Annotated in this window: 35 protein-coding genes and 1 pseudogene; 35 read left to right on the forward strand and 1 reads right to left on the reverse strand. The window is 34.5% G+C overall.

The features are described 5' to 3' along the window. The 27 genes and pseudogenes from IR213_RS12180 to IR213_RS12310 form a co-directional block, all read left to right on the forward strand. Positions 1 to 95, forward strand: a pseudogene (locus IR213_RS12180) (IS982 family transposase); the annotation flags it as partial. Positions 96 to 303: 208 nt separating this feature from the next. Then, the gene (locus IR213_RS12185; RefSeq protein WP_194312583.1) at positions 304 to 1,653 is read left to right on the forward strand and encodes a cytochrome c3 family protein; all 1,350 of its coding nucleotides are present in this window, start codon (positions 304 to 306) and stop codon (positions 1,651 to 1,653) included. 36 nt (positions 1,654 to 1,689) lie between these two features. Then, a complete protein-coding gene (locus IR213_RS12190) occupies positions 1,690 to 4,758 on the forward strand; it encodes a TAT-variant-translocated molybdopterin oxidoreductase (RefSeq protein ID WP_194312584.1) in 3,069 nt (1,022 codons plus the stop codon). A 28-nt stretch (positions 4,759 to 4,786) separates the two neighbouring features. Beyond that, positions 4,787 to 6,190 (forward strand): NrfD/PsrC family molybdoenzyme membrane anchor subunit, encoded by a 1,404-nt coding sequence (gene nrfD / locus IR213_RS12195; protein WP_194312585.1) that lies wholly within the window; start codon positions 4,787 to 4,789, stop codon positions 6,188 to 6,190. Next, entirely contained in the window at positions 6,183 to 6,707 is a 525-nt protein-coding gene (locus IR213_RS12200; RefSeq protein WP_194312586.1) for a DUF3341 domain-containing protein, read from the forward strand. The genes nrfD and IR213_RS12200 overlap by 8 nt, the downstream gene beginning before the upstream one ends. An 8-nt stretch (positions 6,708 to 6,715) precedes the next feature. Next, positions 6,716 to 7,264 carry a c-type cytochrome gene (locus IR213_RS12205; protein ID WP_194312587.1) on the forward strand — a complete coding sequence of 183 codons (549 nt, stop codon included), beginning with the start codon at positions 6,716 to 6,718 and terminating at the stop codon, positions 7,262 to 7,264. 30 nt (positions 7,265 to 7,294) lie between these two features. Further along, positions 7,295 to 8,620 (forward strand): quinol:cytochrome C oxidoreductase, encoded by a 1,326-nt coding sequence (locus tag IR213_RS12210; RefSeq protein ID WP_194312588.1) that lies wholly within the window; start codon positions 7,295 to 7,297, stop codon positions 8,618 to 8,620. A gap of 18 nt (positions 8,621 to 8,638) precedes the next feature. Continuing rightward, positions 8,639 to 9,790, forward strand: a complete 1,152-nt coding sequence (locus IR213_RS12215; RefSeq protein WP_194312589.1) for a cytochrome c oxidase subunit II — start codon at positions 8,639 to 8,641, stop codon at positions 9,788 to 9,790. A gap of 30 nt (positions 9,791 to 9,820) precedes the next feature. Next, positions 9,821 to 11,617, forward strand: a complete 1,797-nt coding sequence (locus IR213_RS12220; protein WP_194312590.1) for a cytochrome c oxidase subunit I — start codon at positions 9,821 to 9,823, stop codon at positions 11,615 to 11,617. A gap of 79 nt (positions 11,618 to 11,696) precedes the next feature. Continuing rightward, positions 11,697 to 12,719 (forward strand): Holliday junction branch migration DNA helicase RuvB, encoded by a 1,023-nt coding sequence (ruvB, locus tag IR213_RS12225; RefSeq protein WP_194312591.1) that lies wholly within the window; start codon positions 11,697 to 11,699, stop codon positions 12,717 to 12,719. Positions 12,720 to 12,727: 8 nt separating this feature from the next. Next, positions 12,728 to 13,651 (forward strand): tRNA epoxyqueuosine(34) reductase QueG, encoded by a 924-nt coding sequence (gene queG, locus IR213_RS12230; protein WP_194312592.1) that lies wholly within the window; start codon positions 12,728 to 12,730, stop codon positions 13,649 to 13,651. A 114-nt stretch (positions 13,652 to 13,765) separates the two neighbouring features. After that, on the forward strand, positions 13,766 to 14,200 hold the full coding sequence (locus IR213_RS12235; RefSeq protein ID WP_194312593.1) for a CBS domain-containing protein: 435 nt from the start codon (positions 13,766 to 13,768) through the stop codon (positions 14,198 to 14,200). Positions 14,201 to 14,353: 153 nt separating this feature from the next. After that, on the forward strand, positions 14,354 to 16,645 hold the full coding sequence (locus IR213_RS12240) for an NADP-dependent malic enzyme (RefSeq protein WP_194312594.1): 2,292 nt from the start codon (positions 14,354 to 14,356) through the stop codon (positions 16,643 to 16,645). Positions 16,646 to 16,727: 82 nt separating this feature from the next. Then, on the forward strand, positions 16,728 to 17,309 hold the full coding sequence (gene ruvA / locus IR213_RS12245) for a Holliday junction branch migration protein RuvA (RefSeq protein ID WP_194312595.1): 582 nt from the start codon (positions 16,728 to 16,730) through the stop codon (positions 17,307 to 17,309). Between the two features lie 36 nt (positions 17,310 to 17,345). Further along, positions 17,346 to 24,488 carry a T9SS outer membrane translocon Sov/SprA gene (gene sov, locus IR213_RS12250; RefSeq protein ID WP_194312617.1) on the forward strand — a complete coding sequence of 2,381 codons (7,143 nt, stop codon included), beginning with the start codon at positions 17,346 to 17,348 and terminating at the stop codon, positions 24,486 to 24,488. 80 nt (positions 24,489 to 24,568) lie between these two features. Beyond that, positions 24,569 to 24,949, forward strand: a complete 381-nt coding sequence (gcvH, locus tag IR213_RS12255; RefSeq protein WP_194312596.1) for a glycine cleavage system protein GcvH — start codon at positions 24,569 to 24,571, stop codon at positions 24,947 to 24,949. Next, positions 24,942 to 25,328, forward strand: coding sequence for a VanZ family protein (locus IR213_RS16645; RefSeq protein WP_194312597.1), 387 nt, complete (start codon positions 24,942 to 24,944; stop codon positions 25,326 to 25,328). The genes gcvH and IR213_RS16645 overlap by 8 nt, the downstream gene beginning before the upstream one ends. A gap of 23 nt (positions 25,329 to 25,351) precedes the next feature. After that, positions 25,352 to 26,095 carry a deoxyribose-phosphate aldolase gene (gene deoC / locus IR213_RS12265; RefSeq protein ID WP_194312598.1) on the forward strand — a complete coding sequence of 248 codons (744 nt, stop codon included), beginning with the start codon at positions 25,352 to 25,354 and terminating at the stop codon, positions 26,093 to 26,095. Between the two features lie 15 nt (positions 26,096 to 26,110). Then, on the forward strand, positions 26,111 to 28,234 hold the full coding sequence (locus IR213_RS12270; RefSeq protein WP_194312599.1) for a gliding motility protein RemB: 2,124 nt from the start codon (positions 26,111 to 26,113) through the stop codon (positions 28,232 to 28,234). Positions 28,235 to 28,721: 487 nt separating this feature from the next. After that, positions 28,722 to 29,636, forward strand: coding sequence for a heme o synthase (gene cyoE, locus IR213_RS12275; protein ID WP_394354923.1), 915 nt, complete (start codon positions 28,722 to 28,724; stop codon positions 29,634 to 29,636). A gap of 2 nt (positions 29,637 to 29,638) precedes the next feature. Next, a complete protein-coding gene (locus tag IR213_RS12280; protein ID WP_194312601.1) occupies positions 29,639 to 30,226 on the forward strand; it encodes a cytochrome c oxidase subunit 3 in 588 nt (195 codons plus the stop codon). 43 nt (positions 30,227 to 30,269) lie between these two features. Next, the gene (locus IR213_RS12285) at positions 30,270 to 31,244 is read left to right on the forward strand and encodes a cytochrome c oxidase subunit 3 (RefSeq protein WP_194312602.1); all 975 of its coding nucleotides are present in this window, start codon (positions 30,270 to 30,272) and stop codon (positions 31,242 to 31,244) included. Between the two features lie 17 nt (positions 31,245 to 31,261). After that, on the forward strand, positions 31,262 to 31,612 hold the full coding sequence (locus tag IR213_RS12290; protein WP_194312603.1) for a cytochrome C oxidase subunit IV family protein: 351 nt from the start codon (positions 31,262 to 31,264) through the stop codon (positions 31,610 to 31,612). Between the two features lie 76 nt (positions 31,613 to 31,688). Further along, a complete protein-coding gene (locus IR213_RS12295) occupies positions 31,689 to 32,330 on the forward strand; it encodes a hypothetical protein (RefSeq protein ID WP_194312604.1) in 642 nt (213 codons plus the stop codon). Positions 32,331 to 32,341: 11 nt separating this feature from the next. Continuing rightward, positions 32,342 to 33,028: an SCO family protein gene (locus IR213_RS12300; protein WP_194312605.1), complete on the forward strand. Its 687-nt coding sequence runs from the start codon at positions 32,342 to 32,344 to the stop codon at positions 33,026 to 33,028. A gap of 2 nt (positions 33,029 to 33,030) precedes the next feature. Continuing rightward, positions 33,031 to 33,573: a DUF420 domain-containing protein gene (locus IR213_RS12305; protein WP_194312606.1), complete on the forward strand. Its 543-nt coding sequence runs from the start codon at positions 33,031 to 33,033 to the stop codon at positions 33,571 to 33,573. Then, entirely contained in the window at positions 33,563 to 33,835 is a 273-nt protein-coding gene (locus tag IR213_RS12310) for a hypothetical protein (protein ID WP_194312607.1), read from the forward strand. Before IR213_RS12305 ends, IR213_RS12310 begins: the two co-directional genes overlap by 11 nt. Before the next feature lie 52 nt (positions 33,836 to 33,887). Here the strand turns inward: IR213_RS12310 and IR213_RS12315 are convergent, their stop codons facing one another. Continuing rightward, positions 33,888 to 35,273, reverse strand: coding sequence for a DUF4403 family protein (locus tag IR213_RS12315; RefSeq protein ID WP_194312608.1), 1,386 nt, complete (start codon positions 35,271 to 35,273; stop codon positions 33,888 to 33,890). 171 nt (positions 35,274 to 35,444) lie between these two features. Between IR213_RS12315 and IR213_RS12320 the strand changes: the two genes are divergently transcribed. The 8 genes from IR213_RS12320 (at position 35,445) to IR213_RS12355 (ending at position 45,526) form a co-directional block, all read left to right on the forward strand. Next, positions 35,445 to 36,146: an ABC transporter ATP-binding protein gene (locus IR213_RS12320; protein WP_194312609.1), complete on the forward strand. Its 702-nt coding sequence runs from the start codon at positions 35,445 to 35,447 to the stop codon at positions 36,144 to 36,146. After that, on the forward strand, positions 36,139 to 37,386 hold the full coding sequence (locus IR213_RS12325; protein ID WP_194312610.1) for an ABC transporter permease: 1,248 nt from the start codon (positions 36,139 to 36,141) through the stop codon (positions 37,384 to 37,386). The genes IR213_RS12320 and IR213_RS12325 overlap by 8 nt, the downstream gene beginning before the upstream one ends. 2 nt (positions 37,387 to 37,388) lie before the next feature. Further along, complete coding sequence (locus tag IR213_RS12330; RefSeq protein WP_194312611.1) at positions 37,389 to 38,657, forward strand: ABC transporter permease; 1,269 nt, start codon at positions 37,389 to 37,391, stop codon at positions 38,655 to 38,657. Between the two features lie 42 nt (positions 38,658 to 38,699). Further along, on the forward strand, positions 38,700 to 39,815 hold the full coding sequence (locus IR213_RS12335; RefSeq protein WP_194312612.1) for an efflux RND transporter periplasmic adaptor subunit: 1,116 nt from the start codon (positions 38,700 to 38,702) through the stop codon (positions 39,813 to 39,815). Between the two features lie 82 nt (positions 39,816 to 39,897). Continuing rightward, on the forward strand, positions 39,898 to 41,262 hold the full coding sequence (locus IR213_RS12340) for a TolC family protein (protein WP_194312613.1): 1,365 nt from the start codon (positions 39,898 to 39,900) through the stop codon (positions 41,260 to 41,262). Between the two features lie 6 nt (positions 41,263 to 41,268). Further along, positions 41,269 to 42,555 (forward strand): efflux RND transporter periplasmic adaptor subunit, encoded by a 1,287-nt coding sequence (locus IR213_RS12345; RefSeq protein WP_194312614.1) that lies wholly within the window; start codon positions 41,269 to 41,271, stop codon positions 42,553 to 42,555. Between the two features lie 54 nt (positions 42,556 to 42,609). Continuing rightward, positions 42,610 to 43,278, forward strand: a complete 669-nt coding sequence (gene tsaB / locus IR213_RS12350) for a tRNA (adenosine(37)-N6)-threonylcarbamoyltransferase complex dimerization subunit type 1 TsaB (protein WP_194312615.1) — start codon at positions 42,610 to 42,612, stop codon at positions 43,276 to 43,278. A gap of 211 nt (positions 43,279 to 43,489) precedes the next feature. Continuing rightward, positions 43,490 to 45,526: a M13 family metallopeptidase gene (locus IR213_RS12355; protein ID WP_194312616.1), complete on the forward strand. Its 2,037-nt coding sequence runs from the start codon at positions 43,490 to 43,492 to the stop codon at positions 45,524 to 45,526. Positions 45,527 to 45,714: the final 188 nt, after the last annotated feature.

Raw genomic sequence — 45,714 nt, forward strand, 5'->3', positions numbered from 1 at the left:
TTTTAGCTAAAATAACAGCTTTAACTTTGGTTCAATTCATCAATAGATTTATTTTTGAAAGACCAATAAACAATATTAAAACACAAATAGTTTAATTACACCCAACGGGTTAATATTTAATATGTTAAACAAAGGCATTGATATTATTTAGAATCAATATAAATTATATTTAAGACTATTTTAAGGTTTTGAGAATAGTTCTTAAAGTGTATTTTTGTCGAATATTTTAAAGAAAGAGTGATTTTTATCATATTTTATATTTGAGAAAAGTCATATCAATATTGTAGATAATTACTATACTATATGAAAAAGATGGGTAACCATAGTTCGATTACAAAGAAATTATATTTAGGCTTAGCTTTGATGCTAACCTTATCTTTAACTTCTTATTCGCAAGGTGCAACACCAGCGGCTCCTGTAGCAGTAGCGGCTCCAGCAGCGACAACAGCTACTCCTGCAATTACGCAAGGTGGCGATCCGGTAAAAGGGAAAGAAATTTTTAATACAAATTGTGCAGCTTGTCACAAACTGGATGCAAAAGCAACCGGACCGGCTCTTAGAGGTGTTGGTTCTAAACACGAGAAAGCTTGGTTTTACAAATGGGTTCACAACAGTGGCGATTTAATTAAATCTGGTGATGCTGCGGCTGTAAAACTTTTTGCAGATAACAATCAAATTCCAATGACTCCTTTTCCAGCATTATCGGAAGCTGACATTGATAATGTTATTGCATATGCATCAGAACCAAAACCAGCAGCTGCAGCACCAGTTGTTGGAGCAAAAGTTCCTGGAACTGAAGCAGGCTCGGGAGGAATTTCAAATGATGTAATTCTGGGGGCATTGTCCTTAGTAATGGCAATACTTATTGTGATGTTGGTTTTAGTAAACAATGTACTTAGAAAAGTTGCTGCAGCAAATGGGATTAATGTTGCTCCTAAAGAACCAACAATACCAATATGGAAAGCTTTTGCTAAAAATCAATTTTTAGTATTAGTTTCTTCAATATTCTTATTATTGGCCAGTGCATTTTTTGTTTATGGATATTTAATGCAAATTGGTGTTGATCAAAATTATTCGCCAGTTCAACCAATTCATTATTCACATAGAATTCACGCCGGAAGTAATGGTATTAACTGTAATTATTGTCACTCTGCTGCTCGTGTAAGTAAAAATGCTGGAATTCCATCCTTGAATGTTTGTATGAACTGTCATAAAAACATTGCTGAAGTTTCTGATACAACTGCTACATCTGAATATTCTAAAGCTTTTTACGATAATGAAATAAACAAATTGTATAAAGCTGTTGGTTGGGATAAAGTCAATCAAAAATATACAGGAATTACACAGCCTGTGAAATGGGTTCGTATACATAACTTGCAAAGTTTTGTTTATTTTAATCACTCACAACACGTAAATGTTGCCGGAGTTGCTTGTCAGACTTGTCACGGTCCGGTTCAAACTTACGAAGTTCAAAAACAATTTGCTCCACTGACCATGAGTTGGTGTATTAATTGTCATAGAAAAACAGAAGTTAAAATGGAAGGAAATGATTATTACACCAAAATTCATGAACAACTTTCCAAAAAATATGGTGTAGACAAATTAACTGCAGCACAAATGGGCGGATTGGAATGTGGTAAATGCCACTATTAAAAAATAATAATTAAGAAGCTAATATTTATATAGAATATGTCATCAAACAAAAAATACTGGAAAAGTGTTGAAGAACTAGACGGAAATAGTTCTATTGTTGAGGCGCTTAAAAATAACGAATTTGTTGAAGAAATTCCTACCGATGAATTTTTAGCAAACGAAGGTGCTTTGTCATCATCATCAACAACACGTCGTGATTTTTTAAAGTACGTTGGATTTACTACAGCGGCAGCGACTCTTGCAGCTTGCGAAGGTCCCGTACATTTGTCGATACCTTACGTTGTACAGCCAGAACAAATTATTCCTGGAATTGCAGATTATTATGCAACTTCGGTTTTTGATGGTTTCGATTTTGCTAACCTTTTAGTAAAAACACGTGAAGGGCGTCCTATCAAAATAGACAATAATAAAATGGCAGGCGCAAAATTTGCAGCTAACGCCAGAATCCATGCATCCATATTATCATTATATGATAGTATGCGTTTGAAAGAACCAAAAATTGCCGGGAAACCTGCGACTTGGATTGATGTTGATTCAAAAATAAAAACAGGTTTGGCTGAAGCTAAAGCAAAAGGAGGACAAGTTGTTCTTTTGACGGGAACTTTGGCAAGTCCATCGACTGAAAAGTTGATTGCTGAATTCCTTGGAAAAAACCCTAACGCTTCCCATGTGGTTTACGATGCCGTTTCTGAATCAGAAACATTAGATGCATTCGAAACTGTTTACGGCGAAAGAGCTTTGGTTGATTACGACTTTTCAAAAGCTTCAATAATTGTTTCTGTTGGTGCAGATTTCCTTGGAGATTGGCAAGGTGGTAGCTATGACTCAGGTTATGCAAAAGGAAGAATTCCTCAAGGGCCAAAAGGAAGTCAAAAAATATCTCGTCATTTTCAATTAGAAGCGAATATGACTTTATCCGGTGCTGCAGCTGATAAGCGTATTGCAATGTCAACCGCAAATCAAAAGCAAGCATTAGTACTTATATATAATTCAGTTGTTGGAGCTTCTGTTCCGGTAACTTTAGATGCAAAATTCAAAGCTGAAGTTACTAAAGCTGCTCAACAGTTAAAAGCAGCTGGAAGCAAAGGGGTTTTAGTTTCTGGAATTCAGGATAAAAATGCTCAATTGTTGGTTTTAGCCATCAATCAAGCATTGGCAAGTGAATCTTTTTCAACTAATGGAACAAGACAAATAAGAAAAGGATCTAACGAAAAAGTAGCTCAATTAGTTGCAGCTATGAAAGCAGGAAGCGTTCATACTTTGATAATGAGTGGAGTTAATCCAGTTTATACTTTACCAAATTCAAAAGATTTTGTTGAAGGTTTGAAAAAAGTAAGTCTCTCGGCTTCATTCTCTTTGAGAGAAGACGAAACCGCTTCAATAACAACTATTGCAGCTGCAGTGCCTCATTATTTAGAATCTTGGGGAGATGTAAGCATTACAAAAGGAACCTATGGTTTGACTCAGCCAACTATTCGTCCTGTATTCAATACCAAACAATTTCAAGAAACTTTATTGTCTTTGAATGGAATTCCGGGTACTTATTACGATTATTTAAAAGCAAGTTCAGTATCAATTATTTCAGGTTCAACTTGGAGTCAAGTATTGCACGATGGAATTTTCGTTGGAACAGTACCTTCAGTTTCTGCAGGTTCAGCTGATTATGCTGCTGCGGCAAATGCATTGGCGAAGTCTAAAACGACTCCAGGTCTTGAATTAGTTTTATACACAAAAACTGGTTTAGGAGACGGGCAACAAGCAAACAATCCTTGGTTGCAAGAGTTTCCGGATCCAATTACAAGAGTTTCTTGGGATAATTATGTTACTGTTTCGAATGCTGATGCCAAACTTTTACTTTTGTCAAACGAAATCGTTGCTAACGGTGGTCTGAACGGAAGTTATGCTACAATCAAAACCGCAGATGGAGTTGTTTTAGAAAACGTTCCGGTAATTGTTCAGCCAGGACAAGCAGTTGGTACTGTTGGTTTAGCTTTAGGATATGGTAAAAAAGCAGCTTTAAAAGAAGAAATGCAAGTAGGTTTAAATGCTTACTCATTATATAAAGGTTTCAACAATGTACAATCAGTTACATTGACAAAAGTGGATGGAGATCATGAGTTTGCTTGTGTTCAAGGTCAAAAAACGTTGATGGGAAGAGGTGATATTATTAAAGAAACTACTTTAGAAATATTCAATACCAAAGATGCAGAATTTTGGAACGAACAACCAATGGTTTCATTGGATCACAAAGAAGTAAAAGCAACAACGGTAGATTTATGGGATTCATTTGATCGTTCAGTTGGACATCATTTTAATCTTTCAATCGATTTGAATGCTTGTACAGGTTGTGGTGCTTGTGTTATAGCATGTCATGCCGAAAACAACGTTCCTGTTGTAGGTAAAAATGAAATTAGAAGAAGTCGTGATATGCACTGGTTGCGTATTGACAGATATTATTCTTCTGAAGAAACTTTTGCAGGTGATAACGAAAGAAAAGAAAATATCGCAGGCTTGTCTAGTTCCCTTTCTACTTTTAATGAAATGGAACACGCATCAGATAATCCACAAGTTTCTTTTCAACCTGTAATGTGCCAACACTGTAATCACGCACCTTGTGAAACAGTTTGTCCTGTTGCAGCAACATCTCACAGCCGTCAAGGTCAAAACCATATGGCTTATAACAGATGTGTTGGTACTCGTTACTGTGCAAACAACTGCCCTTATAAAGTACGTCGTTTTAACTGGTTCTTATATAGTGAAAATAAAGAATTCGATTTCCATATGAATGATGATTTAGGTCGTATGGTATTGAATCCAGATGTTAATGTGCGTTCTCGTGGTGTTATGGAAAAATGTTCAATGTGTATTCAAAAAACGCAAGCAACAATTTTAGCAGCAAAAAATGAAGGAAGAGTAATTGTTGATGGAGAATTCCAAACGGCTTGTTCTAGCGCTTGTAATACAGGTGCAATGATTTTTGGAGATGTTAATGATAAAAAAAGTCAAGTTGCTAAGTTGGTAGAAGACGAAAGAATGTATCATTTATTAGAGCATGTTGGAACAAAACCAAACGTGTTTTACCACGTAAAAGTTAGAAATACTTAAGAAAAATTAAAAATCAATTTAAAGGATTATGTCTCATATATACGACGCACCCATTAGAAAACCTTTAATCATAGGTGATAAATCTTATCACGATGTAACAGTAGATGTTGCTGCACCTGTTGAAGGGAAAGCCAACAAGCAATGGTGGATTGTATTTTCAATCGCATTAACAGCTTTCCTTTGGGGATTAGGCTGTATAATTTACACCGTTTCTACTGGTATTGGAACTTGGGGATTAAACAAAACAGTAGGTTGGGCTTGGGATATTACTAACTTCGTTTGGTGGGTTGGTATTGGTCACGCAGGAACCTTAATTTCAGCGGTTCTTTTATTATTTCGTCAAAGATGGAGAATGGCTATTAACCGTTCTGCGGAAGCAATGACAATTTTCTCGGTAATTCAAGCGGGTTTATTTCCAATTATACACATGGGTCGTCCTTGGTTAGCCTATTGGGTTTTACCAATTCCGAATCAATTTGGTTCTCTTTGGGTAAACTTTAACTCACCTTTACTTTGGGACGTATTTGCAATCTCTACTTATCTTTCTGTATCATTGGTTTTCTGGTGGACAGGTTTGTTACCTGATTTTGCAATGCTTAGAGATAGAGCAGTTACACCTTTCAATAAAAGAGTTTATTCTATTTTGAGTTTTGGTTGGAGCGGAAGAGCAAAAGACTGGCAACGTTTTGAGGAAGTTTCCTTAGTTCTTGCTGGTTTAGCAACGCCACTTGTACTTTCTGTACACACTATTGTATCTATGGATTTTGCTACTTCGGTTATACCGGGATGGCATACCACTATTTTCCCTCCATACTTTGTTGCTGGAGCGGTTTTCTCAGGATTTGCAATGGTAAACACCTTGCTTATTATTATGAGAAAAGTATCACATCTTGAAGCTTACATCACTATTCAACATATCGAATTAATGAATATTGTAATCATGATTACAGGTTCTATCGTAGGTGTTGCTTATATAACGGAACTGTTTGTTGCTTGGTATTCAGGAGTAGAATATGAACAATATGCATTCTTGAATAGAGCTACCGGTCCTTACTGGTGGGCATATTGGTCAATGATGACTTGTAACGTATTTTCTCCACAATTTATGTGGTTCAAAAAATTAAGAACAAGTATTATGTTCTCTTTCATAATCTCAATTGTTGTAAACATTGGAATGTGGTTCGAAAGATTTGTAATTATCGTAACTTCGTTACACAGAGATTACCTACCTTCCTCTTGGACAATGTTCTCGCCAACATTTGTTGATATTGGAATTTTTATTGGAACAATAGGTTTCTTCTTTGTTTTATTTTTGTTGTATGCCAGAACATTCCCGGTGATAGCTCAGGCAGAGGTGAAAACAATATTGAAGGCAACAGGAGATAATTTTATAAAAGCAAGAGCAGCAAATAAAGATTCACACCATGAGTAATAAAGTAATACACGCTATTTATAATGACGATGATATATTAATGGATGCAGTTAAAAAAACACGTGCAGCTCATCATCATATCGAAGAAGTTTTTACTCCATTTCCGGTTCACGGATTGGATAAAGCAATGGGACTTGCACCTACTAGATTAGCAATTTGTTCATTTATCTATGGATTGTGTGGCTTGTCTTTTGGAACTTGGATGATGAATTATATAATGATTCAGGATTGGCCACAAGACATTGGTGGTAAACCAAGTTTTAGTTATATTGAGAATATGCCTTCTTTCGTGCCAATTATGTTTGAAGAAACCGTTTTTTTTGCAGCACACTTAATGGTTATTACTTTCTATATGAGAAGTAGATTATGGCCATTTAAAGAAGCCGAAAATCCAGATGTACGTACAACTGACGACCATTTCTTAATGGAAGTTTCAGTAAATAATAACGAAAAGGAATTAGTTTCTTTTTTCGAAAATACAGGAGCAGTAGAAGTTAAAGTAATAGAAAAGCATTAATAGTGGATATGAAAAGCATATATAAAATAACACTTTTGGTAGGTATTACTATTTTGGTTTCATCTTGTAAAGATGATTCGAAACCAAATTATCAATACATGCCTAATATGTATGAGCCAGTAAGTTATAATACTTATTCTCAAGCTGATGTTTTTAAGGGCGGTAAAGAAGGGCAACTTCCGGTTGAAGGTTCAATAAACCGTGGTTTTGAAGTTTATGATTATCCTAATACTCCTGAAGCTTTAAATGCTGTAAAAGCTGCAAATTTGAAGTCACCTCTTGGTGTGCTTTCTCAAAAGGACAAGGATAAAGGTAAAGAACTTTTTGAAATTTATTGTGCCATTTGTCACGGTGTCGCTGGTGATGGACAAGGAAAATTGGTCACTCAAGGGAAATTCCTTGGTGTTCCTAATTATAAAGACAGAGTAATAAACGAAGGAAGTATTTTCCATGTTGAAACGTATGGTCTTAACTTAATGGGCTCACACGCTAATCAGTTGAGTAAAAAAGAGCGTTGGTTAGTTGCTGCTCACGTGATGGAACTTAAAGGCAAATAATAATTGTAGAACAAACTCATCGTAATAGATATGTATACATTTTCAAGTAAATTAAAAACATTTTCTCTCATCTTAATGGCTGTTGGTCTTTTAGGAATTGGTTATGGTTTTATATCTGCACCCAAAAATATTCAAGAAGTTGAGACAATTCTTGCTTCAGATGCCCATGGAAGTCATGAGGTTTTTAATACTTCGTCTGATGCTCATGTAGTAAGCGGAGAAAATAAAGTCAGCGCCGATGCTGAACACAAGGAACATTTAGAACATGTTTTGAACCAATTGCAAAACAAACCGTGGTCAGCATTATATGTTGCCTGTATTTTCTTTATGTTGATTTCTCTTGGTGTGTTGGCTTTTTATGCTATTCAACAAGTGGCTCAGGCAGGTTGGTCTCCAGTTTTGTTTAGAGTGATGCAGGGTATTACTGCTTATTTACCTGTAGGGTCAGTGATTTTTTTTGTAATATTAATTTTTTGTGGTCTGCATTTCAACAATTTATTTATTTGGCTAGACCCTAATGTTGTTGCTGAGGATAAAATTATTGCCAATAAAACAAGTTTTTTAAACTTCCCTTTTTGGATTGTTAGAGCGGCAGTATTTTTGATTGGATGGAATCTTTACAGATATTTTTCAAGAAAAAATTGTTTGGCACAAGATGAAGCAAAAGACGACAGTTTTTATAAAAAGAACTTCAAAATGTCTGCAGGATTCTTAGTGTTTTTTATTGTTACTGAATCAATTATGTCTTGGGACTGGATTATGTCAATTGATCCACACTGGTTTAGTACTTTATTTGGATGGTATGTTTTTGCAAGTTTCTTTGTAAGTGCGATTACAACTATATGTTTAACCACATTATATTTGAAATCAAAAGGATATTTAGAACATGTAAACACAAGCCATATTCACGACTTAGCTAAATTTATGTTTGGTTTTAGTGTGTTCTGGACTTACTTATGGTTTTCTCAATTTATGTTGATTTGGTATGCAAATATTCCTGAGGAAGTAACTTATTTTGTTACAAGAATACAGGTTTACAATCTTCCATTTTTTGGTGCTGTGGTTATGAATTTTGTTTTTCCAATATTAATTTTAATTAATACAGATTTCAAAAGAATAACTTGGGTACTTGTAATGGCTGGGTCAGTAATATTATTTGGGCACTATATTGATTTCTTCAATATGATTATGCCTGGAACGGTAGGAGATCATTGGTTTATTGGCGTTTCAGAAATTGGATCCGTATTTTTCTTCCTTGGATTATTTATTTATGTTGTTTTTACAGCCTTGACGAAAGCGCCGTTATTACCAAAAAGAAATCCATTTATTGAAGAAAGTAAACATTTTCATTATTAATATTTAAAAAAAAAATAGATGACAAGTTTGTTCGTGATTATAGTTTTAGGTCTGTTGGCTATTGCAATATGGCAGTTGACTAAGATGTTCGATTTGACGCAAGTAGGGGATGTTGACAATTCACAAATTGCTAATGATGGTGATAATAATACCCAAGGTTATTTAATGTTTGGCTTTTTAGCATTCATTTATATTTTTTCAATTTTTGGTTTGTTTAAATGGGGGCCTCTTGTGTTACATACTCCAGCTTCAAAGCATGGAGCAGAAGTTGATAATTTAATGAATGTTACCTGGATTTTAATTTTTACAGTTCAGGCTATTACTCAAGTTTTGTTACATTTTTTTGCTTTTAAATATAGAGGCAAAAAAGATCAAAAGGCATTATTTTTTTCGGATAGTACAAAACTAGAAGTTATCTGGAGTGGAATTCCTGCTGTTGTTTTGGCAATTTTAATTCTTTTCGGTCTTTATGCTTGGACAAACATTATGTTTGTTGATAAAAATGAAGATACTATAGTAATCGAAGTATATGCTCAACAGTTCAAATGGACGGCTAGGTATTCTGGGGCTGACAATGTTCTTGGCAAAGCCAATGTAAGATTAATTGAAGGTGTAAATACACTTGGAGTAGATTTATCAGATCCGAATGCTCAAGATGATATTGTGGTTTCTGAGTTGCACATTCCTAAAGGCAAAAAAATACATTTCAAGTTTCGTTCACAAGATGTTTTGCACTCAGCTTATTTCCCTTATTTTCGCGCACAAATGAATTGTGTTCCTGGGATGGTTACTGAATTTGCATTTGAACCCGTTTATACATCGGCAGAATATAGAGCATTGCCTTATATGGTTGAAAAAGTTGCTAATATCAATTCGATAAGAGCGAAGAAAAGTATTGAACTCGTGGCAAATGGGGAAACAGCTCTTGATCCTTATACTTTTGACTTCCTTTTACTCTGTAATAAAATTTGTGGTGCTTCTCATTACAACATGCAAATGAAAGTAATAGTTGATACTCCAGAAGATTATAAAAAATGGTTAAATGATAAGCCAACATTGGTTCAGGAAGTGAAAACGGCTAATGCGCCTAAACCTTTAGAAGGCGGGACTGGCGTTGATTCAACTAAAGCTAAAGATTCATCAGCTATTGCTAAAATGGCAATGAAATAATTTATTTATAAAAATTTAAAGTACACATATATGTCAGCAGAAGGTCTAGATCACGCACAAGATCACGAACACGAACATCACCATAAAGACACTTTTATCACTAAATATATTTTTAGTATTGATCATAAAATGATTGCTAAGCAATATCTTTTAACAGGTATTTTTATGGGAATCATTGGCGTAGTAATTTCTTTACTTTTCAGGTTACAATTAGCTTGGCCAGAACAATCTTTTAAAATTTTTAGCATTATTCTTGGAGATAGTTATGCTCCGAATGGTGTCATGTTGAATGATAGGTATTTAGCATTGGTAACAATTCACGGAACTATAATGGTGTTCTTTGTTCTAACCGCCGCTTTGAGTGGTACGTTTAGTAATCTGTTAATACCTCTTCAACTTGGTGCAAGAGATATGGCATCTGGTTTCTTAAATATGATATCTTATTGGCTATTCTTCCTTTCTAGTGTGATTATGATTAGCTCTCTTTTCATAGAATCAGGGCCGGCATCTGCAGGTTGGACAATTTATCCTCCTTTGAGTGCTTTGCCTCAGGCAATACCAGGTTCTGGAGCAGGTATGACACTTTGGTTAGTTTCAATGGCTATATTTATTGCGGCTTCTTTGATGGGTTCGCTAAATTATATAGTAACAGTTATCAATCTAAGAACGAAAGGAATGTCACTTACTAGAATGCCGTTGACAATTTGGGCGTTCTTTGTTACAGCTATTATAGGTGTGATTTCGTTTCCTGTTTTATTGTCTGCAGCCTTACTGTTGATTTTTGACAGAAGTTTTGGTACTTCTTTCTTCTTGTCTGATATTTATATTGCAGGTGAGGTTTTACATTATCAAGGAGGTTCGCCAGTTTTGTTTGAACACTTGTTTTGGTTCTTAGGACATCCCGAAGTTTATATCATTTTGTTACCAGCTTTAGGTATTACATCCGAAGTTATAGCAACTAATTCCCGCAAACCTATTTTTGGATACAGAGCAATGATTATGTCTATATTGGCAATCGCATTTTTATCTACCATTGTTTGGGGTCACCATATGTTTATATCTGGGATGAATCCATTCCTTGGTTCTGTATTTACTTTTACGACTTTATTGATTGCGATTCCTTCGGCTGTAAAAGCGTTTAACTATATCACAACACTTTGGAAAGGAAATTTACAATTGAACCCTGCAATGTTGTTTTCTATTGGATTGGTATCAACATTTATCACAGGTGGTTTGACAGGAATTATTCTTGGTGACAGTACCTTGGATATAAATGTTCACGATACTTATTTTGTGGTTGCACACTTTCACTTGGTAATGGGTATTTCTGCCCTTTATGGTATGTTTGCAGGTATTTATCACTGGTTTCCAAAAATGTTTGGAAGAATGTTGAATAAAAACCTAGGATATGTTCACTTTTGGGTAACTGCAGTTTGTGCTTATGGAGTATTTTTCCCAATGCACTTTATTGGATTAGCCGGTTTACCTAGAAGATATTATACCAACACGAATTTCCCTTTATTTGATGATTTGCAAAATGTAAATGTTTTAATTACAGTTTTTGCTTTAATTGGTGGGGCTTTTCAATTGGTTTTCTTATATAATTTCTTTAGTAGTATTTTTTACGGAAAGCGTACGGTTCAAAATCCTTGGAGATCAAACACTTTAGAATGGACAACTCCTGTGGAACACATCCACGGAAACTGGCCAGGTGAAATTCCTGAAGTGCACCGTTGGCCTTATGATTACAGTAATCCTGCTCACGATGAGGATTTTGTACCGCAAAATGTTCCAATGAAAGAAGGTGAAGAAGTGCTTCACCACTAATGACTATTCAAAATTTTTTTAAATGCCTTTCCTTTCGAAAGGCATTTTTATTTGCTCATAACTTTGCTATATTTGTAAAATGAATGAAAATTTAGACCCAACAAATAACACATATAATCCAGAGGAACTCGATCTCGAAAAAAAATTGAGACCACTAAGTTTTGATGATTTTGCAGGGCAAGAACAAATATTGGAAAACTTGAAAGTTTTTGTTCAAGCTGCCAATCAACGAAACGAAGCACTCGATCATACGCTTTTTCATGGGCCACCGGGATTAGGAAAAACCACACTGGCAAACATTTTGGCCAATGAACTACAAGTGGGTATTAAAATAACTTCTGGGCCTGTTTTGGACAAGCCAGGAGATTTAGCCGGTTTATTGACTAATCTTGAAGAAAGGGACGTTTTGTTTATTGATGAAATTCATCGACTGAGTCCAATTGTCGAAGAATATCTATATTCCGCAATGGAAGATTTTAAGATTGATATAATGATAGAATCTGGGCCCAATGCCAGAACTGTTCAAATCAATTTAAATCCTTTTACATTAATTGGAGCCACCACGCGTTCCGGTTTATTGACTGCTCCGATGCGTGCCCGTTTCGGAATTTCATCTCGATTGCAATATTACACTACTGAACTTTTGACGACAATTGTCGAACGAAGTGCTACGATATTAAAAATGCCAATTTCTATGGAAGCTGCTATTGAAATTGCAGGCAGGAGCAGAGGAACACCTCGTATTGCAAATGCGTTATTACGTCGGGTGCGTGATTTTGCACAAATCAAAGGAAATGGAACTATTGACATTGAAATTGCTCGTTATGCACTAAAAGCACTGAATGTTGATGCCCATGGTTTGGACGAAATGGACAATAAAATTCTAAATACTATCATTGATAAATTTAAAGGAGGTCCTGTCGGTTTGTCAACTTTGGCGACAGCCGTATCCGAAAGTAGCGAAACCATTGAAGAAGTTTATGAGCCATTCTTAATACAAGAAGGCTTCATTATGCGAACACCACGTGGTAGAGAAGTTACCGAAAAAGCATACATACATCTTGGAAAAGTAAGAACGAATATTAAAGGAGGCCTTTTTTAATCTTTTAGTTGATAAATAATAAAGAAAAATATTCAAAATTCATAAAATCCGAAGCCAAACGCCTCGGGTTTTTGTCTTGTGGAATATCCAAAGCTGGATTTCTAGAAGAAGAAGCACCAAGATTGGAGCATTGGTTAAAAACCCTGATGAATGGCCAAATGTCTTATATGGAAAACAATTTTGACAAACGATTAAATCCTACTTTGCTAGTCGATGATGCTAAAAGTGTAGTTTCACTTTTATTGAATTATTATCCTTCTGAATTTCAAAATGAAGACTCTTATAAAATTTCGAAGTATGCTTATGGAGAAGATTACCATTCAGTCATTAAAGAAAAACTGAAAGAATTATTGTTTTCGATTCAATCGAATATTGGCGAAGTTTCGGGTCGTGCTTTTGTAGATTCTGCTCCAGTTTTGGATAAAGCCTGGGCAGCGAAAAGCGGTTTGGGTTGGATAGGTAAAAACAGTAATTTATTGACCCAAAAAGTTGGTTCTTTTTATTTTATTGCGGAATTGATTATCGACTTAGATTTAGAATACGACCAAGCCACAACTGATCATTGCGGTTCGTGTACCGCCTGTATTGATGCTTGTCCCACGCAAGCTATTGTTTCTCCATATGTTGTTGACGGTAGCAAATGTATTTCCTATTTTACCATAGAACTCAAAGAGAATATCCCACCAGAAATGAAAGGCAAATTCGATGATTGGGTTTTTGGTTGTGATGTTTGCCAAGACGTTTGCCCTTGGAATCGATTTTCGAAAGCACATAAAGAACCGCTTTTCAATCCCAACCCAGAAGTGTTATCAATGTCCAAAAAAGATTGGACAGAACTAACTGAGGAAACTTTTAAAGCTGTTTTTAAAAATTCTCCACTCAAACGGACGAAATTTGAGGGTTTGAAACGAAATATTAATTTTTTAAAATAATTTTTTTCCTGCTTTAGTATTTAGATAGATTTTAGATTAATTAATTTTTTAAAAAAAAGCTGCCTTTATTGAATATTTTTTCTAAATTTATAACCCACAAAAAATTATTCTATTATGACAGTAAATCAAATTTTGAGCAAGAAAGGAAAAGAAGTATATACAGTATTGCCAACAATTACTGTATACGAAGCTTTGGTATCAATGAGCGAGAAAAACATTGGAGCTATCTTGGTAGTAGAAGATGATATATTGAAAGGTATTTTATCAGAAAGAGATTATGCTCGAAAAGTTGTTTTGAAAGATAAATCATCCAAAGAAACATTAGTTCATGAAATTATGGCTGAAAATGTTATAACTGTAAAGCCAACAGATAATCTGGATTATTGTATGGAATTGATGTACACAAAAAAAATCAGGCATTTACCTGTTTTAGAAAATGAAACAATAATTGGAATTGTCTCTATCGGAGACGTCGTAAAATCGATAATAGATTTACAAAAAGACACAATTCAATATTTGGATTCTTATATAAGTGGAGGTAAATTATAGACTCAAATTTAAATTACATTATAAATAGCTGCAAATAGTGCAGCTATTTTTTTTATATAGCAAGAGTAATAATTTTTTAAAAAATGAATGGTGTAAAAGCTTCCTTTTTATGCCAAGTCTTATATCTTTGTGACTACGATAAAATTTTATATAATGGATAAGAATAGCAAAAGATTAGAAGCATTATTGTATCATGCAAAACCTACTCCAGGGAAAATTCAGGTAGTTCCCACTAAGAAATATGCCACCCAAAGAGATCTTTCATTAGCGTACTCTCCAGGAGTTGCAGAACCTTGTTTAGAAATCGCAAAAGATATTAACAATGTTTATAAATATACGGCCAAAGGAAATCTGGTTGCAGTAATATCAAATGGAACAGCAGTTTTAGGTCTTGGTGACATTGGGCCTGAAGCTTCAAAACCAGTAATGGAAGGAAAAGGATTATTGTTTAAAATCTTTGCAGGTATTGATGTATTCGATATTGAAGTTGGAACAAAAAACATTGAAGAGTTTATTCAAACGGTTAAAAATATCGCGCCAACTTTTGGAGGAATCAATCTCGAAGATATTAAAGCTCCAGAATCTTTTGAAATTGAACGAAGATTAGTCGAAGAATTAAATATTCCGGTGATGCATGATGATCAGCACGGAACTGCAATTATTTCATCGGCGGCATTATTAAACGCATTGGAATTAGCTGGAAAAAAACCTGAAGATTTAAAAATGGTAGTTTCAGGAGCAGGTTCAGCAGCATTAGCCTGTGCTAATATGTATATTTTGCTTGGACTAAAACAAGAAAACATTTTAATGTTTAATAGTAAAGGAGTTTTAACAAAAGACAATCTGTCACTTTCAGTTTTGCAACAAAAATACGCCACTGACAAGAAACCAATGAGTCTTGAAGAAGCTTTGGTTGATGCAGATATTTTCTTGGGATTATCCTCAGGAGATATTATGACTCCAAAAATGTTATTGGGAATGGCCAAAAATCCAATTGTTTTTGCAATGGCAAATCCAAATCCTGAAATTGATTATAATCTTGCAATTGCTACTCGAAAAGATGTTATTATGGCAACCGGACGATCAGACCATCCTAATCAAGTCAATAATGTTCTTGGATTTCCCTATATTTTTCGTGGAGCTTTAGATGTCAGGGCCACAAAAATTAATGAAGCTATGAAGATGGCAGCTGTTAGAGCACTTGCCGCTTTAGCTAAAGAACACGTTCCGGAGCAAGTAAATATTGCTTACGGCGCCACTAAATTAACTTTTGGTCGGGACTACATAATTCCGTCTCCTTTTGATCCAAGATTGATAACCGTTGTAGCACCAGCAGTGGCAAAAGCTGCAATGGACTCGGGTGTGGCTCTAAATCCAATTCTCGATTGGAATAAATACGAGGAAGAACTTTTGGATAGAATGGGCAATGATAATAAAATGGTTCGATTGATGATCAACAGAGCTAAAATGAATCCTAAAAGTATTGTTTTTGCCGAAGCAGACCATCTCGATGTGCTTAAAGCAGCTCAAGTTGTATATGAAGAAGGAATTGGTTTCCCTATTTTGTTAGGAAAGAAGGAAATTATTTTGGAATTAAAAAAAGAACTTGGTTTTGATTCTGATATTCCTATTATTGATCCAAAAACAAGTGAGGAGGAGGCAAGAAGGAATAAATTTGCAAAAGCATATTGGAGCACCAGACAAAGAAGAGGAATATCTTTATTTGACGCCCAGAATTTAATGCGCGAAAGAAATTATTTTGCAGCAATGCTTGTCAATGAAGGTGAAGCAGATGCATTATTGACAGGACATTCCAGAAGTTATCCATCTGTTGTGAAACCAATGTTGCAACTTATTGACAAAGCACCCGGGGTCTCTATTATAGCCACAACTAATATGATGATGACCAATCGGGGGCCAATGTTTTTATCAGATACAGCGATAAACACTAATCCATCAGCAGATGATTTGGCAAAAATTGCTATTATGACGGCAAATGCGGCTAAAATGTTTGGAATTGAACCTGTAATTGCAATGATTTCTTTTTCAAACTTTGGCTCTTCAACAAACGAAAGCGCATCAAAAGTAAGAGAAGCAGTTGCTTATTTGCACAAAAATCATCCAGAAATGATAATTGATGGTGAACTTCAGGCGGATTTTGCTTTGAATCCACAAATGTTGAAAGCGAAATTTCCTTTTTCTAAACTAGCAGGAAAAAAAGTAAATGTATTGATTTTTCCAAATCTTGAATCAGCAAATATTACCTATAAACTTTTAAAAGAACTGAATAAAGTCGATTCGATAGGTCCAATTATGTTAGGAATGGGAAAGCCAGTACATATATTTCAATTGGGAGCAAGTGTCGAAGAAATGGTAAATATGGCTGCTATTGCGGTGATTGATGCTCAGGAAAAAGAAAAGGAAAAATTAAAAGCAACAAAATAATTTTTAAACAATAACAGCAGTTATATAAATTTTATGAGAATTTATTTAAGTTTTGTTATATTTGGACATATAAAATTTATAAATGATAGCACATTTACAAGGAAAATTAGTAGAAAAGTCACCAACACAAGTTGTCATTGACTGTGGCGGCGTTGGATACCATGTGAATATTTCCTTACATACCTATTCATTGCTTCCTACTACAGATTTTATAAAATTGTTTACACATCTTCAAATTAAGGAAGATGCACATACTTTGTTTGGTTTTGTAGAAAAATCAGAAAGAGAAATTTTCAAATTATTATTATCAGTTTCGGGAATTGGCGCCAGCATTGCAAGGACTATGTTGTCTTCATTAGATCCAAAACAAATTACAAATGCAATCGCTTCGGGCGATGTCATTACAATACAATCCATAAAAGGAATTGGCAGCAAAACAGCTCAAAGAGTGATACTCGATTTGAAAGAAAAAGTGCTAAAACTTTATGATTTAGATGAAGTTTCAATGTCACAAAGCAATACAAATAGAGATGAAGCGTTATCTGCTTTGGAGGTTTTGGGTTTTGTTCGAAAAACTTCAGAAAAGATAGTGGAAAAAATCATAAAAGACGCCCCAGAGAGTTCAGTTGAATATATTATTAAGCAAGCTTTAAAAAACTTATAAAAGTTGAAAATACAGTATTTAATAAAGAACCAATCCGTGTATAAAATTTGTACATTTTTATTAGTTTTATTTTGTGGTTTTGTATCACAGGCTCAAGTAAATCAGGCAACTCAAGATACGACTAAAACTGGATTTTCCACAGGAAAAATTCAAATTAAAGACCCACAAAGCATCGTCAAGGCCTATTCCTACGACCCTGTTACGGGTATGTATATATTGTCAAAAACCATTGGTGATTTCCCAACAAACTATCCAACTATTTTAAGTCCTAAAGAATATGAAGATTTAGTAAGAAAGGAATCGATGCGCAATTATTTTAAACAAAAATTGGATGCCATTGATGGAAAAAAAGAGGGTAGTGAGGATGCTAAAAAAGATTTGTTGCCAAGGTATTATGTTAAATCAGGACTTTTTGAAACCATTTTTGGCAGTAATACAATTGATGTAAAACCTACAGGATCCATAGAAATGGATTTTGGTCTTCGCCATACAAAACAAGACAATCCAGCGTTTTCTCCTAGAAACAGATCCACAACTTCTTTCGATTTTAACCAAAGAATCAGTATGAGTTTAATTGGAAAAGTGGGAACCCGATTGAATGTCAATGTTAATTATGATACCCAATCTACTTTTGCATTTCAGAATTTAATTAAGTTAGAATACACTCCTACGGAAGATGATATCATTCAAAAAATCGAAGTAGGAAATGTTAGTTTGCCTTTGAACAGTACCTTAATTAAAGGAGCGCAAAATTTATTTGGGGTAAAAACTAAATTGCAATTTGGCAAAACATCTATTACAGGAGTTTTCTCAGAACAAAAATCACAGACTAAAACCGTAGTTGCCGAAGGTGGCGGAACAATTCAGGACTTTGATATGTATGCGCTTGATTATGATAGCGACAGACACTTTTTCCTTTCGCAATATTTTAGAAATAAATACGATGCAGCTTTAAAAAATTACCCCTTTATTGATAGTAGAGTTCAAATTTCAAGATTGGAGATTTGGGTAACCAACAAGCAAAATCGTGTAAATACAACTACTGGAAATAATTTAAGAAATATAATTGCGCTTCAGGATTTAGGGGAATCACAATTAACGGGTTTGCAAGATAGTGAAGTAGTAGTGTTAGATCCATCAACTGGGATGTTTAATAAACCTGCCGATTCTCCTTCTGATAACTCAAACAATGATTATGATCCGGGACAAATTGCTGCCGGAACTGGTTTGTTGAACAATAATATTCGGGAAATTGCCACTTCAAATTCTGGATTTAATACAACTGTCAATGAGGGAGCGGATTATTCTAAGTTAGAAAATGCCAGAAAATTAAACGCAAACGAATATACTTTTAATCCTCAATTGGGATATATTTCGTTGCAGCAACGACTCGCAAATGACGAAGTTCTTGCAGTTGCTTATCAATATACCATTGGAGAAAAAGTTTACCAAGTGGGTGAATTTGGTAATGATGGCGTAGATGCAACCGTTGTCTCAGGAACCACTCCGACTAATCAGGCTATTATAACTCAAAGTTTAGTTTTAAAAATGCTTAAAAGCAATTTGACTAATGTAAAAAATCCGGTTTGGAATTTGATGATGAAAAATATTTATCAAATTCCGGGAGCTTATCAGTTAAAACAAGAAAATTTTAGATTTAATATTCTTTATACAGATCCCTCACCATTAAATTATATTGCGCCTGTTACAGGAAGTTCATTTCCGGCAAATCCAACACCAGGGAATGAAGTTGCTGAAACGCCCTTATTAAAAGTATTCAATTTAGATAAGCTGAATTTTAATAATGATCCGCAAACCGGCGGTGATGGTTTCTTTGACTTTATGCAAGGATTGACGGTAGACACTCAAAATGGCCGAATAATATTTACAACCAAAGAGCCTTTTGGTGAGTTGTTGTTTTCTAAATTATCTACTGGTGCTGGAGAAAATTATAAGGATGTTAATACTTATAACGAAAATCAAAAGAAATATGTGTTCCGAAATATGTATGCCAATACTCAATCCGGAGCTTTGCAGGATAGTGACAAAAATAAATTCCTTTTAAGGGGGAAATACAAATCTTCAGGCGGCGAAGGAATTCCGATTGGTGCTTTCAACGTTCCAAGGGGTTCTGTTGTTGTAACAGCCGGTGGAAGAGTTTTGGTTGAAGGAATTGATTATAGTGTGAATTACCAACTGGGAAGAGTGCAAATTCTAGACCCTTCACTTCAGGCTTCAAATACGCCAATTAGTGTTTCATTGGAAAATAATTCTGTTTTTGGACAACAAACTAAACGTTTTTTTGGGGTTTATGTAGAGCATAATTTCACGGATAAATTTTTAGTAGGAGCCACTTTCTTAAAACTAAACGAAAAACCATTTACCCAGAAATCAGGCTTTGGGCAGGAATCTGTGAACAACAGTATGTTTGGTTTCAATGGTAATTATTCATCAGAAATTCCATTTTTTACCCGTTTAGTAAATAAATTACCTAATATTGATACAGATGTGCCTTCTAATCTTTCAGTGAGAGGAGAAATCGCATTTTTGAAACCTGACGACCCCAAAGGGAACAGTTTTCAGGGAGAATCAACCATATATGTAGATGATTTTGAAGGTTCTCAATCTACAATCGATATGCGATCTCCTTATGCCTGGAAATTATCGTCAACACCACTGAATGATGCCGAAAGTCTTTATAATTTTAATGCAAGTGCCAACGATTTGAGCTATGGTTTTAAAAGAGCAAAATTATCTTGGTATACGATTGATCCTGTATTTTATACTCAAAAACCGTCCGGAATTTCAAATGAGGATTTGTCTTTAAATACTACAAGAAGAATTTTTAGCGAAGAATTATACCCGCTTACCGATATTGCGCAAGGACAATCACAGGTCATAAACACTTTGGATTTAACGTATTATCCTACCGAAAGAGGTTCTTATAGTAATAGTTTAAATTTTGCTGCAAACCCAAAAGACAATTTCGGTGGAATTATGCGCTCATTAAATTCGACTAATTTCGAACAAGGAAATGTGGAATATATCCAGTTTTGGGTATTAGATCCTTATGTTGGAGCTGGACAAATTCCAAAGACAAATACAGGTAAAGTTTATTTCAACTTAGGAGAAATATCAGAAGATATTTTAAAAGACGGAAGAAAACAATATGAAAACGGACTTGGTCCAGATCAATTAAAAGTAAACCCACAACCCATTTGGGGTGATGTGCCTGCTTCGCAATCTTTGATTTATGCCTTTGATGCCAATACTGCTAATCGAACCAACCAAGATTTGGGTTTAGATGGTTTGGCTGATGCCAAAGAGGGAGCTATTTATAACAATTTTGCCTCACAACCCGATCCCGCTGCAGATGATTATTCGTATTATTTGAATGCTACAGGAGGAGTTAAGGATCGATATAGAAACTATAATGGTGTCGAGGGAAACTCAGCGGTTGATATTAATAATGCCAACAGAGCTTCTACTGCTGATCCTGATGTAGAAGATATCAACAAAGATAATACGATGAATACCATCAATGCATATTATGAGTACAGTGTTGATATGAAACCAAATATGAGTGTTGGCCAAAATTATGTTACTGATATTAGAAACACTCAGGTAACTATGGTCAACGGAACAGTTACTGATGCTAGATGGATTCAGTTTAAGATTCCTGTTTCGCAACCTGAAAACACCATTGGAAACATATCTGATTTTAGATCGATTCGTTTTATGAGAATGTTTATGACCGGTTTCAGCAATGAAGTAACGGTTCGTTTTGGGGCTTTAGATTTAGTAAGAGGAGATTGGAGACGATATGCAAGTACGCTTGATCCAACTGATGTTAATGTAGCTGATGATAATACAAATTTGGATGTTTTAGCAGTAAATATTCAGGAAAACAACGATAGATGTCCTGTAAATTATATTGTTCCTCCAGGAGTTGAAAGAGAACAATTGTATAACAACAATACCATTATCAATCAAAACGAACAATCCTTATCTTTAAGAGTTTCAGGTAATGGTTTAGAACCGGAAGATTCAAGGGCTGTTTTTAAAAATGTTAGTGTAGATATGCGACAGTTCAAAAAATTAAAAATGTTTTTGCATGCAGAATCTTTACCTGACGAAATCGCACTTCGAGATGGTCAGATGATAGGTTTCATTCGTTTTGGAAATGACTTTACACAGAATTTTTACCAAATCGAAATACCGTTAAAAGTTACTTTGCCTTCTTCAACAACAGGTTCTAATTGCGGTGCTTTGAGTGCAGAAACAGTTTGGCCAGCCGATAATGAAATTGATTTAAAAATGGCTTTATTAACTCAATTGAAAGTTCAGGCAATGAATATTGATCCAAATACGTTGCCAGCTGACGGAATTTATTATCAAAATGAAGACCAACTTGATCCATCTTTGGCAGGTAAACCTAACAAATTGAGATTAGGTATTAAAGGAAATCCTAATTTTGGACTGGTTCGAAATTTAATGTTAGGTATAAAAAGTAACGAAACGCATCAGGATATAAAAGGGGAAGTTTGGTTCGACGAACTTCGCGTTGCCGATATGGATAACAGTAGAGGTATGGCTGCGGTGTTAAATGTCGATACTAATTTTGCTGATTTCGCCACTGTTTCTGCAACAGGAAGAAAAAGCACCATTGGTTTTGGAGGTATTGAGCAAGGACCAAATGAAAGAAGTCGAGAAGATACACAGCAATATAACATTGTTACCAATTTTAGTTTAGGGAAGTTATTGCCTCCAAAATGGAAAATCAATTTACCGTTTAATTATGCCGTTGGAGAAGAAACTATAACTCCTGAATATGATCCGTTTAATGAAGATATCAAGTTAAAACAGCTATTAGATGGTACTATTGACCCTGCGGAAAGAGATAATATTAAAAGTAGAGCGATTGATTATACAAAAAGAAAAAGTATCAATTTTATAGGAGTAAGAAAAGAGAGAGGTCCTGAGCAAAAACAAAGGGTTTATGACGCAGAAAACTTTACTTTTTCTCAGTCCTATAACGAAGTGGAACACCATGATTTTGAAATCGAGCAATTTACAAATCAGGAATCAAATTCTGGGGTTGATTATGCATTTAGTTTTCAGCCTAAACCAATTGAACCATTCAAGAAATCAAAATTCACTAAGAAAAGCTCCTATTGGAAAGCCTTAAGTGACTTCAACTTTAATTATTTACCATCTAATATCAATTTCAATACAAATATAATTAGGCAATACAACCGTCAACAATTTAGACAGGTAGATGTTGCTGGAATTGGTCTTGATCCATTGTACAGAAGAAACTATGCTTTTAATTATCAGTATGGATTTAATTATAATTTGACGAAAAACCTTAAATTAAATTATACGGCTTCCTCCAGTAATATTGTTAAAAACTATTTGAATGCTGATAATGTTCCAATAGATAATTTGTCAATTTGGGATAGTTATTTGAATGTTGGAGAAGCCAATCAACACATGCAGCAATTAGTTTTGAATTATGAAATACCAATTGACAAAATTCCGGTATTTAGTTTCATTAAAGCAAACTATTCTTACACAGGAGATTACAGTTGGCAAAGAGCTTCGTTAGCATTGTCTGAAATAAATATTGGAGGAAACACTTATAATTTAGGGAATACAGTACAAAATGCGATCTCACATAATTTGAATGCTACATTAAACATGGATTTGTTTTATAAATACGTGGGACTAACGAAAAAATCACAATTGAAGGCTAAGCCAAAAGCTGCAGCTCCAAAACCAGGAGAAAAAATTACAGATACAAATGTTTTGACTCCAAAAAACAACAATTTCCTAAATGGTTTGATTGGCGTTTTAACAAGTGTGAAAACCATACAGGCCAATTATACCAAAAATAGCGGTACAGTTTTGCCAGGATATACCCCAGGTGTTGGATTCTTTGGGACTTCAAAACCTACGATTGGATTTATTTTCGGAAGCCAAGACGATGTAAGATACGAAGCTGCCAAAAACGGATGGTTAACTTCTTACCCTGATTTTAACCAAAATTATACTCAGGTAAGCAATGAAATATTTAAATCAACGGTTAATATAGATTTGCTGCCGGATTTAAAAATAGATTTATCATTAGACAGAGCTTATTCAGAGAATTTTTCGGAACAATATGATGTTACTAATGGTCAATACAATCCGCGTTCTCCTTATAGTTTTGGAACGTTTTCAATCTCGACTATTTTAATTAAAACTTCTTTTTCTAGGAGTGACCAAAACAATTCGGCAGCATTTGATGATTTTAGAAGCAACAGGCTTCCGATTGCAAATCGATTGGCTACTGAACGTGGAATTGACATAAGTAATCCTGCTAATATAGATGCTGACGGTTTTCCAAAAGGGTTCGGAAAAAACAATCAAGCAGTATTGTTACCTTCCTTCTTAGCAGCTTACTCAGGACAAAGCGCCTCAAATGTTTCTCTGGGAATTTTCAAAAGTTTCCCAGTACCCAACTGGTCAATAAAGTATAATGGACTAATGCGTTTTGACTTTTTCAAAAAGAATTTCAAACGATTCTCTTTGCAGCAGAATTATAGGGCATCTTATACAATTAATGCTTTCCGGTCGAATTTTGAATTTGATAAAAATCCGAATGGAGTAGATGCTAGCGGTAATTTCTATAACCATACCATTATGTCTAATGTCAATTTAGTGGAGCAGTTTAATCCGCTTATTCGAATGGATTTTGAATTGAAAAATTCATTAAAAATTCTAACCGAAATCAAAAAAGACAGGGCTTTGTCTATGAGTTTTGATAATAATTTATTGACAGAAGTCAAAGGTATAGAATATGTGGTAGGAATGGGATACAGAATTAAAGACGTGATTTTTTCTTCGACTTTAGCTGATAGTCCTACAGGAATTATAAAAAGTGATATTCTCATAAAAGCAGATTTTTCCTATCGTAATAATCAAACTATCGTACGGTATTTAGATTATGACAACAATCAATTAGCAGGAGGACAAAATCTTTGGTCATTGAAATTAACTGCTGATTATTCCTTTAGTAAAAACTTAACGGCGATTTTCTATTATGACCATGCGTTTTCGAAAGCGGTAATATCAACTTCTTTTCCACTGACAAATATTCGTTCAGGGTTTACACTGCGATATAATTTCGGAAATTAATTTTTTAAAATCCGAACAAAACTTGAACAGAAGATTGCTACATTTGCCCAATAAATTTTAAATAAATAATTACAATTATTATGAACGTACCAGCAAATTTAAAGTACACAAAAGATCACGAATGGGTTAACATCGAAGGAGATGTTGCAACAGTAGGAATTACTCATTTTGCCCAAAAAGAATTAGGAGATATTGTATATGTTGAAGTGGAAACTTTAGACCAAACTCTAGAAAAAGATGAGGTTTTTGGAACTGTTGAAGCTGTAAAAACTGTTTCTGATTTGTTTCTTCCTCTCTCCGGAGAAATCATTGAGTTTAATGATGCTCTTGAAAGCAAACCAGAAAGCGTAAACTCTGATCCTTATGGAGCTGGCTGGATGATAAAAGTCAAAATTGCAAATATGGATGAAATAGACTCCTTGCTTTCGAGTGAATCTTACAAAGAACTTATCGGTGCTTAAAAAAATATTTTTTTGGGCAGCTTTATTTTGGACCTTAATTATTCTATATTTATGTCTCATAAAAGCGAGTGATATTCCGAAAATAAACGTACCAAATTTTGATAAAGCAGTTCATGCTTTTTTGCATTTTATATTTACATTATTGTGGTTCTTTTATTTTAAAAAGAAAATTGGTAGTTTGAAAATTTATGAACTTTTGATAGTTTCACTTGTGTTATCGTTTTTTTTTGGAATTGCTATCGAATTGATGCAACGGTATTTCACAACTACACGAACAGCAGATGTGTTTGATGTAATTGCAAATTTATCTGGTGCATCTATAGCCGTCATCGTAATTGTTTTGATAAACAAACAAAGTAGGATAATTGATAAAATTTAATTCGTAAATTATATAATTTTCAAATGAATATCAAGCAATTTTTAGACTCGACTTATTTAAAAACGCCATCACAAGCTGGACTTAGCGAAGCCGAAAACACTATTATAGTCAAAGAATTTATCCAGGAAGCCATTGATGAGAATTTTAAACTCATTATGATTCGTCCCAATATGGTTTCTTTAGCCAGTAAAATGATTGCTGACGCCAATTCACCGGTTCAAATAGGAACGGTTATCGATTTTCCCGAAGGAATAGCAGGATTGGAAGCTAAACTTGCCGAAGCAACTCAAGCCATTCAAGACGGTGCTGACGATCTCGATTTTGTGTGTAATTACGAAGCATTTAAAGAAGGAAATGTGGATTTGGTCAAAGACGAAATCCTAAAATGTACCCAACTTGGTTTAGCCAATAACAAAGTTGTAAAATGGATTATCGAAGTGGCAGCACTCAACGAAAAGCAGATTATGCAACTTTCAGCATTAATAAAAAATAGTGTAATTACTAATTTTAAAGAAGAAAATTACGCTTCGGTTTTTGTGAAATCATCTACTGGATTTTATAAAACATTAAATAATCTTCCGAATGGTGCCACAGTTCCCGCAATAATAATGATGCTCGAAAATGCCTCACCGCTTCCAGTAAAAGCAGCAGGTGGAGTAAGAACTTATGATGAAGCTGTCGAAATGATTCGGCTAGGAGTGAAGCGAATAGGTACTTCTGGTGCAAAAGCGATTGTTAACGGACGAAATGCCCAAGGCGAATACTAAATACAAAATTACAATATGAAAAAAGGATTGCTGACATTGCTTTTATCTCTATGCGCTTTCGTGACTTCCGCCCAAGATGTAAATGATAGTTCAAATCAATCGGGGCTTTCTGCCGAAAGATTTCCTCTTTTTCCAAATTGTGAAAATCTAGAAGCTAAAGCATTGGAAAAATGTTTCTACAATCAAGTTCAGGATTTTGTTTCCCAAAATTTTGTAGTTCCTGAAAATCTGGTTCAAAACAATTTCAAAGGCAATATTAAAGTGCTTTTTGAGGTCGACAAAAAAGGTGTTTTCAAAGTGATTTATGTAAACGCTATCGATAATGCATTGATAAAAGAAACCAAAAGAGTTTTTGCTAAATTTCCTATAATTAAACCATCAACTTATAACGGAAATCCAACGTTTTCACAATACAACATCACTATTTCAATTCCGTTAAAAAGCACTGAACAAATGACTTCCGAAGCTATTGTTGCTTCCGAAGTTGTAAAAACCAACACGAAACAACTCACGGAATTAGATAGCATTGTCTATAAAAAATTCAATAATCCACAGTTCGAAAGCCATTTGAATATTCCGTTTTCGCACAGTTATTATTCCCATTTTGATCCTGCTATGAATCAGGTTGGCGCTAACAACCACACAGCCTCAAAACCTTATACTTATCTAGAAGTTGCTAAATATTATAACCTTGCTGCCGAAAATGAAAAGATAAAGAAAAAAACTTCTGGCTGGTGGGGTAGAAAATTATGGAACGAAAACTTAGTCGAAATTCAAGGAGAAGATTATTGGTTTGTTATAAATCCTATTTTTGATTTACAAGTGGGAACAGCTTCCAGCAAAAAGCAAGTAAACACATTTGTAAATACACGTGGAATCAATTTCAGCGGCGGGTTGGGTTCTCAACTAAATTTTACTACTACGATTTATGAAAGCCAAGGAAGATTTGCCGACTATTACAATCGATATGCCGAATCAATTAAGCCTGCTGGTGGGAATCCGGCAATTATTCCCGGAATTGGAATATCTAAAGATTTCAAGACTGATGCTTTCGATTTTCCTTCGGCTGATGCTAATTTAACTTTTACTCCTTCTAAATTCATCGATTTGCAATTGGGTTATGGTCGAAATTTCATTGGTGACGGCTATCGTTCTTTATTAGAAGGAGATGGGGCAAGTCCGTATCCTTATTTTAAAATCAACACTAATTTTTGGAAAATAAAATACACGAACACCTATATATGGCTCAAAGATGTGCGGCCAGAAGTGACTCTGGAAAGAACATATGCAACGAAGTATATGGCAAATCATTATTTGAGTTTGAATGTTTCTAATCGTTTAAATATTGGGCTTTTTGAATCTGTAATTTGGACAGACACCAATAACAGAGGATTTGATTTGCATTTTGTCAATCCAATTATTTTTTATCGCTCTGTTGAGTTTGAATCATCGGCAAGAACTGGGAATGCGGTTTTGGGATTTACTTCAAAATATAAATGGAACAATAAGGTGAATTTTTACGGACAATTTCTTTTGGATGAATTTTCGCTGGGAGATGTTAAAGGCGTAAAAAACAGCTGGAAAAATAAATTTGCTTATCAATTGGGTGTGAAATATTTCAATGCTTTTAAAGTTGATAATCTATTGTTGCAATTAGAATTCAATCACGTGCGCCCGTATGTGTATTCACACAGTGACCCGATTACAAATTACGGACACAACAATCAAAGTTTGGGGCATCCTTGGGGAGGTAATTTCGAGGAACTTCTTGTTATTGCGCGTTATCACAAAGGCAGGCTTTTTGCTGATGCTAAATTTACTTTTGGTACAAAAGGCCTTGATTTTGCTAATTCAGGAGCCAATTCTAATTATGGCGGAAATATTTACAGAGATTATGACCTTGATCGTTATGCTGATTCTGGAGTGACTGTAGGCCAGGGAAATAAAACCAGTATTTTTATCACAGATTTACAAGCCGGATATTTGGTAAATCCAGAGACAAACTTGAAAATTTTTGGCAGTCTTATTTATAGAAACTTCGACCCAAACCAAAACACTGCAACAGTTTTTAAGGAAAACACCACTTGGTTTTCATTAGGCATTCGCTCAGATGTGTTTAATTGGTATTTTGATTATTAATTTTGAGTTTTATATAATAGGTTACAAATTTATATTATATCACCACAACCCAAAAGTTGTGGTTTTTTATTTTAAAAAATCAATAATGATGAAAACCGTAAGAAGGTTTTTTTTATTGAAGCTATTTTTGTCAAAAATTTACAATTTGCAGTAATGAAAACATTAGAAATGGACTCAATTGATCAAAATGATAATTTAGCCTTAAGAATTACCATATTTTTTGTAAAGAATAAGAACTAAATACAGTTTTGATTGCTCATTCCGAATTAAAAAAAAGAGGATGTCCTATATCAAAATCTATTTACGAAAAGATGACTGAATTTCAATAAAATCAGTTTCAGTCAAACAACTAAAAAAGGTTGTTACGATTTAAATTAGCTTGCTTTGGGCTTAAAATACAAGTGAATTTATTAAATATTTTTTTTTATGAATTGTTTTTTGTCTAATCCCTTTTGATAAACTACTTTTGCAAAAGTTTTAAAAACAAATAAAGCAAACTTTGAATAGTTCATCAAACGCCATTTCCATAAAATCAATTTACGCTGACTTCAAGGCAATCACTAAAGCAGGTTTGGCTATTAGTGTTGTTTTTTCTTCAATCGCCGGATTTATGCTTGGAGTACCTGATCTTCATTCTTTAGATTGGATGATTTTGTTGAAACTTGCTATTGGCGGTTATTGTATGGTTGGTGCTTCAAATGCTTACAATCAAGTTATTGAAAAAGATCTTGATGCTTTGATGGATCGGACTAAAAATCGTCCCGTTCCGGCAGGAAGAATGTCTCCAAATGCGGCGTTGGTCATTGCCAGTATTTTAACCCTTATCGGAATTGTTTTATTGTATACCATCAATCCAAAAACAGCAATGTTTGGTGCGATTTCCATATTTTTATATACCAGCGTTTATACGCCATTGAAAACAATGACTTCTTTGTCGGTTTTTGTGGGTGCATTTCCGGGAGCGATTCCTTTTATGTTGGGTTGGGTTGCGGCAACAGGAAATTTTGGCATTGAAGCAGGAACCTTGTTTCTGATTCAGTTTTTCTGGCAGTTTCCCCACTTTTGGGCAATTGGTTGGTTTTTATATGAAGACTATGAAAAAGCTGGTTTCTTTATGTTGCCAACAGGCAAAAAAGATAGAGGGACAGCTTTGCAAATAATATTGTATACGGTTTGGTTGATTATTGTGTCGTTATTACCAGCTTTGGGGTATACAGGACAATTCTTTATTTCGCCAGTGGCTGCGGTGTTGGTGTTTTTTCTTGGACTTTGGATGCTTTATTATTCAGTGCGATTGTACAAGTTAAGAAGCTCAAAAGCTGCAAGAACCTTGATGCTTGTTAGTGTTTCCTATATTACTTTATTGCAATTAATTTATATATTTGATAAAATTTTAAGATAGTTATGACAACAACAATGACCGCCCTAGAGCATAAACTAAGATCAGACAGGTCTTATAAATTGCTATTATTGTTTGCAATGATAAGTATGATTATGATGTTTGCTGGACTTACGAGTGCTTTTGTGGTAAGTAAATCAAGAGCAGATTGGTTGAAAGATTTTCAATTGCCAACAGCATTTTTCTTCAGCACGGTAGTGATATTAGGCTGTAGTTTGACTTTTTATTTGGCAAAAAAAGCCATCCAAAAAGACAATCAAAAAGCAACAACATCATTGCTTTTCGCTACTTTAGCCTTAGGGATTTTATTTGTGATTTTACAATTTGTGGGTTTTGGTCAAATTGTGGCAAATGGCTATTATTTTACCGGAGCCGAAAGTTCAATTACGACAACATTTCTTTATATTGTTACTGTTGTACACTTATTACACCTTGCCGGTGGCTTAATTGCGCTATTAATTATTATTTACAAACAATTAAAACACAAATACAATTCGACTCAAACTCTTGGTATTGAGCTTGGTGCAATGTATTGGCACTTTCTTGATTTATTGTGGGTTTATTTATTTTTATTTTTATATTTCTTTAAATAAGAAAAAATTGTAGATTTGAAAACTTTTTAACGAATGACTTTTTATGGAGACAGTTACTACTGAAAACAGTGTAGGAAAAACTTGGGGAGGCGGCAATGAGCCAATGGGAGCAAGCTATGGTAAATTAATGATGTGGTTTTTTATCGTATCAGATGCTTTAACATTCTCAGGATTTCTTGCAGCTTATGGTTTTTCAAGATTTAAATTTATTGAAACTTGGCCTTTAGCCGATGAAGTGTTTACACACGTTCCGTTTATGCACGGTAATCCTCAGCCAATGCTTTATGTAGCATTTATGACTTTTATTTTGATTTTTTCATCCGTAACAATGGTTCTAGCCGTTGATGCAGGTCACCAACTGAAAAAAGATAAAGTAGCAGTTTATTTGTTCTTAACCATCATTGGTGGTTTGATATTCGTAGGATCACAAGCTTGGGAATGGAAAAATTTCATCAAAGGTGAGTATGGCGCTGTTGAAACAAAGGGAGGAAGTTTGCTTCAGTTTGTGGATAAAAATGGAAAAAGAGTAGCAATTGAAAGTTTTGCTGCAACTATGCCCGAAGAAAGAGAACAATTGACCCGAAATAAAGGAAGATGGTTTATGGACGAACCTTCTATACCGGAGTATTCTGTTGCCGAAGTTCAGGCAGGTTTTAAATCTCATCCAGATTTATTGATTAGAACTGAAACGGTAAATGCTGAAAAGCATAAAACAATACTAACCAGAAGTGAATCAGAATTGCGTTTAACTCAGGCAACTTTAGTTGTTGAAGGCGCTAACCTGACAAGGAATGAGTATGGTAGCAAGTTGTTTGCTGATTTCTTTTTCTTTATTACAGGTTTCCACGGTTTCCACGTATTTTCTGGAGTTGTTATAAATTGTATTATATTTTTTAATGTGATTCTAGGAACTTACGAGAAAAGAAAAAGTTATGAAATGGTAGAAAAAGTTGGACTTTATTGGCACTTTGTTGATTTAGTTTGGGTATTTGTATTCACGGTTTTCTATCTAGTTTAATTTACAAAATTTATATTATGTCACACGAACACGTATCTAATACAAAAAGAATTTGGACAGTTTTTGGAATATTGTCTGTAATAACAATCGTTGAGGTGTTTTTCGGTATAACAAAACCTGAATTTTTGCACATGAATAATTTATTGGGCATGAATTTGTTAAACTGGCTGTTTATTATTCTTACACTCGTAAAAGCGTATTATATTGTATATGCTTTCATGCACATGGAAGGGGAAAAATCGGTTTTAAGATATGCAGTTGTTTTGCCATTAATTTTCTTGGTAATCTATTTGCTTTTTATCCTTTTGACTGAAGGAAATTATATTTTCGAGGTTTTTAAAATCTCCACAATCAAATGGAATTTTTAACAAGATATTAATTCAAAAAATGGGTGCGCATTGCGTGCCTTTTTTTATTTTTGTGCTTTATATTTATTCCTAACTTATGAAAAAGAATATTGTTCTCTTCATCCTTTTTGTTTTGCCAATTGTTGCTTATTTGTTTTTTGCATCGGGAATAAATAGTTTCACGAAATTACCGATAATTACGCCTAAAGTTGCCGATTTTGGCAATTGGAAATCCTTAAAAAATGAGAAAGTCAGTCTCAATGATAAAATAACAATTCTAGGATTTTCGGGTTCCAATATTTTTAAAAATAAAGGAAATTTCTTCAACCTGAATCAAAAAATTTATCAACAATATCATGCTTTCAAAGATTTACAATTTGTGGTCGTTTGTCCTTTGGGAACAGAAGCAGATGCTAAAAAAATTGTTGATGCTTTGGGGTCATTTACTGATGTCAGCCAATGGCATTTTGTGTTTACTTCGCCGGAGAAAATCAACACTTTTTATGACCAATTAAAACTCGTTGGGAAATTAGATAAAGATTTGGGAACTCCAAATGTTTATATCATTGACAAAAAAAGAAATCTTAGAGGGAGAAAAGAGAAAAAAGGATATAAAGAAGGGTATAATACCTTTCATCCTTCTGACTTGAGCAACGAAATGTTAGACGATTTTAGGGTTATTCTTTATGAATATCGAGCTGCTCTGAAGAAAAACCATAATGCTACAAAAGAACTTTAAACTTAGATATAATGCTTAAAAACAAAACTTACATCGGGATTTCATTTATCATTCTTGTCTTTGGAATTTATGCTATTCCAAAAATAATCGACAGAATTCAGAATAATGAAATTGTAAAAGGAGATCGATTAGACAAAGTTTCTAATTCATCCAGTGGAGGCGAAAAATTGACTAAAATTGGTCCGGCTCCAAAATTTGAATTGGTAAACCAAGACAACATCAAGATTAACAATGATACATACAAAGGCAAAGTCTTTGTTTTAGAGTTTTTCTTCACTACATGCCCTTCCATTTGTCCAAAAATGAATCAAAGCATGTTGGTAATTGAAAACACTTTCTTTGGTAATCCTAATTTTGGTATTGTTTCCATTTCCATTGACCCGGAACATGATACTCCTGCAGTTTTGAAAGCGCATCGTGAATTATTGGGTGTAAAATCTTCGAATTGGAATTTCCTGACAGGTGACAGAACATATATTTTGGATTTATCTAACAAAGGTTTTAATCTTTATGCAGCCGAAAATAACAAAGTAAAAGGTGGTTTTGAACATTCAGGATTGTTCGCCTTGATTGATAAAAATGGAAATATTCGCTGCCGAAAAGATGATTATGGGAATCCGATTTTGTATTATGATGGCTTAGATAAAAAAGGTGTTAGAGATATTCAACAAGACATTTCAATTTTATTAAAAGAATAAAAATGGAAGATAATTCATTAGAGAAAAAATTCAGTAACTTTATAGTAATTGTATCAATCTTAATTCCAGTTGTTGTTGCGTTACTTTTTAGCGTAAAACTAAAAGATTATGGATACGAAGTAAAACCTCTGTCTTTTCTTCCGCCAATTTACGCTACTATAAATGGAATCACGGCTGTCGTTTTAATCGCTGGAGTACTGGCCATTAAAAACGGGAAAAGAATACTTCACGAACGATTAATGAGAACTGCTATTGCACTGTCGATTGCATTTTTAGTGATGTATGTGGCGTATCATATGACTTCAGATTCAACAAAATTTGGAGGAGAAGGAATAATCAGGCCTATCTATTTTTTCCTTTTAATAACGCATATTATCTTGTCAATTGCAGTTATTCCGTTGGTTTTGATAACTTTTGTCAGGGCTTTGGCTAATAAATTTGACAAGCATAAGAAAATTGCAAAAATCACATTTCCAATTTGGTTGTATGTTGCCGTTACTGGTGTTGTAGTATATTTAATGATTTCACCTTATTATGTTAATTAAGAAAAATAGAGCAAAGAATATAGAACTAAGGCTAAATAATTGGAGGATAAGAATTTTCTGTTTTCTGTTTTCTTTTTTCTTTTCTGTTTCAGCAGATGCGCAATGTGCAATGTGTCGTGCAGCTTTGGGTGGCGAAGGAAATAAAGTCCAAGCGCAAGCAGTAAATGATGGCATTGTTTACCTGATGGTGATTCCTTATTTGCTTGTTGGAGCAATTGGTTATTATATTTATCGAATGAGAATGAATAAAAAGCAAGATTGACAATTCATTCAATTTTAATCCTGCAACACAATAATTGGTATCATTATCTGGATTACTTCAAACCATCAACTGAAACATTTACAGTTCCATTTACTTTTATAAAAGCAATGATGGCTTTGTTTGTTAATTGAATTTTTTGGAACTGAATATCATCCATTTTGCCGTTTATAAAAACGCCAGGCATTGGCGAGTAATTTTTCAAATACGCCATCATATTTTGTTTTCCTTCTTCTAAGTTAGGAACGATGGAATAACGGCAACTTTCCTGAATTTTTCTTAAAATCAAACCTTGTGCAAGCCAGTTCGCTGTTCGAATTAATGTACTCTTGGTGTCTAAAGCGTAATCAAGTTTGTCAAAAAAAAGTTCTTTTGTTTGTTCATTATATTGTGGAAATCCTGTCAAATAAATTGTTCCGTTTACGCTCCCCAATACATCCAAAGCAATCACCATTTTTCCGTTTTTGTGCCAAATATTTACTTTTTGAACGGTTACTTTTTTCCTGCCGGAACCAAATTCCTGTCCGGCAAAATTCTTGGTCATTATTTTTGAAGCTTCAGAAAAAGTAGAGACCGCCGCTATATTTGCCGTAATCTGGTTTGGTATTTTGGTTACTGGTTTTAGCGTGATTTTTGTTGCGTCAAATTTAGATTCCGGTTTATTTCCTATCAAAGTTTCCATGGTACATTTTACTCCCATTTCCATTAAAAAGGTGTCGTTTTTGAGTTTGGCATTAGTCGAATATATTTCCACGGGAACTATTCGCAACCAGCTTTCATAGGCTTCGCTCATTTGAAAAGGAGTGCATATTTTGTCCAATGCTGCCAAAACATTAGGCTTGGAATCCATTGATTTTTCAATCGCCGCATCAATCTTTTTTTCAATTTTTGACCTGAAAATCTTAAGGGTTGGATTCATAAGATAGGTAACCGGAACATTTTTTCCAAAAACAACCATTGTGGGACTTTCGTTCCAATCCAAAGATTTTAACTCGGTTTTAGTGTTCAGTTTCCAATTAGTCAAAGCCACATCGCTAATCAAAGTTACGACTCCGTTAAGATTGAATTCCTTGGTATTATACAATTCTACTCCTAAAGTTTTTGTTCCAATTCTATATTTAAACAAAACTTTCAAAGGTAAGATTGTTTTTATTTTTCCGTTTTCATTGCTTATTGAAATAGGTGCTAATTTCCAGATTTTCATCTCAATATCATCATCTTCAATGGTATTGTCGTCATAAATTAAGCCGTTCAAAAGTGTATTAGTCTGGTTTTCGACATCCTTCAATTTTACGTTAATAGGTAAATTAATAAATGAAGGAGTGGTTTCGTATACCAATGGACTTGCATCATCCGGTTCTGGTTTTAGTGCCGCTATTTTACTGGAAGTGGAACAACCCGAAAGCAGGAAAACAATTATAATTGGAAAGAATTTCAGCATTTTATTTTGGTTTGAAAAGGCTAAATTAATAAAACAAATATATTTTTTAGATAAACTGTAACATTTTCAACATAGATATGTCTTATTCATTTTAGAAGTAGGAGTTTTAACTTTTTATTAGTACTGTTTCTTTTTTAAAATAATTAATATTATTCTCTAATTCAAGTAAATATGATTGAAATTAAAGATTTACATAAATCGTATAACGTAGGAGGTTCTGAATTGCACGTGCTGAAAGGGATTAATTTCAATATCAAAGAGGGGGAGCTGGTTGCAATTATGGGTTCGTCTGGTTCTGGAAAATCTACCTTGCTTAATATTCTTGGGATTCTCGACGAGGCGGATTCGGGTAATTATATTTTGGATAAAATGCCTGTCAAAAACCTTAACGAAACGATAGCTTCTAAATACCGAAACCAATTTTTGGGTTTTGTTTTCCAATCTTTCAATTTGATTAATTATAAATCTGCTTTGGATAATGTAGCAATGCCTTTGTATTATAAAGGTATAAAAAGGAAAGAACGAAACGAAATTGCAATGAGTTATCTTGAAAAAGTGGGTTTGTCTTCGCATTCTCACCATCTTCCAAGTGAACTTTCCGGCGGGCAAAAGCAGCGCGTGGCAATAGCCAGAGCATTGGCATCGAACCCGAAAGTTTTACTGGCCGATGAGCCAACAGGAGCTTTGGACACGGCAACCTCTTATGAAGTAATGGAGTTAATCCAAGGAATTAACGACGAAGGAAAAACTATTTTGATTGTTACCCATGAACCTGATATTGCCGCAATGTGCAAAAGAAACGTGGTTTTAAAGGACGGGATAATCATCGACGATAAATTCGTGGAACAAGTAAGGGCCTCATCTTATGTTTAATATAGAACGCTGGCAGGAAATTTTTGAGGCTATTGCCAAAAACAAAATGAGAACTTTTCTCACGGGAACTTCCGTGGCTTCAGGTATTTTTATTTTGGTTATTCTTCTAGGCGCTGGAAAAGGACTCGAAAACGGAATAGCTAAACAGTTTGCAAATGATGCTGAAGGAGTTATTTGGATTTGGGCAGGAACAACAACAAAAGAATACAAAGGATTAAATCCAGGAAGACAAATTCAGTTACGCAATAGCGATTTTGAGTTTTCTAAACAAAAATTCGAAAAGCAAATTGACAAGAAAAGTTCGAAATTTAATATTTGGAACGGAAATATTGTCTATGGAAAGGAAACCGGAAACTACGATTGTCAGGGAGTTTCTCCAGATCATCAGGCTATTGAAAAAGTCAGTATTGTTGAAGGAAGATTTGTAAATCTCTTGGATTTGGAAAACAAGAGAAAAGTAGCAATTATAGGACAAAAGCTAAAACAGGATTTATTTAAAGATAAAAAGGCTATAGGTGAACAAATCTCAATAAGCAATGTGAAATTTGAAGTGGTAGGCGTTTTTACAGATCCAGGTGGAGAACGAGAAGAAGGCAGAACATATTTGCCTATAACGACTGTTCAACAGGTTTTTGGCAGTGGTGGAGATAAATTAAGTGATATGTCTTTTACATTGCACAAAAAACACACATATGAAGAAGCTTTAGCAGAGTCAAAGAAATTTACCGAAGGAATATCACAATTACTCAAAGGCAAAAACACCATTGCTCCAGATGACACTAGTGCAATAGGAATTAACAGTACAGTAGAAAATATCAAACGGTTTTATGATTTGAATTTGTACATCCGTTTGTTTTTTTGGTGGGTTGGAATTTGTACCATTATCGCTGGAGTTGTTGGAGTAAGCAACATTATGTTGATTATAGTGAAGGAAAGAACTAAGGAAATCGGAATTAGAAAAGCACTTGGAGCTACGCCTCTCTCCATTATCGGAATGATTTTGCATGAATCCATTTTTATAACCACTATTGCTGGATTTATTGGGCTTTTGTCTAGTTTAACACTTTTAGAATTGGTTGGGCCACAGATTAAAAGTGATTATTTTTTGAACCCCGAAGTCGATTTTACCGTTGCATTAACCACTTTGGGATTATTAGTATTTGCAGGTGCTTTAGCTGGATTTTTTCCAGCATACAGAGCAGCCAAAATTAGACCTATTGTAGCACTTAGAGACGAATGATTATGTTTGACAAAGATAAATGGGATGAAATTTTAGAAGCATTGACTGCGAATACTTTCCGGACAATACTGACTGCTTTTGGCGTTTTCTGGGGGATATTTATCTTGGTGATATTACTCGCCGCTGGGAATGGTTTGGAGAACGGAGTAAAAAAAGGCTTTTCTGGAATGGCAACAAACACCATGTTTATGTGGACCCAAGCCACTTCAAAACCCTACAAAGGACTCCCGAAAACGAGGCAATTTAATTTTCAAAATAGCGATGTTCAAGCTCTGAAGGAAAAGTTTCCCGATCTTCTATATGTTTCTCCAAGAAATCAATTAGGAGGTCACAATCAGGGGAATAATGTAGTTAGAGGAACAAAAACGGTAGCTTTAAACGTTTATGGAGATTATCCTGAATATGTCAAACAGGAATCGATGGACATTGTTAAAGGACGTTTTGTGAATTATCAGGATATAAAATTGAGTCGTAAAGTGGCCGTGATAGGTCAAGGAGTGATTGATGGATTATATGAAAAAGCAGAGGAAGTTATTGGAACTTATATCAAAGTCAATGGCGTAAACTTTATGGTTGTTGGTGTTTACAAGAAAAAATCCAATAACAATAATGGCAATGCAGAAGAAGACCAAAAAAATGTCTTTGTTCCTTTCACCGCTTTTCAACAAGCCTTTAATTATGGGGATAAAGTAAGTTGGATGGCAATAACGGCAAAAGACAAAACATCCATTACAGATCTGAAACCTGAGATTTTGGAGTTTATGAAATCAAGACATTCGATTAGTCCTGATGATGAAAGAGCCATAGGAAATTTTGATTTGTATGCAGAGTTTAGTAAAATACTCGGATTGTTTTCAATACTAAGGTTCATTGCTTATTTTGTGGGGACATTAGTTTTGCTTTCGGGCGTTATCGGAATTTCAAATATTATGCTAATAGTTGTAAAAGAACGAACCAAGGAAATTGGAATCCGAAGAGCATTGGGCGCTACGCCAGCGGCAATTCGTTCCCAAATATTATTGGAAGCCATCTTTTTGACCATTTCTGCAGGAATGTTAGGCATTGCGGCAGCAACTGGAGTTTTGATAGTAATCAACAAGATTTTGGATTCAATGCCTAGTGAAGGTTCAATGTTTGCCAATCCAAGCGTTGATTTACGCGTAGTGTTTTTTGCATTAATTATATTAGTTGGATCAGGATTGTTGGCCGGATTAATACCAGCTCAAACGGCCATAAAAGTAAAACCTGTTGACGCATTAAGAACAGAATAAAACAGCAATCAAAAATAATAATCGAATTAAAAACCATCGAAAATGAAAAAAGGAATAACCATAACAATTTTAATTTTTATAGCAATAATCTTTTTTGGTGCGCTATATTATTTGTATGCCAAAAACCAAGAATCTCCAGTAGTTTTTGAAACAGATAAAACTGAAATTAAAACAATTCTCAAAAACACCATCGCCACCGGTAACATAGTTCCGGACGAAGAAGTCCTTATAAAACCAAATATTTCTGGGATTATTGAAACCGTTTATATAAAAGCGGGCCAAACAATCAAGGCTGGGGATTTGATTGCCAAAATAAAGGTGGTTGCTAATGTTTCGAATTTGAGCAGCACACAAAATCAGGTGCAGACTGCCAAAATAAACTTGGACAATCAAGAAAAATTGTTCCAAAGACAAAAAACATTATTTGATAAAGGCGTCATTTCTGCCAATGATTTTGACGCAGCACAAGTAGCTTACAAACAAGCCAAACAAAATTATGCCGCTTCAAAGCAAGGATATGATATTGTAAAAACAGGAACCACATCAGGGCTTGGAAATTATGCAAACACTTTAATTCGTTCTACCGTGAACGGAATGGTACTTGATGTTCCGGTGAAGGTGGGGAATCAGGTAATCGAAAGTAATAATTTTAACGAAGGGACTACGATTGCCAGCGTTGCCGATGTAGGGAAAATGATATTCGTAGGTAAAATTGATGAATCCGAAGTAGGAAAAATAAAAGTAAACTTACCAATTGAAATTACTGTTGGAGCTATTGAAAACAAAAAGTTTGATGCTGTTTTAACTGATATCGCTCCAAAAGGGAAAACAGAAAACGGAGCCATTCAGTTTGAAATAAAAGCCTCTTTATTGAATAGAGATAACACTTTTATTAGGGCAGGTTTGAGTGCTAACGCTTCGATTATTTTGGAGAGAGCTGATAAAGTTATGTCAGTCAAAGAAGCCTTAATCCAATTTGACGGTAAAACACAAAAACCTTTTGTAGAAGTTGAAACTTCGAGTCAAAAATTCGTCAGAAAAGATCTTGTTTTAGGAGTTAGCGACGGCATTTATGTAGAAATAAAAAGCGGATTGAATGCTTCCGACAAAATTAAAGTTTGGAATCAGGGCTTGAAAACAGAAGAACCTAAACCGTAAGTGTATCTCAAAAAAAGAATTTCAGTTTTAAAATAAATGTTAAATTTGTGTGGTATCTTTGCTACGCTTTCATTAAAAATATATGAAAAAAATTAATTGTATCAGTCTCATTTTTATCCTGCTGTTAAGCTTGTCGATTCAGGCTCAAACTAAAAAATGGACATTAGAAGAATGCGTTAAATACGCCATAGATAATAATATTTCCATCAAGCAAACCCAATTAGATTCTAAAACGGCAGATATTGAAAAAAAAGGAGCAATAGGGAATTTTATTCCTTCTTTGAACTCCAATGCTTCACACTCTTGGAATGTGGGTTTAAATCAAGACCCAACAACGGGGCTTTTGCGAAATCAAACGACACAATATTCTTCGTTTGGAGCAAGAGTTGGTGTTGATATTTACAAAGGCTTGCAAAATCAAAATGCACTTCGAAAAGCAAATCTTTCAATTATTGCAGCCAAATACCAATTGACAAAAATGCAGGAAGATGTAGCGCTAAATGTTGCCAATGCATTCTTGCAAGTACTTTTTAATAAAGAAAATCTAAAAGTGCAACAAGAACAAAAGGCGATTAACGAAAAGCAATTACTGCGTTCAGAAGAATTAGTTAAAGCAGGTTCGGTGCCAAGAGGCGATTTGTTGGACATAAAAGCAACTGTGGCTTCAGACAACCAAAAAATTATTGCGGCTGAAAATGCCTTATTAATATCCAAATTGAGTTTGGCTCAATTGTTACAGTTAAAGGAGTTTTATGATTTTGATGTAACTGACGAAACTACTGCCAAAGATGAAAACAACATATTAGCTCAAACCCCAATTGCTATTTATGAAAAGGCAAAAGAGGAAAGAACAGAATTGAAAATTGCCAAAACCAATTTAGAAATTGCTGAAAAAAATGTTGCCATTGCCAAAGGAGGTTTTCAGCCTACTTTACAGGGATTTTACAATTTCAATACAAGAATCTCTTATGCAGACACTTATGCTTTGGTCAATGGAGTTCCGGTTGCGCAGCCAGCAGCTCCTTTTGGAAAACAATTTACTGATAATAAGGGACAAACCTTTGGAGCGCAATTGTCGATACCAATTTTTAATGGATTTTCGGCAAGAAACAATGTGGAGCGTTCCAAAGTGAATTTAGAAAAATCAAAAATAGCGGTGGAACAAGAAGAATTGGCTTTGCAAAGAAATGTTTACACTGCATTTACAGATGCTAAAGGTGGTTTAAATGCCTATGAATCCTCACTTGTGGCTTTAGATGCCAGACAAGAGGCCTATAATTATGCCAAAGAAAAATATGCAGTGGGAATAATGAATTCTTTCGATTTTAACCAGTCACAAACCTTGCTTTCTTTCGCCCAATCAGAAGTGTTAAGGACCAAATATGATTACATTTTCAAAATAAAAATACTGGAATTCTATTTTGGAATCCCAATCATCAAAATTTAATTTATTATGTCAAAAAAAACCATTTATTTATTAATAGGCGGAGCTGTTGCGATAATCGCATTATTAATAGTACTTTCTAAAACTGGAGTTATTGGGAATAAAGATAAAGGAAAATCGGTTGAAATTGCTAACGTTAACGCTACAACTATTGTGGAAACCGTTTCGGCAACAGGGAAAATCCAACCCGAAATAGAAGTGAAAATTTCCTCTATGGTTTCGGGTGAAATTATTGACTTACCAATAAAAGAAGGACAAGTTGTCAAAAAAGGAGATTTATTAGTAAAGATAAATCCTGATTTATATACTTCTGGATTAAACAGATCTGTCGCTAATTTATCTGCCACTAAATCAGGTTTAACTCAAGCGGATGCCTCATTTAATGAAGCCAAAGCCAATTATGACAGAAACAAAACATTATTCCAAAAAGGGATTATTTCAAAAGCAGATTGGGATAAAACTGTAGCTACTTTTGAAGTGGCAAAAGCAACCAAACAATCAGCTTATTTTAACGTTCAAAGCGCCTCAGCAACCGTAAATGAAGCCAAAGACAACTTAGGTAGAACAACAATTTATTCCCCAGCTGATGGTACGATTTCGGTGTTAAATGTTGAGTTGGGCGAACGAGTTTTGGGAACCCAACAAATGGCGGGAACAGAAATTCTTCGAGTGGCTAACTTAAATAATATGGAAGTGGAAGTCGATGTAAATGAAAACGACATCGTAAAAATAAAAGTGGGTGACGAAGCCAAAGTTGAGGTTGATGCCTATTTGAAGAAACAGTTCAAAGGAATTGTAACCAGTATTTCGAATTCGGCTAGCACAGCTTTAACAGCAGATCAAGTAACTAATTTTAAAGTAAAAATTAGAATTTTGAAAGAATCCTATCAAGATTTATTGGAAGGAAAACCAGTCACGTATTCCCCTTTTAGACCAGGAATGACAGCAACTGTTGATATTAAGACTAAAAAAAGAACCAATGTGTTGGCCGTGCCAATAAGTTCTGTTGTGGTAAAATCAGACACAACGGCTGTGAAAGGATTTAAAGTGGAAGATGAGGATGAGAAAAAAGCCGCTCCCAAAAGCGATAAGAAACTGGAATGTGTCTTCGTAAAAGTGGGAAATAAAGCTAAAATCCGAATAATAAAAACTGGAATTCAGGACGATACGAATATTGAGGTAATTTCTGGACTTAAAAAAGGAGATGTAGTAATCACCGGACCTTACACAACGGTTTCAAAGGATTTGAATTCGGGTGATAAAGTGACTTTAGATAAAGCGGAAGAGAAAAAATAGTTTTATCAATCACGGTTTTACCAAACCCCTAACACTCAAAACCCAATACCCATTTTGTCCTACATTCTTAACATTGAAACCGCTACCAAGAATTGTTCCGTTGCTTTGGCAAAAGAAGGAAAAGTAATTCTTTGCAAAGAAATTGCCGAAGAAGGTTATTCTCATGCGGAACGTTTGCACGTTTTTATTGAAGAAATCATAAAAGAAGCCGGAATTACTTTTCAAGATATTTCGGCGATTGCCGTAAGTCAAGGTCCGGGTTCTTATACAGGTTTGCGAATTGGTGTTTCTGCGGCAAAAGGATTGTGTTTTGCCTTGGATATTCCGTTAATTGCAGTGGATACTTTGCAAGTTTTGGCTTCGCAAGCCAAGGTTTCTAATGGATTAGTCATTCCAATGCTTGATGCCCGAAGGATGGAAGTTTACAGCGCAATTTTTACTCCAAATTTCGAAAATAAAAGAGCCGTACAAGCCGAAATCATCACCGAAAACTCTTTCGAAGAGTTGCATGAAACACTTTATTTTATTGGCGATTGTGCTGAAAAATGCAAACCAATTTTGACCAAGGAAAACTTTATTTTCTTGGAAGAAATCAAATATCCTTCGGCAAAGGAAATGAGCTTTTTGAGTTTTGAAAAATACAAAAAAAGCAACTTTGTAGATGTCGCTTATTTTGAACCGTATTATTTGAAGGATTTTATGATGACTGTTTCGAAGAAATAGGAAATTTATTTTTGTTTGTTGTTTTTTGGAGAACATTATTCAATTCTACTTAACGATTACTAGATAATTTATAAAAACTAGAGTTTACTATCTTTAGAACTTATATAAATTTTTATGGATATAAAATAATTTTCTTCTAAGCTTTAAATTCACTATATTTGAGGCTTTTACTGTTAATTTAACATCAAATCACACTTAAGATTTTTTAATTATGAAAATTATTCGAAAAATTGCCACAGTAACACTCATTATTATAAATCTAGTAAGTTGTACTAAAAAAGAAACTACATTTATTGACCCATTAATTACCAATAGAGACACTACGATTAGTCCATCGGAAGATTTCTTTCATTATGCCAATGGAGGATGGTTCAACCAGCATCCAATACCTACTTCCGAAAGAAGTAACGGAATTTTCAGAATGATTCAGGACACCATCAATAATCAGATTAAATCTATTTGCGAAACTTCTGCCAAAGAAACTTCCGCAGAAAAAGGAAGCAATAAACAAAAAATTGGTGATTTTTATGCCTCAGCAATGGATACGGTTGCAATTGATAAAGCAGGAATTACACCCTTAAAAAGCAAATTCGCCAGAATTGAAGCCATTACCGATGTTCCTAGTTTGTTAAAAACCATAGGGTATTTACACACAATAGGTTCAGGGGCTGCATTTAGTTTTTACGTTTCGCAAGACGATAAATTAAGTTCTAAAAATGCGGTGAAATTTATGCAAGGCGGCTTAGGACTTAGACAAAGAGATTATTATTTTAATACCGATGCCGAAACAGTAAACATTCGTGCCGAATATGTAAAACATATTCAAGCTATGATGCAATTATTAGGAGTAAATCCCTCCGAGGCTTCGCAAAACGCAACTTCCATAATGAAACTAGAAACCGATTTGGCGAAAGCCTCTCGAAAACTTGAAGCACTCCGAGATCCCGTTAAGAATTACAATAAAATGAGCGTGCTGCAGTTTAAAGCGCTTACACCAAACATCGATTGGAACATTACTTTAAAAGATTTAGGAATTGCTAAAGCCGATTCGGTTATAGTTGGTCAACCTGAATTCTACAAAGCGCTTAACACCTATATAAAAAGCTATCCTATTGCCGATTGGAAAACCTATTTGAAGTGGGATTTAGTAAATACCTATGCTTCTTATTTGAATGCAGCAATTGAAAATCAAAATTTCAAATTTTATTCTACCGTTATGGGTGGCGTAAAAAAACAGAAACCGAGATGGAAACGCTCTGTCGAACAAACCGATGGTTCTCTTGGGGAGTTAATTGGGCAGGTTTACGTGAAAGATTATTTGCCTGCAGGTTCTAAAGAAAAACTTTTAGAAATAGGAAATAACATTAGAGACGTATATGCCGAACACATAAAAAAACTAGATTGGATGAGTGCCGAAACCAAAGTGAAAGCGCTAAATAAATTAAGTAAAATTGTAATGAAAGTTGGCTATCCAGACAAATGGAAAGACATGAGTAGTGTGGTTATTGATAGAAATTCCTATTGCCAAAACGTAATGGCTGCCAATGTTTGGGCTTACCAATATATGACCAGCAAATACGGCAAACCTGTGGATAGGACCGAATGGAGTATGTATCCACAGACCTACAATGCCTATTACAACCCAAGCAATAATGAAATTTGCGTTCCGGCATGCAATATTTTAGTGCCAGGATTTGAAGGAAAATTGCCCGACGATGCTATCTTGTATGGAATTATTGGCGGTTCTACTTTCGGACACGAAATCACCCACGGATTTGATGACGAAGGAAGTCAATACGACGAAAAAGGAAACCTTAACAATTGGTGGACTGCTGAAGATTTGAAAAAATTTAAAACCAAAACAGGCTTAATTGTTTCACAATTTAATAAGTATAAAGTTGGTAATAAAAACATCAATGGTTCTGCAACACAAGGCGAAAATATTGCCGATTTGGGTGGAGTGATTATGGGGTACGAAGCCTTTAAGAAAACCAAACAATACACCGCCAAAGAAATGATTAGTAAATTAAATCCAGATCAACGTTATTTTTTGGCTTATGGCTATGCCTGGATGGTAAATTCCAATAAAGAAGCACTTTCCCAACAAATTATGAGCGATGTGCATTCTCCACCACAATACCGAATCAACGGGCCATTAAGCAATGTATCCGAATTCTATAAAGCATTTAATATTAAACCAGGCAGCAAAATGTACCAACCCGATTCGTTGCGAGTGGAGATTTGGTAGATGAATCTATTTTTGTAAATTTGAAAGTAATAAAAATAGGAATTTTAAGCCCCTATTTTTATTACTCAATTTCACTACTAACCGATTAATATTTTTAAACAGAAAGGGCTACTTTTAAAAGTAAGCCCTTTTTTTCATATATTTTGAGTGACAAAAAACAAAATTTATGAGTTCCAAAGATATTGAAA

The organism is Flavobacterium soyangense (genome assembly GCF_015277675.1).
GTDB lineage: Bacteria > Bacteroidota > Bacteroidia > Flavobacteriales > Flavobacteriaceae > Flavobacterium > Flavobacterium soyangense.

Coding starts and splice junctions, on each gene's coding strand:
- IR213_RS12185 (WP_194312583.1), top strand. CDS start 304: ATGAAAAAGATGGGTAACCATAGTTCGATTACAAAGAAATTATATTTA.
- IR213_RS12190 (WP_194312584.1), top strand. CDS start 1,690: ATGTCATCAAACAAAAAATACTGGAAAAGTGTTGAAGAACTAGACGGA.
- nrfD (WP_194312585.1), top strand. CDS start 4,787: ATGTCTCATATATACGACGCACCCATTAGAAAACCTTTAATCATAGGT.
- IR213_RS12200 (WP_194312586.1), top strand. CDS start 6,183: ATGAGTAATAAAGTAATACACGCTATTTATAATGACGATGATATATTA.
- IR213_RS12205 (WP_194312587.1), top strand. CDS start 6,716: ATGAAAAGCATATATAAAATAACACTTTTGGTAGGTATTACTATTTTG.
- IR213_RS12210 (WP_194312588.1), top strand. CDS start 7,295: ATGTATACATTTTCAAGTAAATTAAAAACATTTTCTCTCATCTTAATG.
- IR213_RS12215 (WP_194312589.1), top strand. CDS start 8,639: ATGACAAGTTTGTTCGTGATTATAGTTTTAGGTCTGTTGGCTATTGCA.
- IR213_RS12220 (WP_194312590.1), top strand. CDS start 9,821: ATGTCAGCAGAAGGTCTAGATCACGCACAAGATCACGAACACGAACAT.
- ruvB (WP_194312591.1), top strand. CDS start 11,697: ATGAATGAAAATTTAGACCCAACAAATAACACATATAATCCAGAGGAA.
- IR213_RS12235 (WP_194312593.1), top strand. CDS start 13,766: ATGACAGTAAATCAAATTTTGAGCAAGAAAGGAAAAGAAGTATATACA.
- IR213_RS12240 (WP_194312594.1), top strand. CDS start 14,354: ATGGATAAGAATAGCAAAAGATTAGAAGCATTATTGTATCATGCAAAA.
- ruvA (WP_194312595.1), top strand. CDS start 16,728: ATGATAGCACATTTACAAGGAAAATTAGTAGAAAAGTCACCAACACAA.
- gcvH (WP_194312596.1), top strand. CDS start 24,569: ATGAACGTACCAGCAAATTTAAAGTACACAAAAGATCACGAATGGGTT.
- deoC (WP_194312598.1), top strand. CDS start 25,352: ATGAATATCAAGCAATTTTTAGACTCGACTTATTTAAAAACGCCATCA.
- IR213_RS12270 (WP_194312599.1), top strand. CDS start 26,111: ATGAAAAAAGGATTGCTGACATTGCTTTTATCTCTATGCGCTTTCGTG.
- IR213_RS12280 (WP_194312601.1), top strand. CDS start 29,639: ATGACAACAACAATGACCGCCCTAGAGCATAAACTAAGATCAGACAGG.
- IR213_RS12285 (WP_194312602.1), top strand. CDS start 30,270: ATGGAGACAGTTACTACTGAAAACAGTGTAGGAAAAACTTGGGGAGGC.
- IR213_RS12290 (WP_194312603.1), top strand. CDS start 31,262: ATGTCACACGAACACGTATCTAATACAAAAAGAATTTGGACAGTTTTT.
- IR213_RS12295 (WP_194312604.1), top strand. CDS start 31,689: ATGAAAAAGAATATTGTTCTCTTCATCCTTTTTGTTTTGCCAATTGTT.
- IR213_RS12300 (WP_194312605.1), top strand. CDS start 32,342: ATGCTTAAAAACAAAACTTACATCGGGATTTCATTTATCATTCTTGTC.
- IR213_RS12305 (WP_194312606.1), top strand. CDS start 33,031: ATGGAAGATAATTCATTAGAGAAAAAATTCAGTAACTTTATAGTAATT.
- IR213_RS12310 (WP_194312607.1), top strand. CDS start 33,563: ATGTTAATTAAGAAAAATAGAGCAAAGAATATAGAACTAAGGCTAAAT.
- IR213_RS12315 (WP_194312608.1), bottom strand. CDS start 35,273: ATGCTGAAATTCTTTCCAATTATAATTGTTTTCCTGCTTTCGGGTTGT.
- IR213_RS12320 (WP_194312609.1), top strand. CDS start 35,445: ATGATTGAAATTAAAGATTTACATAAATCGTATAACGTAGGAGGTTCT.
- IR213_RS12325 (WP_194312610.1), top strand. CDS start 36,139: ATGTTTAATATAGAACGCTGGCAGGAAATTTTTGAGGCTATTGCCAAA.
- IR213_RS12330 (WP_194312611.1), top strand. CDS start 37,389: ATGTTTGACAAAGATAAATGGGATGAAATTTTAGAAGCATTGACTGCG.
- IR213_RS12335 (WP_194312612.1), top strand. CDS start 38,700: ATGAAAAAAGGAATAACCATAACAATTTTAATTTTTATAGCAATAATC.
- IR213_RS12340 (WP_194312613.1), top strand. CDS start 39,898: ATGAAAAAAATTAATTGTATCAGTCTCATTTTTATCCTGCTGTTAAGC.
- IR213_RS12345 (WP_194312614.1), top strand. CDS start 41,269: ATGTCAAAAAAAACCATTTATTTATTAATAGGCGGAGCTGTTGCGATA.
- IR213_RS12355 (WP_194312616.1), top strand. CDS start 43,490: ATGAAAATTATTCGAAAAATTGCCACAGTAACACTCATTATTATAAAT.